This window comes from Vibrio minamisatsumaniensis, from assembly GCF_050337445.1.
Taxonomy (GTDB): Bacteria; Pseudomonadota; Gammaproteobacteria; order Enterobacterales; family Vibrionaceae; genus Vibrio; species Vibrio artabrorum.
The window spans coordinates 1-44416 of the sequence record NZ_JAKJSY010000034.1 but is presented as its reverse complement, the minus strand read 5'-3'; the positions used below and the strand labels follow the sequence as shown (position 1 = coordinate 44416).

Sequence of the window (44416 nt, the reverse complement as noted above, 5' to 3'; positions counted from 1 at the left end):
GTAGGAAGGGAAATTGCTGGGATAACGCCTGTGTTGAAAGCTTTTTCCACTCAATGAAAGTAGAAGTCATCCAATACGAGCCGATAATGACGCGAGAAGAGATGCGCCAAGCACTTTTTGAATATATCGAAGTTGATTATAATCGAACAAGAAGGCACAGTGCTCTTGGGTATCTAAGCCCAGTTAACTTTGAAAAACAATATGTCGCTTAATGCGGTGTCCAGTCTGACTGGAGCAGATCACTTTTGCTGCTTGCCGTTTTCTAAGCTGCCTGTTCGGCAGTGAAGCCTATTCGATGCGAACACAGATACAGCGCTAATTTCTAAGCTGCCTGTTCGGCAGTGAAGTTGTATTTGTTACGCCTCGTCGTCCTGAGTTTTTTCTAAGCTGCCTGTTCGGCAGTGAAGTTTAAGGATGTTTCTCTTACTCAGCAGGAAATTTTCTAAGCTGCCTGTTCGGCAGTGAAGCGTGTTCGTTATGGTTATCGTGATGATGTTTGTTTCTAAGCTGCCTGTTCGGCAGTGAAGGGTAACCTGCAAAAAATTTACAGCCGCTTGCATTTCTAAGCTGCCTGTTCGGCAGTGAAGGTGACGCGATACTCATTACCAACTAACGCAAATTTCTAAGCTGCCTGTTCGGCAGTGAAGCTAGATAACATCTACGGTGAAGTAGCATCCCTTTTCTAAGCTGCCTGTTCGGCAGTGAAGCTGGTAAACGTCCGATTAAGTTCGGGCGTACTTTTCTAAGCTGCCTGTTCGGCAGTGAAGGTTTTCGGGATTCTCGAATTAATCCAGAGACTTTTCTAAGCTGCCTGTTCGGCAGTGAAGCGGATGGAACAAGAATGCTGAATGGAATATTATTTCTAAGCTGCCTGTTCGGCAGTGAAGAAGATACTCAGGACGCCCGCAAGCAGCATAAATTTCTAAGCTGCCTGTTCGGCAGTGAAGTCTCTGGTAGCTCTTCTGATGCTGGTATTTTTTTTCTAAGCTGCCTGTTCGGCAGTGAAGATCAAACTCTTTCTGAGCCTTTGTTTGCTTGTTTTCTAAGCTGCCTGTTCGGCAGTGAAGTCTCTAACTCTCATCCTTTGTGCGCCGTCAGATTTCTAAGCTGCCTGTTCGGCAGTGAAGGTTATTGTCACTTTGTATTCTAGCGATTGGTCTTTCTAAGCTGCCTGTTCGGCAGTGAAGTTAAGTTTCGTCATTTTAGCTGTGGTGAATACTTTCTAAGCTGCCTGTTCGGCAGTGAAGGACAGTGTTGCAGAGCTATTAAAAGAAATCGTTTTCTAAGCTGCCTGTTCGGCAGTGAAGCGATGGTTCGACTACGTTCAGCCTTCCTAACTTTTCTAAGCTGCCTGTTCGGCAGTGAAGGGCCGAAATCCACTCTGCGCAAATTCCAAATTTTTCTAAGCTGCCTGTTCGGCAGTGAAGAGAGCAATAATAATGGCGCTCCAAGTTATCCTTTTCTAAGCTGCCTGTTCGGCAGTGAAGAATATTCTCAATGGCGGAAATTCTCAGTGCATTTTCTAAGCTGCCTGTTCGGCAGTGAAGGTCGCGTGTTTAAAAAGTCGTTTACTGAGCATTTTCTAAGCTGCCTGTTCGGCAGTGAAGATTTATCTGCAATGGCTACTGTTTCCGGCAATTTTCTAAGCTGCCTGTTCGGCAGTGAAGCGTACGCGTTTCCTCTATCAGCCCAATTCAAATTTCTAAGCTGCCTGTTCGGCAGTGAAGGAAAGCCCTACAACCTACAAACTCAGTTCTAATTTCTAAGCTGCCTGTTCGGCAGTGAAGAATACGGTAGTGCCAGTTAAAGATGAGATTATTTTCTAAGCTGCCTGTTCGGCAGTGAAGACCGCCGTTGCGCTGCGTGGGCGAATCGTTTATTTCTAAGCTGCCTGTTCGGCAGTGAAGTGTCGAAGCTGACAATACGTATCGTGCATCTATTTCTAAGCTGCCTGTTCGGCAGTGAAGTCGTTATCTGTCCGTTTAATAAATCGTTCTTTTTTCTAAGCTGCCTGTTCGGCAGTGAAGTCGGAGTTACGCGTTACGAACGTCGATATCTTTTTCTAAGCTGCCTGTTCGGCAGTGAAGTATCTTGTTTCAAACAACGGTACGATTCGCGTTTTCTAAGCTGCCTGTTCGGCAGTGAAGGACTCAAACTTCTCAGGTACAGTTATCGATGATTTCTAAGCTGCCTGTTCGGCAGTGAAGCAATTGCGGCTGCAACATCGCTTACTGTGGCTTTTCTAAGCTGCCTGTTCGGCAGTGAAGGATCTCATGATACATTGCCACGGTTAGTTCTATTTCTAAGCTGCCTGTTCGGCAGTGAAGTACATTTGTACAATTGCATGTGGATTGATACATTTCTAAGCTGCCTGTTCGGCAGTGAAGTGAACTTAATTCCGTGTATGAATGTTGATTTATTTCTAAGCTGCCTGTTCGGCAGTGAAGGTTGCACCCGCTGACGGGTTAGCCTTGCGTATTTTCTAAGCTGCCTGTTCGGCAGTGAAGAACCTCACCACTAAACGCGCTCATTTCTTCTTTTTCTAAGCTGCCTGTTCGGCAGTGAAGTCTGTCGTACCACTCTTGCGTTTTAGCAGGGTTTTCTAAGCTGCCTGTTCGGCAGTGAAGAACCAGACGTTTGAATCACGCCGTTCGGCTGTTTTCTAAGCTGCCTGTTCGGCAGTGAAGACACCGCAGTGTCAGTCAGTGGAATTACCAACTTTCTAAGCTGCCTGTTCGGCAGTGAAGATGTGGTCTATGATGCAATGCGTCGTGGCTCATTTCTAAGCTGCCTGTTCGGCAGTGAAGACGTAACAATGGTTCGTTCTATGAGTGTTTCATTTCTAAGCTGCCTGTTCGGCAGTGAAGTTCACGCTTCGGTACAGGTTCAGCAAACGTCATTTCTAAGCTGCCTGTTCGGCAGTGAAGAGCTAGTTTAATTCTGTTAGGTGCACTGCTGATTTCTAAGCTGCCTGTTCGGCAGTGAAGCGCAGGTCTGCACGCAGCATCATCAACTCCGTTTTCTAAGCTGCCTGTTCGGCAGTGAAGATCTTCAGCAGTCACGTCCCAACGTGGTGTCATTTCTAAGCTGCCTGTTCGGCAGTGAAGGTACTTAATCTTATTCCATTCTCTAAGCGCGTTTTCTAAGCTGCCTGTTCGGCAGTGAAGCGTGTAATGCATCCCTTAAATAATGGCTCTCATTTCTAAGCTGCCTGTTCGGCAGTGAAGTGGGTGGCCCAGATATTACCGATTTAACTGGTTTTCTAAGCTGCCTGTTCGGCAGTGAAGACATTACCCGTCTTTGGTCGATTCTCGTCAGATTTCTAAGCTGCCTGTTCGGCAGTGAAGAAGCTTGGTGCTGATTTAGGTTTTGATATCGATTTCTAAGCTGCCTGTTCGGCAGTGAAGCGTTACCCGATGAAACTAAACCCGTCATGACATTTCTAAGCTGCCTGTTCGGCAGTGAAGTCGGTGTAATACCTGATGATATTCAGGCAATGTTTCTAAGCTGCCTGTTCGGCAGTGAAGGCGAATATATCCGCTAAATTTTTATACGCTTCTTTCTAAGCTGCCTGTTCGGCAGTGAAGTGCACTAACGGATACCACCCTTCAAGCGCGATTTTCTAAGCTGCCTGTTCGGCAGTGAAGGGATACCCGCTTCGGCAAATAACGCGCCTATCTTTCTAAGCTGCCTGTTCGGCAGTGAAGGGCATCAAATGTATAGACATCGTAAGGATTAATTTCTAAGCTGCCTGTTCGGCAGTGAAGCCGACATTATCAAGCAATGTGCTGATGCGATGTTTCTAAGCTGCCTGTTCGGCAGTGAAGCTTAGCTCGGCGAGTAATTAAAGCTTCCTCACTTTCTAAGCTGCCTGTTCGGCAGTGAAGCGTTACCCGATGAAACTAAACCCGTCATGACATTTCTAAGCTGCCTGTTCGGCAGTGAAGATGACGTTATACTACGGGTATAATTTGCGATATTTCTAAGCTGCCTGTTCGGCAGTGAAGCAACTATTACGGGTGAATTTAAAAAGTTATCATTTCTAAGCTGCCTGTTCGGCAGTGAAGGTAAACAACGGTTAGCCGCTGCGGATGTGTTCTTTCTAAGCTGCCTGTTCGGCAGTGAAGTGAATTATAGCGGTGCGAATTCAACCATTACGTTTCTAAGCTGCCTGTTCGGCAGTGAAGGAAAACCATTGAATCGTACACCTTGCGGTTTTTTTCTAAGCTGCCTGTTCGGCAGTGAAGATGGTCAATGTAGTTAAATGGTACAAACTCTCTTTCTAAGCTGCCTGTTCGGCAGTGAAGTTACTCGTGCATGGGGTATCGATGCCTATCAATTTCTAAGCTGCCTGTTCGGCAGTGAAGGGCTTGATATGCGGTAGTAATTTAACTGTTGTTTTCTAAGCTGCCTGTTCGGCAGTGAAGTGTAAACCTCAATGGTGCGCGGCTTGATATGCTTTCTAAGCTGCCTGTTCGGCAGTGAAGTGTTAATTTTATCGCTGAAGGCTTGATTGTTAAAGAGCTTGGGGGAAATAAACGAGAAAAACCCTATTTTTTAACTACCCTAATCACCATTTAAAAATCAATGAGTTATGGACAGAAGAAAAAATAGGGTCAAAAAGCTAGAACCAGGGAACAGTTGCTTGTGAACTAAAACCGTAGCTAGAGTATTCACCGCTTACGGCTTGTTGGGTGATATCACCATGCTTCACATAAATACGCAGTACATTTTTATTTGAAAGACTTTGCAATTGCAAATACGGTAAATCCAACTGTGATTGTTTAGTATCAGGAATTTGGTGTCTTGCTTCTTCCTCTGTTAACCAACCTTTTGCAATGGATCGCTTGCGCAAATTTTGTGGGCTTTTCTTTTGCACCCGAGAAACGGTGCGATAACCGATTAGATCGGATGGAACGGGCAACACATCGCCAACTTGAGTGTAATCTCTCAACCCTTTTAGCCAAGGTTGATCCATAACTAACTCAATAGCAGGCTTAGATCCATGTAAACGCAGTACATCACCTAGCACTCGACCATACTTGGGAAAGCTTACTGCAACCTGCCCTTTGCAAGTTTGAGCCATTACGCGATGAAACTTAGCAAATAGATTATTCAACAACGCAGGCGCCGTAATTTCGAGATCCGGCTCTACTTGAATATCAAGATAGTAATCCATAGTTACTCTCCGAATACGCCACCGCGAACCAACATCGCCATTAGGTAATGTTGCTCATTAAGATCTGGGGTTTTATCTTTCAGCATCCAGCTATCAAGAATGTTATAGAAGTCCGTTTTGTCTTTAGGTTTACGATAAGCAACCCCACGATTGGTCACACTGCCATACGGTTCAATGGCAATTGGGCCAAACTCGTCACTTTGTGGGTACCAAGTATCAATAGTGCGCAAAGCATTACCAATTTTTTGAGAATGCATGGCTGCTTGGCCGCCAAGCTGATAAAGGAACTTACTCTTCTTATCGCCAGAGTTCATTACCAATTCTTGTGATGGAAAAACAGTTTGCGCTTCACCAAGTTGAACATAGGCTTCAACTGTCAACAGTGTTGCTTTTTCACCTAAAAGTCCGAGCTGAATAACAGATGATATTTGATCTAATTTATCGTTATTATGCTCAAAAGATTTCAAGCAAAGATCTTGTGCATCGAATGTCCACTGCTGTTCACCATGGCTGATACGCACTTCAATTTGCTCTGCACCTACACGGTTACGCCACAAGAAACGCCCATTCGCTAAGTTGGTAGCGTAACGCTTCGCCAGTTCTTTAAAACCATTTGCTTGAACATAACTAGAGATCTTATCCGCTAAAGCAGACTGATATTCAGGGTTATTACAGGTTGATGGCACAGCTAAGTCGCCTAATACACGCAATGTGAAAATGACTTTCAGTGTGTCGGCATCAAATGGTAACGCGGCGTTATCGACAGTTTGTAGGTTTGCTTTTTCTACTTCAGCATCGATTTTACTGGCTTTCGCCCCTTTCAAGCGGTTTGAAATGGTGCCACGTACGGATTTTTCTGTTACCTGAATTGCAGTCCAGCCACTTTTTTCAGCGCGATCTTGCCAGTTACCAGAAAACATAACGGCATCTGAACACGCAAGTTTAGATTCAAAAGCCAATACGGAAGGGGTGGTTAATTTTGTCATTGTTATTTTCCTTAAAAATCGAAATCTAATTCTTCATCAGCCATTGTGTCGCCCTCTGCAATATCTTGAGTCCGACATACATAAAACGGAGCGTGGTAATGGTATTGCCACATTATGTCTTGTAGAGATTCGAGCTTACTCGGCGCTCCAACCCACTCACCAATGCTGTGCACCGGCTCAACAAAGCTCACTGGTGTTTGGTTGTCGCGTACATTAGCGACTTCTCCTGCTGAGTAGGTTGGTGCTATTTGCTTGTAGCCAATTTGAATTGGCACTAGGTAACCTTTGGGCTTTGCTACTTTTTCCCATTTCACTTTACCGCTTTCGTCCGAGTTACTTAATGGCTCGTCTGTCGCTGCAAATTTAAGGGCTGAAAAGTCCAACCAGTTCCCTAACGAACTACCACTTTGTTCATTTTTCTCTACCAGTAAGTCTGAACGCTCACGCAGCACAAAACCGGGTAATAGACGACGCAAGATCGCTTTGTGACAATCACTCTTAGCCAGTTCGCAACTGTCGATAGAAGTAATACGCCCGCCCGCTAACTTATGCCTTTCGGCCAACGCTTTGATCGCCGCACATTGTTCATCCCGTATTTGCTCACTGACAATATTGATACCGCTTGCTTTAATCACTAAAGAGACAGTTAAGTGCATACGCCCTTCTTCATTGATTGGCGCTGTCTTTCCTTCTTTCGTTAGTGGATTTCGAGTCAATGCAAAGGAGTAAGGCTCGTATTGATTTTCTCGATAAGCATGAACTTGATGCTGATGACACATGATGCCAACATCGTCTAAACGAATGCCGTGGCTTTGCTGTAACTTACGCGATAGCGCATGCACGTAACCAAGAAAGTGCGTAACAGCAGGGAAACCATAAGTAAACCCAGCAATCGCATTGGCGTTACTGATGCTTATGTTTTTTAAGATAAGATATTGTGCTGCCATCAGCTTGTCTCCCACAGTGCTTGCTTAAAGGTTTCTTGCCATTGATTTGATTCCACAAGGCCGAGTGAGAGTTCATCTTTGGCAGAGTGATTGACATTAGCGACTAACCAACCACCGAAGGCTTTCGCAATATCTTGTTGCCATTGATCATCATGCTGATCCCATTTAGGGTTGTTGGGGTCTAGCCAACGACATTGCCCAGCAGGCAGTTCATTGGTCTCGTCACTCCACCCTGGAGGTAATTGCTGCCATTGGCTTACTTTGGCCCACACTTCATCGATCACTTCATCAACTAACCGCTTAACTTTGTTTCGGATAGCTAGGTTACTTTCTCGTTCTTGCTGATTCACTTGAATCAAAAAGCTCACTAGGCGCTTGATAGCAAATCGCGTGGCATAGCGAAGCTCTGGGTGAGTAAAGATGTTATCACTGGTTAGTGGCGCTTTAAGCTGCGATTGCCACTCAGGAGGACGAGTGGAAAATAGATAATTACGCCCACCTCGACCAGAATTAAGCTGTGATACGTTTTGTGGTTTAGAGCCACCAGCAATCGTAACGGCTAAGTTCGGGTATGCCACAACAGGTTCTGAATGTGGTACTTGTTTTTTACGCGCGTCTCGGGCTGCCACCATCTCTTGGCTAAAGCGGCTGTGATTAATCTCTTGATAGATAGCCTGAGAAAGCGAAGAAGAATACAGCGGCGCTAACAAGTGGTACTCGTTATCCGCAATGGGAAAATAAACTTGTTTAGCCAGCGTATGGCTGCTTGGTGTGGCATCTAGCAACGCTTGCTTTAAGCCAACTCGCCACTCTTCGAGCTGAGTATCATTTTTAGCGATGACTTTTAAAGACGCCACATCATCTAATTTCAAGTAATCAAGCAAAGACTTACCGTTGTCATCCGATAACTGCAATAACCTTGCGACATCAAGCGCTGCTGCATTGCCTACTGCATCAATGGCTGGCATTTGTAGTACGGCAGTATCTAAATAACGATTGTCTTGCCCTAAGTCAGCAGCTAGAACATTTGTGCCTTTGGCGGAACTATGAGTGAACTTAACGGCATGGGTTGCCATGCTGATCTGCGAAGCTCTTTTTGCAGCGCTGTCCAACCAGTTGGGGGCATCAAAATCTGAACGTAGCTTGTCTCGCTTATCTGCAAATTTGACTTCAATGCTCTCTATGTCTAGTGCCGTTATCGCCTGACTACGTTCCTTTTCATGGTCTTTATCGAGTGCTTCTCGCTTGGTTTGATAGCGAACCTCAATAAAGTGATGAATTGCTTTGGTTAATGATTCTGCCATTATCCCTCCATAAGATATGGTGTGACAAGATACCGTAAATTTAACATCAAATACAAAGCCTTACAGTGGTATTTGTTTCATATTAATCATTAATTCACATCTCACTACCATTGGCTTAAAATCTTCGTTTTACGTTCCGCGTAGCTTAGAAATATACTGCAGTATTTTTCATACCGTTTACTACCGAACAGGTAGCTTGCTGAGCTAGCATAATCACTAGCTCATATCTTTCCCTTCAAAAATTCCGAGTACAGGGTGATACAACCATTGCTTCCCTAACTCGTTCTCGCGTGGTGCTCGTAAGCTAACTGAAGCAAACTGAATACAGGTTTCTTGCAACTCTGTATCGTGCCATTCGGATAGCTGTTCAATAACTTCAGGCAACTCTGCGGCCCCCCAAATTGAATTACTATCAGCCACCAACAACTCGCCAAAAGGTTCAAAACCTGACGACTCAATAAGTTCATTCGACACCCTATCCCACTGTTTGAATACAAGCTCTTCATCAAGCGCATTCAACATACATACGTAATCAATAGACAGGTTACTTTTTCTAAATGGCGTTTGCTTTTGGAACTCCGCAAATAAATGCGCTTTGCTGTTGCTGTACCAAGGCTTCACCGTATCTCTGAGCTTTAAATTCATAGCGAGATGTTCGAGTTCAATAAAACCACCTACTTGTTTATTTACAAATAGCTGACTTCTCTCAGGCTCTACAAATCTAGGCGAAGAGCTAATTTCATGTAACTCGTTAGCTTCCATTTGCAAGCATAAATCATGGGAGGAAAGCTGAAGGCATGGCGTCTCGTTACCATTTTTTATTAACCTAAAAGTTTGCTTACTTTCGAACCCAGGTTTTGAATAGGCTACTTTACCTTTACCTTTGAGGGCCTTAACATTCTGATTTAATACTAAAATATTGGTACTTTGTGGTTCAATGCGCCTGTGTCTTTGCACTCGTCCTGCCAATTGGATTATCGAGCGCATAGAGCTTGGTTCTACCACTGCCCAGTCGTAGTCATGATCGCGCCCGACTTCCGCCACGGGCGTTGCGAGTACCACAAAAATATGGTTTTGCTCGGGGTAATGCTTCAATGCTGCTTCAACCACTGGCGCTTTGATGACCCCTTGCGGATCGTCTCGGTCTCGTTGCAACACTCCATCCAATTGTTGCTCTATGGCCGAGCGCACCGCTAAAGGATGCTGGCTATGATAGATACAGTAATGGATGCGCGTATTTTCAGGCGGCGGGGTTGCTAATAAGTGCTTAGCTACCGCTACTAAAGGCTCAATGTTGGCCATGCGAACAATACCTGCCGATACCGTTTTCCCTTTAGAGCTTTGCAGTTCAGAAACCGTTTTATGATCAACAGCAAGCTGAGTTATTCCCCGATATACGGTTTTAGCAAAGGTTTCGATAACTTGATGCGGTGGAAGTTGAGTCTCTGCTATTTTCAGCCAGTCACCTTTATGTAGATGCTCGGAATGTTTGCTCAGTTTCTCAGCTCTAAGCTTTGTAAACTCATCGTGACTGGATCTAAACTCGGCAACACCAGTAGCACTCGTTGATTTCACCCCAAACTCATCAAACCATGCACATGAAACAGGTCGCTCGATTTGCTGGCCAAATACTTGGTTATACTGGGCTCGACCACTTTGATAACAAGCAAATAAATGTGTGACTAACGCTGGCGGTAGCGTGGCTGAAGACAGCAGAACACGAGAACCAAGCAAGCCTGAAAAATACACCAAACGCGCAAGTGCTGGATCGTCTTCTAACGAAAAGTCATCCGGTTCATCGAGTACTAAATCACTGGTTAATAGGCGTAACATCGGCGCGATTTGTTGGCCTCCTGTCACGCCTTCTGATACGGGAATAATATGATCTATGGTGCTAACCGATAGTGGAGCACTGACTAGCTTATGAACAGCACCTCTGTTTTCTAACCAACGATGTAAATACTGGTTATCAATTTCGCCGTCATAACGCACATATTCATGTTCGGCAAAGATCTGCTCTGACTCACTGCCAGCTTCGCTAGCTCTCTCTAATTTTTCTAGTTCTTCTTGCTGCTTTTGCTTATAAAACAGCTCCTTCACCGCTTGAGATCCAATGTGTACTGCAAGGTCGTCAGTATCTAAGTTCAGCCTTTGCTGCAACGCGTCGCCCGTTTGTAAGGTAAGGGTGCGTAGGCCTAATGCCACACTAAAGCGGCAACCTATAGTAGGATTAGAAAGGCCGTACATAATACGCGCATTAGCAAAGGTTTTACCTTGGCCTGTGGATGCCATGTTTACACCAAAAAAGCCTTGTAGCTCAGTCTGTTCAGCAATGCTGTAGGCACAGTCGTAGGCTTTATCTTGCCAGCGGAATTTGCTGATTTTGCTACGACGCTTGAAACCTTTGTGATTGGTAATAGCAGGCATTACGCCGTGAAGCTTGGGAATTGTTCGCGCTAATATGTACGCATTATGAGCCACGCCCACGCAGTGCTCATCAAGCTTTTGTTTTGGCTGTCCTGTTTCTCTGTAGGTATTGGCATAGGCGTTATAGCCTTCATCTTGCCAATAGGTATTTGGCTCCCCTGAAGAATAGGCATGATCAGCCAACATCAATGCCATGCGAGCAATGTGTAATGGAAAAGCTTTATCAAGGGAGGCGTACTCCACTAAGTTAGCTTGATTCAATGCGCGCTTCGCAAGCTCCTTGGCTTTACTGCGCCATTTATAACTTCGCATTGGTGTACCGTGAGGAAACGCGGTAACCGCGACTCTTTCTGCAGAGGTAAACTTATCTATGCAATGGTTTAGGGCATTCCAATTGGCACCGAAGCCCGTAAGCCAGCTATCCACATCATTTAAGTCTTGTTTTGGTCCATCCCCTAGGCATTTGGGTAATCTGTGATGAGATAAAATTAACCAAACAATACATTGGGCAAGCGGGGACTGAGACAAATCAGTAAAGCTAACACTTTGCGTTGGGTCGCAGCCTTCAATTAGTGGTTTGTCATCATTTTCAGAAACGGCACCAAGATGCTCCAACCACTCGTGATCGGTTCTACCTGCCACAAAACCAATAAACAGTTGGCAAGATAACCACTCGTGGCGGTAAGGTTCGAACCCTTTGCTTTTTGATTTAGGTTTTAGTTTTTGTTGAAACAGCTTGTTACCTTTACCGAAGTCGTGGAACAGAGCAGCAATTCCAGCCATAAGAGCAGAAGCTTGAATGCTATTCATGTTATTTTCGTCTTGGCTTCGAAGAATATCTCGCTGAGTCGTATTAGTTGGAACACTGCCATCTAAATTAAACTTGCGACGATTACCAACAACCCACATTAATTCAGTATGGTTTTTACCACGTACCCAGTGGCAAGCGACAGCGGTATTGCGCCTTGCTGTTTTCTTTAGTAATTGTCTTAATGTTTTTAGACCTTCATAGGTGATTGGCGTCTGCCACGTTCGTTTACCTTTACGCTCTGCGAATTGGTCTAAGACACGGCGTGTTTCTGGTAAGGCTTGTTTGCTGCACTCAGAAACCAATAAAATATTCACCCTTACTGCTCCACTTTGTTATTTTGCGCCAATGCTGAAGCCGTGCTTTGCAGTGTCTCGATCATCACATCTAATGCATGAGCTGAACGGAACTGATTTAAGCACCGCTGACGAAACTCTTGTTCGTCGTCTCCTTCCATAGCTGCGATAAAGGCTTGAGGTAATATCAACGCATCTTTAATTATATCTGCGACGTCAAACACTAACCCACCTCGGCGGGTTTTTCCATGTAATACCGCTAATCCATGAGGCAGGCCAATTACCCAACATGCTGTTGCAGCCAAACCGTAAGCGAGATAATTACCATGATCTAAAAAACGGTTAGCGATATCACTGCTATTACCCTTCTCTGAGCGGGTAAAGTCGCCATATTGACTGGCATGGCAAGCGAGCTTATACAGCGTTTTCGTGGTGGTTGCTTCTAAAGAGAGCAGTTCTTGCGTGGTGGAACAGGTATGCATTTTGTCTTCAAAGCGGCTCAGTGCACCTTCTAATTGTTCACTATTGAGCTTGAACTCATTTTTAATATTGGTAGACAGCCAATGTTTACGAATTTGCTTTATGCGTTCGGATTGAAATAGCTTTGCCGCATCAAGGCGATGATGGTCATCAAACCAAAAACTTACCCATTGTTGAAGGTATTCTGTCGGCCTATATTCAGACTGAGGAAGCAACCAAGACACATCTACTTGCACTTCGTTGCCTGAGTACAGAGGTGTTCCACCACCACCGCAAAAACCCACCAGAACCCCAGCTTTTGCTAAATCCCGCATTGCCGCTTGCGTAATCGATGTGCCCGTACCTAGCATGATCGCGGTCGTGTTTGCGATAGGAATATTCCAATAAAGACTTTCTTTACCTTGGTCGGTAACATATTCAACTCGCCCTGCATTGACCAATACACGACAATGCTGCAGGTAATAAAGATTGGCACGCTTGGAGTGTAGGATCGTTTTCAGATCGCTAGGACTCATTACTTTGGCCATAGATTCACCTAATGACTAATGTTAAGCCCTAGTTTCACTCAAATCTTTCTAACTTATCGTGATGTGTAATACATAATCTTCACCGTATTGATCCCCATCTCTGCATTGACATCACTTCAAAGGCCAACCCAATATTTCGCTTTTTTTAATTCTAGATTTCAAATTATGTGGCGAATTAACCATTGACCTTACCGTAAGGGAAAGGTTTAAGGTGAGTGAAACCAACAATGAATAAGGAGACGACGATGGGATGTTGTAATAAGGCGCCTAAAGGTGGTGCACCACTCGGCTTACTGCTAAAAGTGATGCTTGGCATCGGTGTTTTTGTGTTTGTACTGGCCATGTGGCAGTAGAAGCACTTTGAGTATTGGCACGAGCTTTAACGCAAAGATAAGTCAGCATAGGGTGCCAAAGGTATATTGGCGCCCTATTTTTTTGTTAACTCTACTTTGCGATACAGTCTAAAAACTCCGGATCTGAAAATACTTTTTCAACATTTAACTTCATTATTTCGTTCAAGGTTCCAAACGCATTCGCAAACTTGGCCGTGTTCTTTTCAATTATCTGTTTTTTCTCGTAACAGTTTGGACTGTCTTTTGATTTAACCCTATATAGAACATCGAGCGTCCAATCAATGCTGTATCCAAGGTCGTCAATTAAAAATTCTTGTATTTCGCCCGACACTTCGTTTTGTGATCCCCCGACGTTAATACCAACAAATCTCGATTCAGTAAAAACGACCTTCTCAAAATACTCATCAACGTTTTTTTCCAGAATGATGTCGCCAATCGCTGTATTTTGGACCTGGTTGGGTTTAACTTCGGGGTTCAATTCACCGGGCAAATATTTGAAATCTCCTACATCGATACTCCCTTCAACAGACATTGTACTACTTGGCGAATAGTTGAGCGTAATGGGCGCGGTAGCACATCCAGAAAGCGTCAATACAGCCAAAGATAATCCGATTTTTTGATACAACATTTTGATTCCTTGTCGTTTTTTAGTGATGCGGTGCTTAATATGAAACTAAAAGCGAATCGACCAACAAATGGTTTCAATATCGTGTTTTTGTCTAGCCGGTAATTTCACTAATTGTACTCACCCCTGTTCATTCATAACAATAACTTATACCTTTCAATTTAGTGATTTACCTAGCAAATAACAAAGTTGCACCATCGGTATATTTGTTAAGAAAACATACGCTTATATAAACGACAACAGAATTGAAGCCGCTATATCAGGGATATCCAACTTGATCGCTGATACCCAGTAAATCGAATGCTTGACCCTAAACTATAAGGTGTTTATATTATCGCCGCCCAACGGGGCACATCCTAAAATGCACACCGGCCATCCTGCCATCATTCGTGTATTTATATTGGTGTTGTGAACTTCCATGCTAACGAAACTTCGTCCTTTTACTCGTGAATCGGGTGCGCTTATGCACCTTTCGGTTCCAATCATTTTGACTCAAATAGCTACCCAAGCGATGGGATTTGTCGATACGACAATGGCTGGCCAAGTAAGCCCTGCCGATCTCGCGGCGATCGCACTTGGTACCAGCCTTTGGATTCCTGTGTTGTTATTACTGCGTGGCGTGATTATGGCGCTAACGCCTGTTGTTGCTTACCACCGAGGCGCACGTGACTTTCAAAGTATCTCTGTTGAATTCTTCCAGATGGTTTGGCTCGCATTAATTGCTAGCGTCCTGCTTATCGCCTATTTAGTGAGTGCGAAACCGATCTTAGAATGGATTGGAGTGGCCGCTGAGATCATTCCGATTGGCAGCGACTATGCTTTTGCCCTCGCCTTCGGTGTGCCGGGTATTGCCCTGTTCTACACTTTGAATGGCTTTTGTGAGGGCATGAACAACACCAAAGTACCAATGATCATCTCAGTGGTCGGTTTGTTAGTGAATATCCCGGTCAACTACGTACTGATCTACGGTAAGTTTGGCTTCCCTGAAATGGGCGCTGTGGGTTGTGGTTGGGCGACAAGCTTAGTGTATTGGCTAATGTCGGGAATGCTCTATTCCTACATTAAAGGCCACCACCAATACAAAAATATCATTAACTTTGCAGACGCCAAGCCAAAAGCAAAAGAGATGATTCACCTTTTAAGGTTAGGCTTGCCTATCGGAATGAACATCGCGGTGTGTGGCAGCATATTTGCCGTTATTGCGTTGATGATTGGTCGTATAGGTGCAGAGAACGTGGCTGCCGCGCAAATTGCACTTAACATTTCAAGCCTGACTTATGTGATTCCAATGAGTATCTCATTTGGCATTACGATTCGCGTTGGACACGCGTTAGGAGAAAAGGATGAACTTAGCGCAATAGAACGCAGCAAAGTCGGCATCGTGGTTGCTGCGTTAATTTCGTTGCTCTCGGTTGCAATATTCCTTCTATTCCCAGAGTGGATCATTAGACTTTACACCACCGACCCTACGATAAGCGCAACCGCAGCAGTGTTGTTGACGTTTACGGCTATGTACCAATTCAGTGATGCGCTGCAAACATCTGCGAATGGTGCATTACGTGGTTATAAAGACACGAAAGTCCCGATGATTTTAGCGATCGCTTCCTATTGGGGCTTAGCACTGCCCTTAGGTATGGTGCTGGGCTTAACAGACCACATTGTTCCAGCAATGGGTGAAGAAGGTTTTTGGATAGGTATTCTAACAGGATTAAGCGTATCGGCTGCGCTGATGTTAATTCGCTTGCGATACGTGATTAAGAAGCGTGACTTGCCATCAGCAGATGTTTCAATAGCAAGCTAAGATCGACCAATAAGCTAATACAAAAAAGCGCGTTATTGCCATTTGGTAATAACGCGCTTTTTTATTAAATTCGAATAAGCTTTAATCTAAATAGAGTCGTTTAGTTGATCCGATTAACACCCGTGGTTCACTTCACGCACTGTACCTTCACAACCACCAACCGGACATTCATTGCACGTAACTCAGCCAACAAAAATATCGGTATAGTCTAAAATTTAGTAATTCGAAACTTCAATCAGATTACCATCAGGATCACGAAGATAAACCGAGACAATTTTTCCGATTGCACCGGTTCGTGGCACCGGTCCCTCTTCGATGACGATGCCCTGCTCTTGGATATGTTCAACGACCTCAGCAATTGGGGTATTGGTAATAAAGCAGAGATCTGCACTACCGACTTGTACACGGCTTGCCTTTGGTTCGAACTCGCTACCACTGAGGTGTAAATTGATCTTCTGCGTCCCAAATGACAACGCCAACCGACCCTCGCCAAATTCGATGGGCTTCATTCCAAGCACTTTTTGGTAAAAATCGACCGTAACTTGTAAATCACTCACGGTTAATACCAAATGATCCAACTGACTGATTTCCATCATTACCTTCCTTGTAAATAAGAGTGGTAAGCGCTTATTCCGCTGACGCTGTATATTTCGTCCATATTTGAACAGAACCATTAAAGCTCATCTTAACAACGTTCTGAGGATGAGTTTACTATAGTAATCCGAACACAAGACGATGCATACAAAGAGAAAGCATGTATACGTTAATAAATGTGCCACTTTTGGTGCACCGTTCGCGTCTTCAGTATTGATGACTGAATTCGACTGGTCAGTGCAACGGTTCTGATTAGCGTTTAGGGCAAACAGAATGGTTATGGCGCCGCGACTTTATTGCTCGCGACTGTCTTGATGTATTCACTGGGCGACAAACCAAATTTGCCTTTAAAGCGCTGACTAAAACGCCCTTCCGATTGATAACCGCAAGACTGAGCCAACATCCCAACATTCTGCTGTCCGCTTTGCATCAGATAAAGCGCGTGACTCAACCGAACTTCAGCCAACACCTCACGATATTGCATACCTTCCAGTTTGAGCTTTCGAATCAATGTCGCTCGGCTCATCGCAAATCGCTCCGCCACCGACTCTAATGGATGTTTCTCATCTGGTGAATGTGAAAGATAATGGCTGAGCTTTTGGCTAAGCGAGACGTTGGCACTGGCAAACAATCGATGCAACACCCCTTTTTCAGCAAGTTGCTGGTACAAGCCCTGTAACCAAAACTGTTGCGTCTCTTTGCTCATGCTCTGTGTATCAAACAAAAACAGCGCGTTGAGTGAGTCTTGTAAGTTTCGATCCGCTTGCACTGTAGGCAGCCCCAGATCATTCGAACGTTCCTCACTTAAATCAAGCATCGCCTGACAAGGTTGGAATTGAAAGCTGAATACTCGCGACAAGAAACGCCCTCTGTGGGGCATGTTCTCAAAGCTTAGTGAAGCTGATGCCTCACACAATAACAGCTCAGAATGTGAGAGTTCTGCCGCTGAATCTTTCCAAAACAGGCGCTTACTGCCTGTAATGATCTGAATGATACTCGGGGATAGAATCCTCACATTACGCAGCTTTTGTAACTGCTCTGCACGAAAGATCGTCACTTGATATTGATGATTCATCTCATCCCCTTGTTTACTTATTATGTACGTGTATAAGCTTTTAACGTACACAAGCGATTAACGTGTATAAGTTGCGGTCAGTTTCGCTTTGTCTAAAGCCATACTGTTCAACGTGAAGCCCACCACTGCCGACGGCGTATTTTCGTCGAGGTTAAGTTTGTCCGTTGGCAGTGCCCAAACCGTGAATTGGTAGCGGTGCATGCCATCTTTTTCTGGAGGACATGCGCCACCAAAGCCAACTGTGCCGTAATCAATGCGACCTTCTTTGCCACCGACTTTAGCGATGTCGACACCGCGAGGTAGCTCGTTCACAGTTGCAGGGATGTCGAATGCGACCCAGTGCCAGAAGCCACTTTCAGTCGGTGCATCGGGATCATAAACTGTAATCGCAAAGCTTTTGGTGCCTGCTGGTGCATCTTTCCACATCAATTGTGGTGATAGGTTATCGCCGTTACAACCCCAACTTGAGTATTCAAAAGTCTTCGCCATTGGGTGACCTTCTTGAATATCGTTACTGGTTAATTCGAACGCCTGAGCAGAGCCTGCAGCCAAAATACTGATTGCCAATACTGATTTGATGATGAGTTTCATGATGGTTCCTCTTATTAGGTATGAGCCCAGTATAGACCCCTCCGCTTACTCAATAGTGACAATAAGTACACAATTATCTAGTTTAAGCTGCCAATATGACACTTACTGTATTTTCAATTGATTATTTTAAAGCATGACCTACTCGACAATTTTTTGTTAAAGGAACACTTGTTGACATTCAGGTTACAAATCTCGCCCAAAACTCTTTAGACTTGCCCCACGACTTTTAACGAGAATGATTGGATGCGCAGGTTTACATTAGCTCTTTGCTTGATCTTTTGGCTCCCGACTCTAGTCAATGCACAAAGTTTGCAAGACAAGTGGCAAACCCTGTATCAACTGAGCTGGGAATCATCCCCAATCCTAGTATCTCAACAAGAGTTGGCTCAATATCCGAAAGTTCTGCTTCATGAACGTAGCCGCTATCCTGATTTCAACCAATTCAGTTGGGACGACATCGCAGCGTTAGCGTCAATACAAGATCACTGCCGAACGATTGAAAGTAATAACCCTTCATTACATGATGCCATCGAGTTCGAGCTCGCTCTGTGTCAGCAACAAGCATTGGATTCGATTTGGTTTGCAGCACACTCCAAACGTCACCCTGCCGGTGGCAGCTTTGCTGATCGTTATTTGGCAGTTTACCCAGACGTAAGCGAGCAAATACGTCCATTATTGAGTATTACCAACCCTCAGCATCCTTTATATACCAAGCTAGAGTCGCTAACAGCTCAAGGCAGAGAAGCACTGCTCAATGGATACCGCGCTTGGCAACAAGGCGATGTGCTTTGGTTGAGTGGTGAACAAGGCTGGAAAGCCATTCCCTTAGATGTATGGCAGCCTATCGCAGATCAGCAAGAGGTATCTTTGGCAGGTGAAACCTGTACTTTTCGTTACAGCAACGTGTGCTTAAGCGAGCCTAGCAATGACAATCTGATCATGAAAACCTTGATCTTTTCATTGCTGTTAACGTTGCTTTCCGGGCTAGGTAGAGTCTTATACCTAAGAACAAAACAACGAAAAGAGAGGCAGTTCGTTTTACAGCTTCTTACTCATGAACTGCGCACGCCCATTACTAGCCTAGGTCTAACCGTCGAGATGTTCAGAAATTGCTACGATGACTTTTCTGATGAAACTCAAAGTGCGGTTTGGCGTTTAATATCTGACTATCAAAGGCTCTCTCAGCTCACCGAAAACAGCAAAGTGTACCTAAGTTCTGATCAGTCAGAGCCTTTGTTAAAGCAAAATGCATCATTAGAAGAGTGGCTTGATCATGTATGTGAAAAGCACAATATTTCTTATCAATGCGAAGCGCGTGAAGTTGAACTAAACCTGCCTTATTACTGGCTAACCATCTGTTTGGATAATCTAATCAAGAATGCCAAACAACACGGTAAAGGTGAGGTTTTGGTCAAGGTCGAGCTCGGAGACAAGCTGACGATTGAGGTACAAGACGAGGGGCACTTCCCTTCGCCGATACAACGACTCATGTCCCGTGTCACGCCAAGTGAAGCGCACAAACTGGATAACATGGGCATTGGTCTGACTATTGTCGAGCACTTGATGAAGCAAGCAAATGGCCGCCTTATTATTCTTCGTAACCCAACCCGATGTATTTTGGAAATTGCTTATGAACACCCTACTGCTGATTGAAGACGACCAACTGCTTGGACAAGGCCTCGTCAGCTTCTTTGAATCCAATGGTTACCAATGCCTTTGGGCGAAGGATTCAGAGAGTACCGGTAAGCAATGGTTTCGAGCCGATCTTGTGATACTGGATCGACAGCTTGAAGACGGTGACAGCTTGCGACATTTGCCGAATTGGTTGCTCCTCAAAGCGATTCCTGTGATTGTGTTAACGGCTAAAGTGGAAGTCCAGCAACGCGTAGAAGGCTTAATGGCAGGTGCCAAAGATTACGTGACTAAGCCATTTTCTAACGACGAATTACTTGCCCGAGTCATTACCCAGCTACGTCCGTTAGGGGTGAGCCTCTTAAATTACGCAAATATCCAAATCAACTTGTCGGAACGGATCGCTTATCTGGATGAAAGCCCTATCACGTTAAAACCTAAAGAGTTTCAGTTATTGGTCTTGTTTGTTCAGAACCAAAGTCGTGTGTTTCACCGAGATGAGTTACTCAATAAGATTTGGGGATATCAGGCCTTTCCTAGTACCCGAACCATTGATAATCACATCCTACGCTTACGCCAAAAGCTGCCGACATTGAATATCGAAACACATCGCGGCGTTGGTTACCGCTTAGCCGGGGAATCATAATGAAAGTTCCTTCGTTAGCGGCACTGCTCTGCACCTTGCCGCTCGTAAGTCATGCGGCATGGTTTACCGACACGCCATTGCAGCACACCTATCAATCGCTGCTTGATGGTCAACCTCAAGTTGCGTGGCAAGAGCTGCAAATCGCACTCGATCAACAAACACTCGATAGTGAACTTTGGCTGCCAGTCAAACAAGAGATATTGAGCCAAACTCAATGTGGAACCTCACTAAAACAAAGTGCTGAGCCAAAACACCACATTCAAGTCAGTTTCATTCGACGCTACGGCCTGTCGTCACACGGTTATCAAATCAAAGTCTCTGCCGAGCAACTAAACAAAGGCTTAGAAACCCAAACTCTTTCTTTAGTATCGCCTAAAGGCAAAGTCCTTCTCGATGGACAACTCGCTTCCAATAATGAGTATCAAGAGATTGAGACCAGTGAAATGTTTATCAAACCCGAATCTGGTGTTTATCAACTAAAGATAGGTTCAAACCACTATCCTATTGTTGTCGCTTTAGACAACAGCAAGCGATGGTTAACACTCGAAAGTAAACTCAGCGAACCACATATCGTGATCACGCCACCGAAGGTGATCGACAACTGCCCTAACGCCAATGTGAGTTGGCAATGGTTTGATGATAACTACAACCTGCTAGGTTACAAAGTGCCAATCAAAACAGCGCAAGCACCCGTTCCCAAAGAAAGTCCACTTGGAACCAAAGCCAAGCACTTGAGTGCTTCGGTTGAAATGTTTGAATACCAAGGCGCTATTGAAGTCCAATATGTGCAACGCGTCGCCGTGCCTTTCTAATGGAACACCACTAAAGCCAAACAGAAAATAGAGACATATAGGTGACAAAGCACTCGCGCTACTTAGGTGTAATAACCGTACTTACCCTTTACGGAATCTAAATATGCTCAGCGTACGTCACCCACTCAATCTTTCTACTTGTGCCATTGTGGCTTTAACAACAGCTTGTCTGTTTTCATCCAATGCACAAGCGCGCCAAATAACACTCACCAGTAACAACAACACCGTCTCTATATCATCGAATACTCTAGAGATAGATTGGAATGACTTAAGCGTTAACAGTGGCGCTCTCACCGTTGATAGCCAACCACAGAAAATGACCAACCTGGTCATTGGCTTATCCGATAAAGCTGACTCAGCAAAAATCGCCACTTGGACCTTAGTGCCTAGTGGGATAAACGTTGAGGCCGAGCTTAATCAAGGCCAGCTCACTTTTCAGTTCAGCTTGCCTTCGAATATTCAGGTGGAACGAAACGAGCCCATTGAGTTGGCGTGGTTTGATCTTGCAGAACAACAAACTCAGACACTATTTCTACCCTTTAGTGAAGGCATGCGCGTGCCTATTGATAACAAGCTTTGGGCAAGCTATCTCGTCGGCAACTATTCTGGAAGCAATACCACTCAAGACTTAAAGATGCCTTTTTGGACTGTGCAGCAAAACAATCATTTCATTAGCTATCAGATGGTTAATGCGACCAACAATCAACTGCTCTTTTCAGATGCATCCTCTGATAACTCATCTAATTCAAAGACCAAAATTGATATGAAGGCATTACACCAATTTACGATGCTCAATCAATCACAGCCTTTTATTGTTCGTATCACCCTTGGAGACTCATGGTTAGATGGAGCGAAACACTACCGCGATTGGCGCATCGAAAATAACCTTTCTGAAACACTGGTTGTTAAACAAAAACACAATCCAGATGTGAGTAAGCTAATCGGCGCAAGCCACGTTTACCTATTTGGCAAAGACCCATTAAGCATCCAAGATGTGAGTGACTGGTGGGGATTGAAAACATGGTATCTCGAGGGCTCTAAACTCAACGTTTCTGCGGAAGCGAACAGAGAGCTGTCGTCACTATCCAAGGGAAAAGATTGGTTCAGTCAGTATCACAAACAACTATTGTTGGACTCTATTAGCCAGTCATTGCAGGTGTTATATCCTGTTGGTAATCCGACACTCAAAAACAACACGATTAAAGCGCAATACAAAGCAGCACAGGATAAGAAGAACTGGTTGCTAGAGCACGCTTCCCCTTACCTAAACTCGCCAGAGACTTGGGGACAAGCGTTGTCTTCAGGCATGATCGCCAATCTAAATAAGGCAGGCTTAAACAAACTGTGGCTCGGATTCGATAATTGGATGCCAGCATTCTATCAACCTAACGCTGTGGCTCTTGCAAAACAGTCCGGATATCTGGTCGGCACCTACGACTCCTACAACACAGCCATTCCTGCGAAGCTCAATGACAACTGGCTAACCGCTCAATTACCAGAGCCGATGCGTCAGAGTTGTGCCATTGAAATGGCAGATGGCAGCCTAAAAAAAGGGTTTCGAGGTAACGGATTCTATCTAAATCCGAACTGCCATTTAGAATACGTCAAGCAGCGCGCTCAAGACATTATGAGGTTCGGGAACTTCAACAGCTTGTTCTTAGATGTTGATGCAACCGCCATGGCCCGTGAAGATTACAGCGGCTCTATAGACAATCATATCAAGAGTCATAGCTACAACAATGGAAATGGCAATACAAACGAGTCGGACATGCTTTCAGCCTTCAACAACCGAATGCAGTGGCTTAGCGAGCAACCATCGTTAGTATTAGGATCTGAAGACGGCAACAGCCTAACAACAAAAGGCATCGCGTTTGCACACGGCTTAGAAACGGTTGGTTTTGGTTGGACAGATAAAGAGATGAAAGAGAACCGCCAGTCTCCCTATTACTTAGGTCGTTGGTACCCAGACCACAAGCCTGACTTCTTCTTTAAGCCGGCCGAGGTTAAAGAGCCCTATAAGTCGCTACTGTTTTCGCCACAATATCGGATTCCGCTTTACCAAGCCGTTTTCCATGATGAAGTAATCAATACGCACCATTGGCATTCAGACAGCCTCAAGTTCACTAATGTAAAAGCAGAACGTGACTTAACCGCCATGTTGTATAACACACCACCGATGGTGCACTTAACCAGAGATGAAGCTTTATCAAGTTCAAGCCCGAGAATCAAAGCACTCAAACACTATCAAGATGGCTTTAAAACGATCCACGAACAGTTATGGGATAAACAGTTGGTCGATTTCGAATGGTTAGATAAGACCGGCGATGTTCAACAAACCGAGTTCAGTGACGGGAGTAAGATCATAGCCAACTTCTCCAGCAAGGCATTTCGTCACAACGGTATCGATATTGCTGGCCTATCGATCAAAGCTATATTAGCGAATGGACAAGCCGTCGACTGGCAGCCCAATCATAGTTAACTTCGATACAGTTTAGACAATAACGAATAATAGGAAGCCTAAACACTTAACCAGTAAGGTTTAGTCCGTTACTTTTGCTTCCTATTTTGAAAGGCCGTCAACAGATAGTCGATAAAGACCTTCTTACGTTTCGGCATCAATTGTCTGTCTGCATACACGAGACTGACTGAAACCTCTGGCATCTCATATTCAGATAACAGATGAATCAACTTACCTGTCTTGAAGTGTTCACGACAAATGAATTCAGGAAGCACAGCTAAGCCAAGCCCGTCCACACAGGCCGTTAAGCAGGCCGTGATGGTATTCACTCGTAACTGACAAGGCAGATCGATCAAAGCCACCTCACCGTCTTCTAATTGCAGTTTCCATTTAGGTATACGCGCCGCCTTGTTCACGACCTCAATCATTCGAAAGGGTGTCTTGAGATCCATTGGTGACTCTATTTGTCCAAACCGTTCTAAATATTTGGGGCTGGCAACCAATACACGCCCAGAGGTCGTTAAGTAACGAGAGACTAAACTGGAGTCTTCTAAGTCACCAATTTGAGCGTAAAGATCTATCCCTTCTCCAATGATGTCGACTTCTCGGTTACTCAGTTCCAAATTCATCGTCACGTTTGGATGCTCTAGCAGAAAGCTATGGATATATTTAGCGAGCACCTGATGACCAAGCTCGACAGGCAGTACTACGTTTAAAGGACCGCGTATCAGATCCTGATTGGCTGAAACTTCTAATTCCGCTTGATTCATAATGTCATGCATTTGCATGCTCAATTGATAAAAACGGTCCCCTTCTGGTGTTAACACTAAACTACGGGTCGAACGAGTGATCAATCTCACACCTAAATGCTGTTCGAGATCTGCTAGTTTCCGGCTAACCGTCGATTTTGTCATGTTCAATGCTTCAGCAGCTTGTGTGAAACTCCCACAATCAACAACTTGCGTAAAAACAGTCACCGCATTTAAGTCCATCGTACTTCTCCAAAAAATCTATTAGTTATATTTGTGCAACAGTGTTTCCCTTTTTTCCTATCTTATCAATCAATAAGTTTCGTTTACAATTCGTTACATCCAAATAAATAGAAAATGAGAATAAAATGGCAGAGAACAACAGCGCTTCCCAGACAGTAAGCACAAAAAAACGTAAAAAAGCACCGCTTATTGCGACGGCAATCATGCTGTCATTGGGGTTAGCTGGCGCTGGATACTGGTACGGCTATGGCCAGTACTTTGAATCGACGGATAACGCCTATCTGCAAGGTGACATTACCAACATTAGCCCTAAGGTCTCGGGTTACATTGTTAAGTCTTATGTCAGTGATAACCAATCCGTTAAAAAAGGCGATTTGTTGGTTCAAATTGATGACCGTGATTATCAATCCGCACTCATTCAGGCGAATGCGCACTTAGCGGTTGTTCAATCAAGCGTACAAAACTTAATTGCCAAACAAACGTTACAACGTAGTCAAATTAATCAAGCAGAGAGCCGCGTTGATTCCGCACAAGCAGGATACGAACGCGCACTGCAACAAGCCGAGCGATCTCGTAGTCTGTTAAAGCGCAAATATGCTTCACAAGATGAAGTTGACAGCATGGCAGCACAACAAAAAGTCACTCAAGCCGAGTTGGAAGAAGCAAAAGCTAATTTGGTCGCAAGTCATGACCAACTCACGGTTATTGCGAGCGAAATCGAACAAGCACAAGCATCGGTAGCGGAAGCGAAAGCACAACGTGAACAGGCACAACTTAACCTCGAGTACACCAAAGTTTATGCTCCCACAGATGGTGTGATTGGTAAACGTAGCGTGCGCGAAGGTTTATTGGTTCAAGCTGGCGCACCACTTCTGAGTTTAGTACCGAATAATCAAGTGTGGATTGAAGCCAACTTTAAAGAAACACAATTAAGCGGTATTCACAAAGGTCAAACCGTTGAAATTGAGTTAGACGCTTTCCCAGGCCAACCGCTTGAAGGCGTAGTTGACAGTTTCTCCCCTGCGACGGGTGCAAAATTCGCGTTACTACCACCGGAGAATGCAACGGGCAATTTCACTAAAATCGTTCAACGTGTACCAGTGAAAATTACCATTCCAGATCAACAAGAATTGAAAGGTCGATTGCTTCCTGGTTTGTCTGTAGTTGCAACGATCGACAAACGAGGCTAGATCCATGAGCAACGCTGCTGCTGTCGCCCCAACTCATGATGAAAGCGAAGTATCGAGTCGCAACTGGATCGCCCTATTTGGGGGCTTAATTGGCGCATTTATGGCGATCTTGGATATTCAGATCACCAATTCATCTCTGAAAGACATTCAAGGTGCGCTGTCTGCAACCTTAGATGAAAGCTCATGGATCTCTACGTCTTATTTAGTCGCCGAGATGATCGCTATCCCACTCAGTGGCTGGCTTTCTAGAGCGCTTGGTAAACGCCGTTATATTATTTGGACCACGCTCATTTTTACCCTTTCATCTTTGTTGTGTTCAATCTCATGGAATATGACTTCGATGATTGTATTCCGGGCGATGCAGGGATTCAGTGGTGGCGCATTAATCCCACTCGCTTTCTCATTGGTCGTTCAATTATTGCCCATCAACAAACGTGCCGTTGGCATGGCCTTATTCGGGGTAACCGCGACCTTTGCTCCCTCGATTGGTCCAACATTTGGTGGTTGGCTGACCGAGAACTTCTCTTGGCACTATATTTTCTACGTCAACATTCCACCAGCTCTGCTTGTGATCACTATGATCCGTTATGGCTTAGACGATGAAAAACTCGACCTTGGTACCCTGAAAAAAGCTGACTGGTTTGGTATCGTGACCATGGCTCTCGGGTTAGGTTGCTTAGAAGTGGTATTGGAAGAAGGTAACCGTGAAGAGTGGTTCAGCTCAAGCCTGATCATTGGTTTAAGCATTGTCTCCGCCGTCAGTTTGGTCTATTTCGTTCTCAATGAATTACAACATAAAAAACCCTTGGTGAATTTGCGACTGTTGCGGGATGGACAATTTGCGATGTCTTGTATCGCCTATCTGATTTTAGGGATGGCTTTACTGGGTTCCATTTATGTTCTGCCGATGTACCTCACTCAGATTCAGCAATATAACGCGATGGAAATTGGTGAAGTGATCATGTGGATGGGTTTCCCACAGCTGCTGATCTTCCCAATCGTACCCAAGCTAACGCAAATTATTAAACCTAAGTATTTGGTAACCTTTGGCTTCGCGATGTTCAGTTTCAGTTGTTACGTAAATACTCATATGACAACCGATTTTGGTGGGCAACAGCTGATCTTATCCATGGTTCTACGTGCAATTGGGAGCCCGTTTATCATGGTTCCGCTGTCTTTGGTTGCCATGAAAAACATCAGTAAAATGGATACGCCAGATGCATCCACCTTATCCAACGTAATGCGAAACTTAGGTGGTGCTTTCAGTATCGCGATTATCGCTACGCTACTTGATAATAAAACGCGTGAACATTTGGCTCACATCAAGGAGTCATTACCTTCGGTGAGTCAGCTTGGGTGGCAAACACTTCAGCAAAAACAAGCTTTTTTTATTCAATCAGGGAGCGATGCCGCAACGGCGATGCAACAAGCACAAGCAAGCTTACTTGGTACAATGCAGCGTGACGCTTCAATCATGGCTTACAACGACGTGTTCTTAATCATGACGGCATTCTTGGCTCTAGCAGCAGTATTAATTCTCAACATGCGTGATTAGCACTAGAGTTTTGAGTAAATAAAGCGCAAGTAACGGGTAATATTTCGAATAAAATCTCGCTTAACAAAACAGAGAGGTAAGCTTATCGGCTTGCCTCTTTTTTATTGGTTAAACTCGTATAATGCGAAAAATAAGGCCAACACAATCTTCGTTTAAACACTTCCATAAACGTTATCGAATACTCGTTAATTACCAATAGTTTATCAAGTGTTTGTTTATGATATATGCACCTTGACAGTGTGCAACTTGACGCCTAGATTAAAAATAGCATTTGGTATTGAGGAAAATGGATTTGACCTTACCAGCGAACCTACGGGTTTTAATTGTCGACGACTCTAAAAGTGCAACTATTCTGATAAAACAACAACTATCAAGCTTAGGTATTGCGCATGATTGCATTTCTATCGCGACCGACTATCGGCAAGCGATTAAAGCGGTCGAGAGGCACTATTTTCATGTACTTCTCATCGATTACCACTTGGAGCAATCCTTTACTGGGTTTGAACTTTTGGGGATCCTGTATCGAAATCGGCTCATCGATCATACTGTGGCCACGGTTCTCGTATCAGGGGATATGCGTCAAGAAACGGTATTAACCGCTCTCTCAGGTGAAGCACACCATTTTGTATCTAAGCCGATCAATACTCAATCTTTAGGTAAGGAGATTCAAAGTGCCGTGTCGGCATCAAACAAGCTCAGCCTGTTACATAATTTATATCCTATCAACAATTACGATCGCCTAACTCAAGCCTTAGCGATCTCACCAAATACAACCAGTGTTCAGTTTGAAGCGACATTAATTGAACACTTAATTGGAGGCAAAAAATGGGATTTGCTTTCAACGACCATCAACAGCTCAAAAACGAAAATGCACCCGACCAAATTAGTTGCAGAGGCATTGATTTTAGACAGTTTAGGAAAAACAAACTTAGCGATAGAAAAGCTACACAACTACCTGATTACCCAGCCGCTGTCATTAAACGTTATTGATTGCTTAAGCTGTGTTTATGAAAAGCATAAGATGTTGGAGCCTGCTCTTAAATTGGCGATTCGTGCATTTGAGATGACACCGAGTATCAGCCATCGTGCAGTCAGGGCGCTCGAGTTAGCAAGCAACACACAGATGATCGTAAAATTGGGTGAGATGTATGCTTCGCACATTTCAGCGGCAGACATTGATGCCATCCGTTCGATTGGTGCGCACTTTAATGCGTTAAAATCAGCGTATCAGCGTGAGACACAATCAAAGTACAAACGAATTTTGCTTGAGCATGCCAACAAATTCACAGAGTTAGTAAACCTGAAACTTCCGGTAAAACAACATCAGCAAGTTCAGGCCTGCCTCGCCCTATTTCATAGCATCATATTGCTTATCGAAGACAACCCTCAAATTGCCCACAAAAAAGTGATTAGAGCCTCAACACTGTTGGCAAATAATTTTTACAGCCAACCCAGTTACATGCTCATTCAACTATTACCACTGCTCGTTCACTTTGGGGAGTACTCGCTTTATCACGTCGCGATGGAATGCCTTGAATCTCGTGGAGAAGCCGTAAGCCACCAACTGAAGCCTAAAAATATTGACCCTTCGACTTGTATTAATATTGAAAACGTTGGATCAATCCAGGAATTAAAAGACTACATTCACAGTTATCCATATTCCGTTGCCGCCAAACTTGACTATATATATGCCGTCCATAAAGCTCATATAGATGAGAAACTTAGCGACGACTATTTGGAAGAGCTTTTACAGTTAGAACTTCCGCCAAAATGGAATCAATGGATTAGTGATTCATCACAGTATGGTTTTTCCACTAAGCCACCTAACCCATTTTCAACATGCAGCCGACAGGAGTCCACATGCTAGACTTTGATGCTTTAAACGCCTATTTAGATAACGACAGAGACGTAATTTACGCCGTTTTGTCTACCTATCAAGAAGATCATGGTAATTCGCTAGAAGAGATCGAAGAGTTGGTTCAACAACAGGATTGGGACAAGCTTCATTTCACTGTGCATACCTTAAAAGGCATATTGGCCAGTTTCGGCGAAGACACCGCCACTCTCGCATTAGAAAGAGTTGAGCAAAACACACTCAATAAACTGGCTCCTCAAGAGAACGATCTTTCCGTTATCTATAATGAAGTCAAGATCATTAACCAGCAAATCAATGAGGTTCTTAGTACTTATTAGTCGATAAAATTAAAACGTTCGTGGTGAGACTTAACAGCTGACAGCTAAAAGAGTTGAGGTACTTTGAAAACATTGAACCTCAACCCTTGCTATTGTCTTTATCAATTTCCCTACCCATTTTTCGCCGATCGCATCTATATTTCACCAATCAAATCTATAAGTTCTTATCATTCATCCAGATAAACCGATACATCAGACATAACTGTCCCCCCCTTATATTGATGTTTTGAATAACTACAGCGCCCATTTGATGAAGTACAATAAAGGTTAAACTTTTGTAACAAGTTTGTCGKAGTAAAGATACAAGATTGCAGTTTATTTATTGGTAAAGAAGAAACTGTTATCTACACTATAATGAAACCAAGTGTTAATCACTTTATAGCATAGCGCTATAGCGAAATGTTCAGTCGGCTAGATAAGGACAAGGAAATGAACAACGATAGCTTTACTGCGTTTCAGGAGCTCACGGATGACAACCCTATTAACAACTCATTTTCGACTACTGCAGAGCCTTATGCTCACTATCTGAAGGATATCGTAGGCATCGATCTACTATCGCGTGAAGATGAAGTATATTACGCAAAATTGAATCGCGCGGGTGATAAAAAAGCGCGTGATGTCATGATCGAATCAAACCTGCGCCTTGTTGTGAAAATCGCAAAGAGTTACCTAAAACGTAAAGGCCATAATTTCACTCTGCTCGATCTGATCGAGGAGGGGAATATCGGCTTAATCAAGGCCATCGACAAATACGACCCTGAACCCGGTTATCGTTTTTCAACCTATGCCGTATGGTGGATCCGCGAAAACATTGAAGCGGCACTGATGAACACAGGACGTACCGTTCGCTTACCAGCTCATGTGTGTAAAGAAATAAACAGCCTCGCCTCAAAAAAACTCGATGCAAATAAGAAAATGAGCAAAGAGATTTCTATTTCAGAACTCTCACAGCGTTCTGGTGTTAAGGCCGAACGCGTCGATCAATTGGTGGCGTTAAGCGGATTTATTGACGTAACGACAACGGTTGGAACTAGCCAAGCCCCCATGGTGCTTGATCAATGCGAAAGTGAATACATCCCGACTCCTCAACAAGATTGTGAGGATAAATCTTTTACCCTAGCTTTAGAAGAAATCATCAATACGCTTCCACCAAAATTGCAAAAGGTGTTAATCCACCGTTTTGGTTTCTTTGATAACAACGTGAAAACGCTGTCTGAGGTCGGACAAATGTTGGATGTGAATGTTTCTAACGAGCGGGTTAGACAGATGCAAAGAGAAGCGGTCGAGAGAATTCAAAAACGACTCAAATTTGATGGTTGGGTGTAAATCGCAATCCTGTTGAATATTAGGTGAAAATAACGTTAAGCCAAAACAACAACGTAAGTAAAAAAACAACGTTAAGTAAAAGAAAGAACCTTAAGGGTGAGCCTCAAAGCTTGCCCTTTTTGTTTGCCTGATTATCTACAAAACAAAAGGATCGTAAGCACACGAATCCTAAGCCCCTAATAGCAAATACCACAGCATAAACTTACCTTAGAGAAGTGACTCGCTCACTGCGTAAAATGAGGTAATGAATATAAGTGGTTTCAAGGCAATCTTGTTCCCACACCGATAAAATACGTTTCGCCGCAAAATAATAATCTTTGTTTCTCAACAGCATCCCAACCGTGCGGCTAAGCTTTTCAAATCGAACGTAATCGCTCGCAGAGATGTCGTCATCTTCATTTTCAATAATGGGCGCTAAACCATCGACAAACCAATTATTCAATATTTCTCGCATCTCCAATTCAGACTCCGGCACATCCACACTCGACAACGCTCGATGTTGAGGCGGTGGCACGATGTACTTCGACGCTAGCGGTGAACTGACATAACGATACATGCCCTCACTCCCTTTTAACTCTCTCTTATAGTAACTAAGAACATTCTTGTGGATTCTCAAGTTTTTTGAAGCCAAAGAATGAATCTCAGCGACAAATAACAAAGCCATGCAAAGGTCACTCTACATGGCTTTGCTCAGGGCAACGTTACGCTGCCCTATCTACTTGTCGGTTTAGACTAAAACTAAGCCCTTAAATCGAGCTTTGGTCGAAGTCGTTGCCTTGGTCGGTTCCAGTTTGAGAATCTGAATCGAAACTTCCAGAGTCGTCCGTGAAGTCAACACCTTGATCTTGACCACCTGAACTTGTCCAGTCGCTGCCACCAGATTCCATACCCGCCATGTCTGGTTGCTGCTCTTGCGTAGAACCTTGCATGGTGTATTGATCATCGACCTCAACTTCAACAGAACCGCTAGCACCGTCTATTGAGCTACCCAGTTCGTCGTAACCTTGGAATTGGATCTCGCTCGTACCTTGGTACCCTTCTGGAAGTTCAACGGATACAGGCTGCTCTAGGTTGCCACTGATTGTGAAGCTACCATCCCCGTTATCCAGCGCGTTGCTCACCGTCGCACCCTCAGGTAAGCCAGACATATCAACGTAATCAACCGATTCGTTACCACTCACCTCATCTGGAATCGAGATAGAGATGGTATCCCCCGGTGCTGCTGTGATATCTGCTGGGCTGTCTTCCATAACCGTTTCTGTCTCTTGAGCTTGGTCATCAACTTGTTGAGCCACTTGCACTTGTTGCTCTTCTGTTGCTTGAACAGCTTGGACTTGTGGTTCATCACCTTGTACTGAAACATCGGCTACTTGGATGCTTACGCTGTGACTTGATACTTCACCGCCGTTGTTGACTTCAACATTCATCGCTAAATTGCCATCGAAGTCTTCGTTCGGCCAGTAAGTCCACTCACCTTCACCTGACTCGGCAAAGAAGCCAGCATCGTTCGCGTCTGCAACATCAACAACTTGTGCAGAATCACTCACACCTAACTCATCCACTAGCTGTGCATCCGTGATAGTTAGTGAACCATCATCAGCTAAGGTATAACCTTCGCTCGCCGCTGCTTCATCGCCACTTTGGATATCCACATTGAAGAAGCTTTCGATGCGATTTTCGCCATCGGTCGCGATAAACCCAATTTGAACATCGCCGGTGTAGTCTTCAGCAGGTGTGAATTGATAATGACCTTGGTTATCGCTTTCAATGACGCCCTGACCTTCCATCAAGCTTACTGACTCAATGCTCAAGCTATCGCCTTCTGCATCGCTCAGGTTCGCTAACATGTCTTCATCGGAGAACGACAAGGTGGCATCCGCTGCGATTTCCGTCGTCGTAATGCTGTTAACTTCTGGTGCTGCATTCTCTTGTGAGTCGCCTTCTTTGACGACGACGCCTGTTTGCTCATCATGAAGTACGCCATCTTTATCCACCACGTAAGCGATGTCTGCTTCACCCGTAAAGCCAGGAGCGGGTGTGAAGGTCCAAGTGCCATCGCCATTATCGACAATCTCACCTTGGCTGCGGTCAGCAAGATGAACCAGTTTCACTTCATCATCGCTGCCTGCATCCACATTCTCAGCCAATCCGATTAGGTCGTCCGCTGTTAGGATGATGGAATCACCCGCCACAGTTTCGAAATCACCCGTATCGATGCCATCTTCAAACGCTTCCGGCTCATCTCCGTAATCAACCGTTGTTGCACTTACGGTTACAAAGAACTCACCATGGAAATTCTCAGGCGGCGTCATTTGAATGTTTGAGATATCCCAATCGAACAAGTCTATGTATTGACCCGGTTCGGTGATCATCACAGTATTCACACCATCGGTTACCTCGAATCCAACAGGGAAACCTGTCATCACCAAGTTACTCAGTGTTTCTGAATCATCGACTAAGCCAACGTTCAGTCCCAAGTGACCGGTTTCATCTTCACCGAACACTAATGGACCGTCATGGTCAGTTGAAATAACCGCACCATCTGCGACAGAACGTACGAACACAGGAACATCAAGAACCGTTTCAAACTCACCGTCACTCACGACAACTTGTAGGTCAGAAACCCCTGCGAAGTCGCCTGTTGGCGTGAATGTCCAAGTTCCATCACCGTTGTCCGTTACTTCGCCACCATCTTCACCGTCTGCGGTAATAATGCGTGAAACCACAAGATCAGCGGTATCAATGTCACCAAACAAGTTCATCAAGTCGCCAGCATCGAAGGTGAACGCGCCATCTTCGTTGGTGGTCATCATTGCGTTGCCGACGTTAAACGGTGCGTCGTTAACCGGAATGACATCCACATTCAGCGAGCCATCAACCACTTCTTCACCGTCAGTCGCTTGATAACCCAGTTCGACTAAGCCATTGAAGTCTTGCGTCGTCACTAAGTGATACATGCCGTCTGGTTGCTGAGTTAAGGTCGCGTTCGCTGGTGCTCGTACTGTGATGCTCTCGATGCTGATCTCGTCGCCATCAAGGTCTGTGACTTGACCCGCGATGTAAGCTGGGTCAATCACCATGACCACATCTTCTTCGCCTTGCATTTCAATGGTTGGCGCTTCAGGTGCATCATTCACTGGCGTAACATCGATGTTGCCGTCGACTGCAATAGTCTCTTGGCCATCGCTAACGTTAAACGTCATTGGCACATCGCCATTAAAGTTTTCGTTAGGCGTAAATGACCAAGTACCGTCTTCGTTATCTAGCAACTCACCCAAGCTAGGGTCGATTTGTAGACCCGAAGCTGACAGCTCGTCGGCGGTGTTATCGATGTCGGTCGCTTGAGCTAACAACATGTCTTGTGTGATAAGGATGGTGCTGTCTTCGGCCGTGGTTAGTTTCACATCCTCAGATTCAGGTCCATCGTTGACAGCCAGAACTTGGATACCTGCCGTTGTTGTTGCAGTCGAACCGTCATCATCGGTCACAACCACATCTAGGTTGATGTCGCCGTTAAAGTTTTCGTTTGGTGCGAACGTTACCGAACCATCTTCATTTTGAACCAAGATACCATCTGCACCTGAGTAGCTCACGCTATCAAGCGACACTTCACCGTCCACATCGGAGCTATTAGCAATCAACTGCTCAGGGCTCAATGTGATGGTGCCATCTTCGTTCATTTGGTAAGACGTTGCGCCTGCCACTGGTGCATCGTTAACGTCTGTTACCGTTACGTCGATGTTAGCATCGACTGTCTCAGTGCCATCAGTCACTGTGAAGCCAAGGTTGACATCGCCATTGAAGTTCTCGTTCGGTGCAAAGGTGTAAGTGCCGTCACCGTTGTCGGTGAACACACCCTCTGCGCCCGTGTAAGACACGTCGGCAACTGAAAGCTCATCACCATCAATATCAGAAGCACCCGCTAGCAGTTGCTCGTCTGTAAAGGTCAATGAACCGTCTTCTTCAATGGTGTAAGCGACATCTTCTACCACCGCGATGTCATTCACTGGGTTAACGGTTAGGTCTACGCCGGCTTGGACTGTCTCGATACCGTCTGAAACATCGAAGCTTAGGTCTATGTCGCCGTTGAAGTCAGCATCCGGAGTGATAGTAAATGAACCATCATCGTTTGCCGTAACCGTCGCATTATCACCCGCGGTCAGGTTGGCAGCGATAAGATCATCGCCGTCCACATCCGATGCTTGAGCAAGCAGTTGCTCTTGGCTTAGCGTGATTGAACCATCTTCATCCACTGAGTAAGCCAAGTCACCTGATACTGGTGGATCGTTGACTGCGATAACATCAATACCCGCAGTCGTTTGATCGGTTGCACCGTCTTCATCTGCAACGGTGACATCTAAGCTGACATTACCGTTGAAGTTTTCATTTGGTGCGAAGCTGTAAGTACCATCACCATTGTCAGTGAAGATACCGTCTGCGCCTGAGTAGGAAACGTCGCTAACGGATACATCACCTTCAATGTCTGAGCTGTTCGCAAGAAGCTGCGCTTCATTGATGGTAATCACGTTATCTTCGTCAACGCTGTAAGTCGTTGAACCTGCAACTGGCAAGTCATTAACAGCAATGACGTCGATACCTGCGGTTGTTTCAGCGGTTGCGCCATCTTCATCCATAACAGAAACATCAAGACTGATGTCACCGTTAAAGTTTTCGTTTGGCGCAAAGGTGTAAGTACCATCACCATTATCAGTGAATACACCATCAGTGCCGCTGTAGCTTACATCGCTGACAAACACTTCCCCTTCAACATCCGAGCTATTCGCCAGAAGTTGTGCATCGCTTAGGGTGATACTGCCATCTTCTTCAACGCTGTAAGTTGTAGCACCCGCTACCGGTACGTCATTGATTGGAACAACTTGAACATCAATATTCGCCGATACAACATCAGTACCATCACTCACATCGTAAGTTAGGTCGACGTTGCCATTGAAGTTCTCGTTTGGCGCAAAGGTGTAAGTACCATCGCCATTATCCGTGAACACACCGTCTGTGCCTTCGTAGTTAACCGACTCGACAGAAAGATCATCGCCGTCAATATCCGTTGCACCAGCCAAGAGCTGTTCATCAGTAAAGGTCAACGAACCATCTTCATTAATGGTGTAGTTGTGGTCGTAAATAACAGAAAGGTCGTTAACTGCTGTTACGGTCACATCCAGTTCCGCTGGAGTAACCCCACCGTTACCATCGTCCACGTTGTAACTAATCGAGAATTCACCATTGAAGTTCTCTTCCGGTGTAATGGTGTAAGTACCATCACCATTGTCAGTGATAAACGCATTCTCAATTGAGATGTCTCCAACACTTGGTTCGTTACCCCCCGTATCACCAGAGTCATCACCTTCATCGCCGGTTAGCAATTCAGAGATATCAATGCCGTTTTCATTCGCTAACGCTTCTTCTGCCGTTGGCAAATCGAACGCGTTTTGAGTGCCGACATCTTGGCTCGGGACAATGATGCCATTCACGAGATCGAATACATGCCAGTGGTCACCTGATGGGTTATCAGATAAATCTGGGCTGAAGGTTTCAACCAATGTATCGCCTACAAACACTTGAACTCGTACATCTTCAACACCCTCTACATCCCAACTTCTGTCGGTGTAGTTGTGTACTGAATAGTGCATGTCAGCGTCTTGGTAGTTTGGAATGGTGATGGTTTCAGGACCGCCACCATTTGTGTCATCAACATCTTGCTGAACGACATTACCTTCGCCCAAATCGTGGCTCATGTCGCGGTAGTTAATATGGTCTAGCTCATTGCCATTCTCTGTATCGTATAGCCATAAGTGGTTATCCATATCTCGAGGGTTTTCACCCCAAGTCACCACGATACGCATATCGGTTTCCTCAAGTACTTCCGATATAGCGGTTACGCCACCATTCACATCTTCGCCCGCAGGGACAAGGAAGCTACTGGTAATTGAACCATCTTGCTCAATGGTTACCGTACCTTGGTCAACGACTGAACCTGCAACAGAGTAGTTTCCTGAATCATCCGTTACTGTGGTATAGCTATTGCCAGCACTGTCGGTCAAGGTGACTTCCGCACCAGACACTGGATTACTGGTTTCAGCATCCAACACTGTACCGGTTACGGTTGTTTCATCGCCCTGCTCTCCAATAATTGCGGTCATGTCATCGTCTTCGATGTCAGTCGCGAATTGTAGGAGCTCTTCTTGAGTAATGGTGTATGAACCATCTTCTTCAATGGTTATCGCCACATCAGCAGAAACAATTGGTGCGTCGTTAACTGGGTCAACGGTTAAGCCTAAGTTAGCGGCAATTGGAGTGTCGCCATCGCTGATGCTGTAGGCAACATCAATGTAGCCATTAAAGTTTTCGCTTGGAGTGATTGAGAACGTGCCATCGCCATTATCGACAATCGTTGCATCGTCACCCACTAAGGTTAAGTCGGAAGCGACAAGGTCATCGCCCTCAATATCAGCGGCATTCGCAAGTAGCTGTTCCTGCGTGATAGTGATGACGTTGTCTTCATCAACGTTCGCGTAAACATCAGATGTCGTTGGTAAGTCATTGACTGGGTTTACCGTCAGATCGGCGTTCGCCACAATCGACGCAGTGCCGTCGGAAATATCGAAGCTTAGGTCGATGTCGCCGTTGAAGTCAGCATCAGGAGTGATAGTAAATGAACCATCATCGTTTGCCGTAACCGTCGCATTATCACCCGCGGTTAGGTTGGCAGCGGTCAGATCATCGCCGTCCACATCCGATGCTTGAGCCAGCAGTTGCTCTTGGCTTAGCGTGATTGAACCATCTTCATCCACTGAGTAAGCCAAGTCACCCGATACTGGTGGATCGTTCTCAGGCGTCACGCTCACATCAATGTTGGCTTGAACGGTATCCGTACCATCTGACACATCAAAGCTGAAGTTCACATCACCATTGAAGTTCTCGTTCGGTGCAAAGGTGTAAGTGCCATCGCCATTGTCGGTGAACACCCCCTCTGCGCCCGTGTATGTCACACCTTCGACTGTTAGGTCATCACCTTCAACATCCGTTGCCCCCGTTAACAGGTCAGCGTCAGTGAAGTTAAGCACCCCATCTTCACCAATAGTGAATGCTTGGTCTTGCGGCTCTGGCGCATCATTGACAGGTGTTACCGTCAAGTCTAGACCAGCAGCAACCCTATCTTCCCCATCGGTGACATCGTAACTAAATTCGATATTACCGTTGAAGTTTTCACTCGGTATGATGGTGAAACTGCCATCGTCGTTCATTTGAACGGTCGCATTTTCATCATTAGTGGTTAGGTTGATTGCAGATAGATCATCACCATCAATGTCGACAGCATGTTCTAGCAACTGCTCTTGAGTTAGCGTGATGCTGTTATCTTCGGCTGTCACGACACTAATATCACCGTCAACGTCTGGAGCATCGTTCGCTGGCGAGATGTGAATCGTCACATCTTGTGTTGCCGTTGCGGTGGTGCCCGTATCAACATCCGTCGATGTCGCATTAACGGTTAGAACCACATCCCCATTGAAGTCAACTGAAGGGATAAACTCTAGCCCTTCTAGCTCGTCAGGTTGCAATGACCAAGTGCCATCACCGTTATCAGTACCTGCAGAAAATGAGCTGCCTTCTGGCACATCTTCAATCAAGATAGCGAGGTTTTCTGAGCCATCGGTATCGGTTAGAGCGGCATCAATATCAAGTGGTACAGGTGTATCTTCAGTACCAATGATTTGGTAATCCGCGTCAGATACGGTAATTTCGATGTTATCGATACCAAACGACTCGTCACTAACCTCTTGATTCAATGTTGAACCAAAGCCTAATTCAAGTTGGCCGTCTTCAACGGATACCGTTAGGTTGATTTGGTGTGCTTGGTCGTTCCAACCACTGAAACCTTCACCTTGCGATACGCCGTGAACGACTTCACCGACTTCATTGCCCGCTGAATCGTACAACGTTGTCGTGCCATCTTCGGTACGGAACGCTGAGTTATCTAACGAGGTAAGCTCTTCACCACCGACAAAGATTTGGAACGACTCACCATCCCAAGAGTCAATTTCGTAGAAGTTGAACGAGATATTAACTTCGCTCACATCACTTGGAATATCGTAAGTTTTGCTTACGGCCTCCTCGCCACCGGTGCCACCAATACGACCTAGCATGTCACCAGATTCGAAGCCTTGTGAGCTTTCAGTACCAGTATTCCAACCGTTTGAGCCAGACTCGAAGTTGTCTGAAGCAATCACTAGGTCAGAAGCAATCGACAGCTCTGGCATATCAACCACAGATTGAACATCAATGGTCGCTTCTGCTGGTACTGTCGCGGTACCGTCATTCACATCGAAGGTCACATTTACATTGCCGTCGAAGTTTTGATTCGGTGCGAATGTGTAAGTGCCGTCGCCGTTATCAACCAAAGTCCCGCTATCTGAAGCGACATTTTCAACCGATAGGTTATCGCCATCAATGTCGCCTGCATTTTGCAGAAGTTGCTCTTGTGTGAAGGTAAAGCTGGTGTCTTCTTGAGTCACAAATTGTGGATCACCGACTGTTGGCAAGTCATTAACTGGGTTAACCGTTAGGTCAGCCGTTGCTTGAAGCGTCGCATCGCCATCGGTAATGTCGAAGTTCAAATCAATGTCGCCATTGAAGTTAGCATCTGGCGTGATAGTGAAACTACCATCATCGTTTGCTGTAACTGTCGCATCACCACTAACGGTTAGGTTAGCCGCGGTTAAGTCATCGCCGTCAACATCACTCGCTTGAGCAAGTAATTGCTCTTGGCTCAAGATAATTGAGCCATCTTCGTCCACGCTGTACGCCAAGTCGCCCGATACCGGAGCGTCGTTAACAGGCAGAACATCGATGCTTGCGTTGGTCGCTACGGTTGCGCCATCTTCATCAGTAACGACAACATCAAGGCTGACATCGCCATCGAAGTTAGCGTTTGGTGCGAAGCTGAATGTGCCGTCACCATTGTCGGTAAAGATACCGTCTGAACCTGTGTAGTTAACGCTATCAATCGCCACTTCACCTTCGATATCTGAAGCGTTCGCCAACAGTTGCTCTGAACTGATGGTGATCACTTCGTCTTCGTTGACTGAGTAGCTGGTTGAGCCTGCGATTGGTGGATCGTTCACCTCAAGTACAGTAATGCCCGCGGTGGTCGCTTCTGTTGCGCCCTCTTCATCGGTAACGACAACATCAAGGCTAACTTCTCCGTTAAAGTTTTCGTTTGGTGAGAAGGTATACGTGCCGTCACCATTGTCTTCAAAGACACCGTCTGTGCCAGAGTAAGTCACGCTATCAACGGCAACATCACCTTCAATATCCGAAGAGTTAGCTAGAAGCTGCTCATCGCTGATGGTAATTGAGTTGTCTTCATGAACTGTGTAAGACGTGCTACCCGCAACAGGCGGATCGTTCTCTGGTGTCACGCTGACATCAATAACAGCGGATGTTGAATCAGTACCATCAGAGACATCGAACGAGAATTGAACATCACCATTGAAGTTCTCGTTTGGCGCGAAGCTGTATGTGCCATCGCCATTATCGCTAAGAACACCATCTGCACCTGTGTAGAGCACGTTTTCAATCGACAGCTCGTCACCATCAATATCCGACGCTCCTGCAAGCAGGTCAGCATCGGTGAAGAGTAACGTACCGTCTTCTTCAATCGTGAACTGTTGATCTTGCGCTTGTGGCAAGTCATTAACCGGATTCACGGTAATGTCTAGGCCAACTTGAACTGAACCACCATCGTTATCGATGATATCGAAGTTCAGATCTAGGTCACCGTTGTAATCTGCGTTTGGTGTGATAGTGTAGCTGCCATCATCATTGTGTTGGATGGTCGCATTTTCATCAGTAGATAGATTGATAGCTTCTAAGTTGTCGCTATCGATATCACCGGCTCGTGCTAGCAATTGCTCTTGGCTTAGCGTGATGGAGCTATCTTCATTGATGGTGTAAGCCAAATCGCCCGATACTGGCGCATCATTGATTGGCAATACATCAACGTTAATGACGGTTTCAACTGTTGCGCCATCTTCATCTTGAATGGTCACACCCAATTGCACCTGACCATTGAAGTTTTCGTTGGGTGCAAAGCTATATGTCCCATCACCATTTACAACGAAGATACCGTCTGAGCCATCGTAGTTAATGCCAACCAGCTCTACATCGCCTTCGACATCCGAAGCATTCACAAGAATCTGAGATTCACTGAACGTCAGAACCGAATCTTCGTCAATGGTGTATGACGTTGGACCCGCAACCGGTGGATCATTCACTTCTAGTACGGTGATGCCCGCAGTGGTTTCATCAATCGAACCGTCTTCATCGGCAACAATAACGTCAAGGCTAATATCACCGCTGAAGTTTTCGTTAGGAAGGAAGGTATAGCTGCCATCGCCGTTATCTTGGAACACACCATCAGTGCCACTGTAAGTCACAGTATCAACCGACACGGCACCTTCAACGTCAGAAGAGTTTGCTAGCAGTTGCTCATCAGATATTGTGATGGCGTTGTCTTCGTTGACCATGTACGAGGTTGAACCCGCAACTGGCGGATCGTTCTCAGGCGTCACACTCACATCGATGTTAGCGCTGACGGTTTCTGTGCCATCAGACACATCGAAACTGAAGTTCACATCGCCATTGAAGTTTTCATTTGGCGCAAAGGTATAAGTACCATCACCGTGGTCGGTCAGTACGCCATCACCACCTGTATAGTTAATACCTTCAACGGTTAAGTCGTCGCCATCAATATCGGTGGCACCGGTAAGTAAGTCGGCATCTGTAAATTGCAGCGTACCGTCTTCTGCGATACTGAACTGTTGATCTTGAGGTACTGGCAAGTCATTGACTGGGTTAACAGTAAGATCGGCGGTTGCTTGTACCGTGTCAGTACCATCAGTGATATTGAATTGAATATCAATGTCACCATTGAAGTTCGCATCTGGAACGATGGTAAAGCTACCATCTTCATTGGCGGTTACTGTTGCGTTACCATCTACCGTTAAGTCGCTTGCGGTTAGGTCTTCACCTTCAACATCGGACGCTTGAGACAACAGCTGATCTTGGCTCAGTGTGATTGAACCGTCTTCGTTAACGTTGTAAGCCAAATCACCGGATACTGGCGCATCATTGATTGGTAATACGTCAACATTGATGACGGTTTCAACCTCTGCACCGTCTTCATCACGAATGGTGACATCAAGCTGAACTTGGCCATTAAAGTTCTCATTTGGAGCGAAGCTGCAAGTGCCATCACCATTTACTGAGAAGATGCCATCAAGGCCATCGTAACTAATACCAACTAGCTCAACATCCCCTTCTACATCTGAGGCATTAAGCAACACTTGAGACTCACTGAAGGTCAGTACTGAGTCTTCATCAATGGTGTAAGACGTTGGGCCTGCAACCGGCGGATCGTTCACTTCAAGAACATTGATGCCCGCAGTCGTCGCGTCGGTAGCACCATCTTCATCAGCAACAACCACATCCAGTGCAATTTCACCGCTGAAGTTCTCATTTGGCGAGAAGGTGTAAGTGCCGTTACCATTGATTTCAAGGACACCGTCGCTACCAGAGTAAGTCACGCTGTCTATCGATACATCACCTTCAATATCTGAAGATGTTGCCAATAGTTGTGCATCAGAAATAGTAATCGAGTTATCTTCATTTACGGTGTAAGAAGTAGAGCCCGCAACTGGAGGATCATTTTCCGGAGTCACGCTAACATCAATGTTTGCAGACACGGTATCGGTACCGTCTGACACATCGAAGCTAAAGCTCACATCACCATTAAAGTTTTCGTTTGGCGCAAAGCTATATGAGCCCTCACCCAAGTCAGTCAGTACGCCATCAGTGCCTTCATAAGTGATGCCTTCAACCGTTAGGTTATCACCTTCAATGTCCGTTGCGCCTGTTAATAGATCAGCATCAGTAAAGATAAGTGTGCCATCTTCTTCCACGCTGAACTGTTGATCTTGAGGGACTGGCAGGTCATTAACTGGGTTAACGGTTAGGTCAGCTGATGCTTGAACCGTATTGGTGCCATCTGAGATATCGAAACTGATATCGATGTCACCGTTGAAGTTCTCATCTGGCGTGATGGTGAAGCTGCCGTCATCGTTAGCTACAACCGTTGCATCACCACCAACCGTTAGGCCGCTAGCCGTAAGGTCATCGCCCTCTACGTCAGAGGCTTGAGAAAGCAATTGCTCTTGGCTTAGACGAATCGAACCGTCTTCATCGATTGAGTACGCTAGGTCACCCGATACTGGCGCATCATCAACCGCAGTAACACTCACATCGATGTTTGCTGATACTGTATCGGTACCGTCTGAGACATCGAAACCAAAGTTTACGTCGCCATTGAAGTTTTCATTCGGAGCAAAGGTGTAAGTACCATTACCGTTATCAGTAAGAATACCGTCGCCGCCATCGTAGGTCACACCTTCAACCGTTAGGTTGTCGCCTTCAATGTCGGTCGCACCGGTTAATAGGTCGGCGTCGGTAAAGATTAACGTGCCATCTTCTTCAATTTCAAACGTTTTATCTTCAGGAACAGGCGCGTCATTAATCGGACGTACCGTTAAATCAATTGCGCTACTAATCGTTTCTTGGCCGTCACTGATGTCGAAAGTAAGGTCAAGTTCACCATTAAAGTCAGCTGAAGGAACAACGGTGAAAGTACCATCACCATTGTCTTGAACGGTTGCATCAGCACCGACTTGAACATTAGAAGCAACAAGTTCATCCCCATCTACATCACTTGCGTATTCGAGTAATTGTTCTTGAGTGAATGTTATGGAACCATCTTCATCCATGATGTAAGCCAGATCTTGTTCAGCTTCTGGTGCATCGTTTTCGCTTTCGACTTGGATTTTGAACGTTTCACTTACCGTTTCAGAATCAAAGTCATCTTCTACTTCACTGATGGTCTCTTCGTCAGAAGCTTGAACATCAACTGCAAATGTCTCTTCTACTGTTTGTGAATCGAGCTCATCACCGACTTGTTGGTCACCCAACTCAGAAGAAGTCGCACTCGGCGCTGCAGACGTACTCACAGCTTGACCTTGCTCGTCATTACCTTCTGCGTCTGCGCCACCTGTCGCAGCCTCTGTGTTATCACCCCCAACAGCTTGAGCTCCCGCACCAGAGCCACCATCACTACCACCTGTCCCCTCATCACCCGCATCCGAAACAGTACTATCAACAACGTTTGATTGGGCAACATCCGAATCGCTACCACTTTCCGGAGTTTCCTCCTGCACAGCACCACCAGACGCCGACTCATCCTCGGCATTACCTGCACCACTCGGATTGTCGTCTAAGGCTTGGTTAACTTCGTCTGCTGCATCCGTGTTTTCAGCACCTGTCGCTATTGTTGTGGAAATTGTATTTTGTTGATTTTGTTGATTCTGCTGTTGGGAGAGCGTACCCGCGTCGTTCGTGTCCGTTTGTTCTACCGCGTCATTTAGATCTTCATTTTGGTTGTTTTGGTTATTTTCGCCTGCCATTACAGCCTCCGTTGCTACTAGCTAACTGATCGTATTTAGAAGCATTAAAGGACACCATTTTGAAAAACCAAATTTTTATACAACATTTTTCAT

24 protein-coding genes and 1 CRISPR repeat array are annotated in these 44416 nt (G+C 45.2%); of the genes, 11 read left to right on the top strand and 13 right to left on the bottom strand.

The annotated features are described in order from the left end of the window. Positions 1-212 (top strand): IS3 family transposase (locus L4B77_RS09480; RefSeq protein WP_429750046.1); only part of this gene is annotated, 212 nt, incomplete at its 5' end. Between the two features lie 47 nt (positions 213-259). Beyond that, positions 260-4487: a CRISPR direct-repeat array (repeat unit 28 nt; unit sequence TTTCTAAGCTGCCTGTTCGGCAGTGAAG). A 137-nt stretch (positions 4488-4624) separates the two neighbouring features. On the opposite strand, the gene cas6f is transcribed toward L4B77_RS09480, so the two are convergent. The 7 genes from cas6f to L4B77_RS09445 all read right to left on the bottom strand — a co-directional run bounded on the left by cas6f (position 4625) and on the right by L4B77_RS09445 (position 13935). Beyond that, a complete protein-coding gene (gene cas6f, locus L4B77_RS09475; protein WP_429750044.1) occupies positions 4625-5179 on the bottom strand; it encodes a type I-F CRISPR-associated endoribonuclease Cas6/Csy4 in 555 nt (184 codons plus the stop codon). A gap of 2 nt (positions 5180-5181) precedes the next feature. Further along, positions 5182-6165: a type I-F CRISPR-associated protein Csy3 gene (csy3, locus tag L4B77_RS09470; protein ID WP_429750042.1), complete on the bottom strand. Its 984-nt coding sequence runs from the start codon at positions 6163-6165 to the stop codon at positions 5182-5184. An 11-nt stretch (positions 6166-6176) separates the two neighbouring features. Beyond that, positions 6177-7112: a type I-F CRISPR-associated protein Csy2 gene (gene csy2, locus L4B77_RS09465; protein ID WP_429750040.1), complete on the bottom strand. Its 936-nt coding sequence runs from the start codon at positions 7110-7112 to the stop codon at positions 6177-6179. Further along, positions 7112-8416: a type I-F CRISPR-associated protein Csy1 gene (gene csy1 / locus L4B77_RS09460; RefSeq protein ID WP_429750038.1), complete on the bottom strand. Its 1305-nt coding sequence runs from the start codon at positions 8414-8416 to the stop codon at positions 7112-7114. Before csy1 ends, csy2 begins: the two co-directional genes overlap by 1 nt. Before the next feature lie 216 nt (positions 8417-8632). Next, positions 8633-11968, bottom strand: a complete 3336-nt coding sequence (gene cas3f / locus L4B77_RS09455; protein ID WP_429750036.1) for a type I-F CRISPR-associated helicase Cas3f — start codon at positions 11966-11968, stop codon at positions 8633-8635. 2 nt (positions 11969-11970) lie between these two features. Beyond that, positions 11971-12954, bottom strand: a complete 984-nt coding sequence (gene cas1f, locus L4B77_RS09450) for a type I-F CRISPR-associated endonuclease Cas1f (protein WP_429750034.1) — start codon at positions 12952-12954, stop codon at positions 11971-11973. 444 nt (positions 12955-13398) lie between these two features. Then, a complete protein-coding gene (locus L4B77_RS09445; RefSeq protein WP_429750032.1) occupies positions 13399-13935 on the bottom strand; it encodes a hypothetical protein in 537 nt (178 codons plus the stop codon). 415 nt (positions 13936-14350) lie between these two features. On the opposite strand from L4B77_RS09445, the gene L4B77_RS09440 reads away from it, so the two are divergent. Beyond that, positions 14351-15733 (top strand): MATE family efflux transporter, encoded by a 1383-nt coding sequence (locus L4B77_RS09440; protein ID WP_429750030.1) that lies wholly within the window; start codon positions 14351-14353, stop codon positions 15731-15733. A gap of 215 nt (positions 15734-15948) precedes the next feature. Here the strand turns inward: L4B77_RS09440 and L4B77_RS09435 are convergent, their stop codons facing one another. The 3 genes from L4B77_RS09435 to L4B77_RS09425 all read right to left on the bottom strand — a co-directional run bounded on the left by L4B77_RS09435 (position 15949) and on the right by L4B77_RS09425 (position 17993). Further along, positions 15949-16326: a VOC family protein gene (locus L4B77_RS09435; protein WP_261840745.1), complete on the bottom strand. Its 378-nt coding sequence runs from the start codon at positions 16324-16326 to the stop codon at positions 15949-15951. Positions 16327-16604: 278 nt separating this feature from the next. Next, positions 16605-17402: a helix-turn-helix transcriptional regulator gene (locus L4B77_RS09430; RefSeq protein ID WP_429750028.1), complete on the bottom strand. Its 798-nt coding sequence runs from the start codon at positions 17400-17402 to the stop codon at positions 16605-16607. Between the two features lie 57 nt (positions 17403-17459). Beyond that, positions 17460-17993 (bottom strand): YbhB/YbcL family Raf kinase inhibitor-like protein, encoded by a 534-nt coding sequence (locus L4B77_RS09425; RefSeq protein ID WP_429750026.1) that lies wholly within the window; start codon positions 17991-17993, stop codon positions 17460-17462. 243 nt (positions 17994-18236) lie between these two features. Here L4B77_RS09425 and L4B77_RS09420 point away from each other — a divergent pair, with 243 nt between their 5' ends. From L4B77_RS09420 to L4B77_RS09405, 4 genes are all read left to right on the top strand, one after another. Beyond that, complete coding sequence (locus L4B77_RS09420) at positions 18237-19646, top strand: ATP-binding protein (RefSeq protein WP_429750024.1); 1410 nt, start codon at positions 18237-18239, stop codon at positions 19644-19646. After that, on the top strand, positions 19624-20271 hold the full coding sequence (locus L4B77_RS09415; protein WP_429750022.1) for a response regulator transcription factor: 648 nt from the start codon (positions 19624-19626) through the stop codon (positions 20269-20271). The genes L4B77_RS09420 and L4B77_RS09415 overlap by 23 nt, the downstream gene beginning before the upstream one ends. Beyond that, positions 20271-21083 carry a DUF2861 family protein gene (locus L4B77_RS09410; RefSeq protein ID WP_429750020.1) on the top strand — a complete coding sequence of 271 codons (813 nt, stop codon included), beginning with the start codon at positions 20271-20273 and terminating at the stop codon, positions 21081-21083. The genes L4B77_RS09415 and L4B77_RS09410 overlap by 1 nt, the downstream gene beginning before the upstream one ends. Before the next feature lie 103 nt (positions 21084-21186). After that, positions 21187-23562, top strand: a complete 2376-nt coding sequence (locus L4B77_RS09405) for a glycoside hydrolase (RefSeq protein WP_429750018.1) — start codon at positions 21187-21189, stop codon at positions 23560-23562. Between the two features lie 68 nt (positions 23563-23630). Here the strand turns inward: L4B77_RS09405 and L4B77_RS09400 are convergent, their stop codons facing one another. Further along, on the bottom strand, positions 23631-24533 hold the full coding sequence (locus tag L4B77_RS09400) for a LysR family transcriptional regulator (RefSeq protein ID WP_429750016.1): 903 nt from the start codon (positions 24531-24533) through the stop codon (positions 23631-23633). 125 nt (positions 24534-24658) lie between these two features. Here L4B77_RS09400 and L4B77_RS09395 point away from each other — a divergent pair, with 125 nt between their 5' ends. The 5 genes from L4B77_RS09395 (at position 24659) to L4B77_RS09375 (ending at position 30797) form a co-directional block, all read left to right on the top strand. Beyond that, positions 24659-25723: an HlyD family secretion protein gene (locus L4B77_RS09395; protein WP_261839928.1), complete on the top strand. Its 1065-nt coding sequence runs from the start codon at positions 24659-24661 to the stop codon at positions 25721-25723. Positions 25724-25727: 4 nt separating this feature from the next. Next, complete coding sequence (locus L4B77_RS09390; RefSeq protein ID WP_261839927.1) at positions 25728-27278, top strand: DHA2 family efflux MFS transporter permease subunit; 1551 nt, start codon at positions 25728-25730, stop codon at positions 27276-27278. 286 nt (positions 27279-27564) lie between these two features. Next, positions 27565-29145, top strand: a complete 1581-nt coding sequence (locus L4B77_RS09385; RefSeq protein WP_429750013.1) for a response regulator — start codon at positions 27565-27567, stop codon at positions 29143-29145. Next, positions 29139-29471: an Hpt domain-containing protein gene (locus tag L4B77_RS09380; RefSeq protein ID WP_261839925.1), complete on the top strand. Its 333-nt coding sequence runs from the start codon at positions 29139-29141 to the stop codon at positions 29469-29471. The genes L4B77_RS09385 and L4B77_RS09380 overlap by 7 nt, the downstream gene beginning before the upstream one ends. 429 nt (positions 29472-29900) lie before the next feature. Next, on the top strand, positions 29901-30797 hold the full coding sequence (locus L4B77_RS09375; RefSeq protein ID WP_429750010.1) for a sigma-70 family RNA polymerase sigma factor: 897 nt from the start codon (positions 29901-29903) through the stop codon (positions 30795-30797). 202 nt (positions 30798-30999) lie between these two features. Here L4B77_RS09375 and L4B77_RS09370 read toward each other — a convergent pair whose 3' ends face one another. Both L4B77_RS09370 and L4B77_RS09365 read right to left on the bottom strand, forming a co-directional pair. Next, a complete protein-coding gene (locus L4B77_RS09370) occupies positions 31000-31353 on the bottom strand; it encodes a hypothetical protein (RefSeq protein ID WP_372092292.1) in 354 nt (117 codons plus the stop codon). 190 nt (positions 31354-31543) lie between these two features. Further along, a complete protein-coding gene (locus tag L4B77_RS09365) occupies positions 31544-44323 on the bottom strand; it encodes a tandem-95 repeat protein (protein ID WP_429750008.1) in 12780 nt (4259 codons plus the stop codon). Between the last annotated feature and the right edge of the window lie 93 nt (positions 44324-44416).

Excerpts from the sequence above, each read along its gene's own strand:
- cas6f (WP_429750044.1), bottom strand. The coding sequence starts at position 5,179 with ATGGATTACTATCTTGATATTCAAGTAGAGCCGGATCTCGAAATTACG.
- csy3 (WP_429750042.1), bottom strand. The coding sequence starts at position 6,165 with ATGACAAAATTAACCACCCCTTCCGTATTGGCTTTTGAATCTAAACTT.
- csy2 (WP_429750040.1), bottom strand. The coding sequence starts at position 7,112 with ATGGCAGCACAATATCTTATCTTAAAAAACATAAGCATCAGTAACGCC.
- csy1 (WP_429750038.1), bottom strand. The coding sequence starts at position 8,416 with ATGGCAGAATCATTAACCAAAGCAATTCATCACTTTATTGAGGTTCGC.
- cas1f (WP_429750034.1), bottom strand. The coding sequence starts at position 12,954 with ATGGCCAAAGTAATGAGTCCTAGCGATCTGAAAACGATCCTACACTCC.
- L4B77_RS09445 (WP_429750032.1), bottom strand. The coding sequence starts at position 13,935 with ATGTTGTATCAAAAAATCGGATTATCTTTGGCTGTATTGACGCTTTCT.
- L4B77_RS09440 (WP_429750030.1), top strand. The coding sequence starts at position 14,351 with ATGCTAACGAAACTTCGTCCTTTTACTCGTGAATCGGGTGCGCTTATG.
- L4B77_RS09435 (WP_261840745.1), bottom strand. The coding sequence starts at position 16,326 with ATGGAAATCAGTCAGTTGGATCATTTGGTATTAACCGTGAGTGATTTA.
- L4B77_RS09430 (WP_429750028.1), bottom strand. The coding sequence starts at position 17,402 with ATGAATCATCAATATCAAGTGACGATCTTTCGTGCAGAGCAGTTACAA.
- L4B77_RS09425 (WP_429750026.1), bottom strand. The coding sequence starts at position 17,993 with ATGAAACTCATCATCAAATCAGTATTGGCAATCAGTATTTTGGCTGCA.
- L4B77_RS09420 (WP_429750024.1), top strand. The coding sequence starts at position 18,237 with ATGCGCAGGTTTACATTAGCTCTTTGCTTGATCTTTTGGCTCCCGACT.
- L4B77_RS09415 (WP_429750022.1), top strand. The coding sequence starts at position 19,624 with ATGAACACCCTACTGCTGATTGAAGACGACCAACTGCTTGGACAAGGC.
- L4B77_RS09410 (WP_429750020.1), top strand. The coding sequence starts at position 20,271 with ATGAAAGTTCCTTCGTTAGCGGCACTGCTCTGCACCTTGCCGCTCGTA.
- L4B77_RS09405 (WP_429750018.1), top strand. The coding sequence starts at position 21,187 with ATGCTCAGCGTACGTCACCCACTCAATCTTTCTACTTGTGCCATTGTG.
- L4B77_RS09400 (WP_429750016.1), bottom strand. The coding sequence starts at position 24,533 with ATGGACTTAAATGCGGTGACTGTTTTTACGCAAGTTGTTGATTGTGGG.
- L4B77_RS09395 (WP_261839928.1), top strand. The coding sequence starts at position 24,659 with ATGGCAGAGAACAACAGCGCTTCCCAGACAGTAAGCACAAAAAAACGT.
- L4B77_RS09390 (WP_261839927.1), top strand. The coding sequence starts at position 25,728 with ATGAGCAACGCTGCTGCTGTCGCCCCAACTCATGATGAAAGCGAAGTA.
- L4B77_RS09385 (WP_429750013.1), top strand. The coding sequence starts at position 27,565 with ATGGATTTGACCTTACCAGCGAACCTACGGGTTTTAATTGTCGACGAC.
- L4B77_RS09380 (WP_261839925.1), top strand. The coding sequence starts at position 29,139 with ATGCTAGACTTTGATGCTTTAAACGCCTATTTAGATAACGACAGAGAC.
- L4B77_RS09375 (WP_429750010.1), top strand. The coding sequence starts at position 29,901 with ATGAACAACGATAGCTTTACTGCGTTTCAGGAGCTCACGGATGACAAC.
- L4B77_RS09370 (WP_372092292.1), bottom strand. The coding sequence starts at position 31,353 with ATGTATCGTTATGTCAGTTCACCGCTAGCGTCGAAGTACATCGTGCCA.
- L4B77_RS09365 (WP_429750008.1), bottom strand. The coding sequence starts at position 44,323 with ATGGCAGGCGAAAATAACCAAAACAACCAAAATGAAGATCTAAATGAC.